56 protein-coding genes (1 of these 56 cut by a window edge) are annotated in these 55,903 nt (G+C 73.4%); 26 read left to right on the top strand and 30 right to left on the bottom strand.

The window, feature by feature from the left end; translation table 11 throughout:
* From ilvA to UXQ13_RS19690, 5 genes are all read right to left on the bottom strand, one after another.
* Positions 1–286 carry the 5' portion of a threonine ammonia-lyase IlvA gene (gene ilvA, locus UXQ13_RS19710; protein WP_225233399.1) on the bottom strand. 950 nt of this gene lie to the left of the window's left edge, so only the first 286 of its 1,236 coding nucleotides appear in the window; the start codon lies at positions 284–286; its stop codon lies off the left edge, out of view.
* Between the two features lie 95 nt (positions 287–381).
* Positions 382–1,308, bottom strand: a complete 927-nt coding sequence (locus tag UXQ13_RS19705; RefSeq protein WP_225233398.1) for an oxygenase MpaB family protein — start codon at positions 1,306–1,308, stop codon at positions 382–384.
* Between the two features lie 99 nt (positions 1,309–1,407).
* Positions 1,408–1,827 carry an anthrone oxygenase family protein gene (locus UXQ13_RS19700; protein WP_225233397.1) on the bottom strand — a complete coding sequence of 140 codons (420 nt, stop codon included), beginning with the start codon at positions 1,825–1,827 and terminating at the stop codon, positions 1,408–1,410.
* 112 nt (positions 1,828–1,939) lie between these two features.
* Entirely contained in the window at positions 1,940–3,100 is a 1,161-nt protein-coding gene (locus tag UXQ13_RS19695) for a Fic family protein (RefSeq protein WP_225233396.1), read from the bottom strand.
* Between the two features lie 105 nt (positions 3,101–3,205).
* Positions 3,206–4,075, bottom strand: a complete 870-nt coding sequence (locus UXQ13_RS19690) for an SDR family NAD(P)-dependent oxidoreductase (protein ID WP_225233395.1) — start codon at positions 4,073–4,075, stop codon at positions 3,206–3,208.
* 60 nt (positions 4,076–4,135) lie between these two features.
* Here UXQ13_RS19690 and UXQ13_RS19685 point away from each other — a divergent pair, with 60 nt between their 5' ends.
* Positions 4,136–7,510, top strand: coding sequence for a pyruvate carboxylase (locus UXQ13_RS19685; protein WP_225233394.1), 3,375 nt, complete (start codon positions 4,136–4,138; stop codon positions 7,508–7,510).
* A 97-nt stretch (positions 7,511–7,607) separates the two neighbouring features.
* On the top strand, positions 7,608–7,826 hold the full coding sequence (locus tag UXQ13_RS19680; protein ID WP_225233393.1) for a hypothetical protein: 219 nt from the start codon (positions 7,608–7,610) through the stop codon (positions 7,824–7,826).
* Between the two features lie 9 nt (positions 7,827–7,835).
* Here UXQ13_RS19680 and UXQ13_RS19675 read toward each other — a convergent pair whose 3' ends face one another.
* From UXQ13_RS19675 to wrbA, 6 genes are all read right to left on the bottom strand, one after another.
* Complete coding sequence (locus tag UXQ13_RS19675; protein ID WP_336392816.1) at positions 7,836–10,157, bottom strand: putative bifunctional diguanylate cyclase/phosphodiesterase; 2,322 nt, start codon at positions 10,155–10,157, stop codon at positions 7,836–7,838.
* A 70-nt stretch (positions 10,158–10,227) separates the two neighbouring features.
* Positions 10,228–11,112, bottom strand: coding sequence for an isocitrate lyase/PEP mutase family protein (locus UXQ13_RS19670; RefSeq protein WP_336392815.1), 885 nt, complete (start codon positions 11,110–11,112; stop codon positions 10,228–10,230).
* A gap of 57 nt (positions 11,113–11,169) precedes the next feature.
* Positions 11,170–12,222, bottom strand: coding sequence for a pyrimidine utilization protein A (rutA, locus tag UXQ13_RS19665; protein WP_336392814.1), 1,053 nt, complete (start codon positions 12,220–12,222; stop codon positions 11,170–11,172).
* Between the two features lie 57 nt (positions 12,223–12,279).
* A complete protein-coding gene (locus UXQ13_RS19660; RefSeq protein ID WP_336392813.1) occupies positions 12,280–13,659 on the bottom strand; it encodes an MmgE/PrpD family protein in 1,380 nt (459 codons plus the stop codon).
* A 40-nt stretch (positions 13,660–13,699) separates the two neighbouring features.
* Entirely contained in the window at positions 13,700–14,305 is a 606-nt protein-coding gene (locus UXQ13_RS19655; protein ID WP_336392812.1) for an isochorismatase family protein, read from the bottom strand.
* A complete protein-coding gene (gene wrbA / locus UXQ13_RS19650; RefSeq protein ID WP_336392811.1) occupies positions 14,302–14,916 on the bottom strand; it encodes an NAD(P)H:quinone oxidoreductase in 615 nt (204 codons plus the stop codon). The genes UXQ13_RS19655 and wrbA overlap by 4 nt, the downstream gene beginning before the upstream one ends.
* A gap of 113 nt (positions 14,917–15,029) precedes the next feature.
* On the opposite strand from wrbA, the gene UXQ13_RS19645 reads away from it, so the two are divergent.
* A complete protein-coding gene (locus tag UXQ13_RS19645; protein ID WP_336392810.1) occupies positions 15,030–15,731 on the top strand; it encodes a FadR/GntR family transcriptional regulator in 702 nt (233 codons plus the stop codon).
* Between the two features lie 211 nt (positions 15,732–15,942).
* Here UXQ13_RS19645 and UXQ13_RS19640 read toward each other — a convergent pair whose 3' ends face one another.
* Together UXQ13_RS19640 and UXQ13_RS19635 are read right to left on the bottom strand one after the other, a co-directional pair.
* The gene (locus tag UXQ13_RS19640) at positions 15,943–16,461 is read right to left on the bottom strand and encodes a HEPN domain-containing protein (RefSeq protein ID WP_336392809.1); all 519 of its coding nucleotides are present in this window, start codon (positions 16,459–16,461) and stop codon (positions 15,943–15,945) included.
* Positions 16,458–17,573 carry a DUF262 domain-containing protein gene (locus tag UXQ13_RS19635; protein ID WP_336392808.1) on the bottom strand — a complete coding sequence of 372 codons (1,116 nt, stop codon included), beginning with the start codon at positions 17,571–17,573 and terminating at the stop codon, positions 16,458–16,460. The genes UXQ13_RS19640 and UXQ13_RS19635 overlap by 4 nt, the downstream gene beginning before the upstream one ends.
* 252 nt (positions 17,574–17,825) lie before the next feature.
* Between UXQ13_RS19635 and UXQ13_RS19630 the strand changes: the two genes are divergently transcribed.
* The gene (locus tag UXQ13_RS19630) at positions 17,826–18,938 is read left to right on the top strand and encodes a VOC family protein (RefSeq protein WP_336392807.1); all 1,113 of its coding nucleotides are present in this window, start codon (positions 17,826–17,828) and stop codon (positions 18,936–18,938) included.
* On the opposite strand, the gene UXQ13_RS19625 is transcribed toward UXQ13_RS19630, so the two are convergent.
* Entirely contained in the window at positions 18,925–19,473 is a 549-nt protein-coding gene (locus UXQ13_RS19625; RefSeq protein WP_336392806.1) for a TetR/AcrR family transcriptional regulator, read from the bottom strand. The genes UXQ13_RS19630 and UXQ13_RS19625 overlap by 14 nt on opposite strands.
* Positions 19,474–19,548: 75 nt before the next feature.
* On the opposite strand from UXQ13_RS19625, the gene UXQ13_RS19620 reads away from it, so the two are divergent.
* A complete protein-coding gene (locus UXQ13_RS19620; RefSeq protein ID WP_336392805.1) occupies positions 19,549–20,253 on the top strand; it encodes an alpha/beta fold hydrolase in 705 nt (234 codons plus the stop codon).
* Here UXQ13_RS19620 and UXQ13_RS19615 read toward each other — a convergent pair.
* Positions 20,243–21,439 (bottom strand): amidase, encoded by a 1,197-nt coding sequence (locus UXQ13_RS19615; protein ID WP_336392804.1) that lies wholly within the window; start codon positions 21,437–21,439, stop codon positions 20,243–20,245. The two genes, UXQ13_RS19620 and UXQ13_RS19615, sit on opposite strands and share 11 nt — an antisense overlap.
* Positions 21,440–21,514: 75 nt before the next feature.
* Here UXQ13_RS19615 and UXQ13_RS19610 point away from each other — a divergent pair, with 75 nt between their 5' ends.
* From UXQ13_RS19610 to UXQ13_RS19575, 8 genes are all read left to right on the top strand, one after another.
* Entirely contained in the window at positions 21,515–22,039 is a 525-nt protein-coding gene (locus UXQ13_RS19610) for a MaoC family dehydratase (protein WP_225233378.1), read from the top strand.
* Positions 22,036–23,238 carry a CaiB/BaiF CoA transferase family protein gene (locus UXQ13_RS19605; protein ID WP_336392803.1) on the top strand — a complete coding sequence of 401 codons (1,203 nt, stop codon included), beginning with the start codon at positions 22,036–22,038 and terminating at the stop codon, positions 23,236–23,238. The genes UXQ13_RS19610 and UXQ13_RS19605 overlap by 4 nt, the downstream gene beginning before the upstream one ends.
* A 1-nt stretch (position 23,239) precedes the next feature.
* Complete coding sequence (locus UXQ13_RS19600) at positions 23,240–24,403, top strand: acyl-CoA dehydrogenase family protein (RefSeq protein ID WP_225233376.1); 1,164 nt, start codon at positions 23,240–23,242, stop codon at positions 24,401–24,403.
* The gene (locus tag UXQ13_RS19595; protein ID WP_336392802.1) at positions 24,400–25,236 is read left to right on the top strand and encodes an HpcH/HpaI aldolase/citrate lyase family protein; all 837 of its coding nucleotides are present in this window, start codon (positions 24,400–24,402) and stop codon (positions 25,234–25,236) included. The genes UXQ13_RS19600 and UXQ13_RS19595 overlap by 4 nt, the downstream gene beginning before the upstream one ends.
* A gap of 27 nt (positions 25,237–25,263) precedes the next feature.
* A complete protein-coding gene (locus UXQ13_RS19590; protein WP_336392801.1) occupies positions 25,264–26,667 on the top strand; it encodes a threonine/serine exporter family protein in 1,404 nt (467 codons plus the stop codon).
* Between the two features lie 106 nt (positions 26,668–26,773).
* The gene (locus UXQ13_RS19585) at positions 26,774–27,241 is read left to right on the top strand and encodes an Lrp/AsnC family transcriptional regulator (RefSeq protein WP_336392800.1); all 468 of its coding nucleotides are present in this window, start codon (positions 26,774–26,776) and stop codon (positions 27,239–27,241) included.
* A 68-nt stretch (positions 27,242–27,309) separates the two neighbouring features.
* Entirely contained in the window at positions 27,310–27,774 is a 465-nt protein-coding gene (locus tag UXQ13_RS19580) for a DUF2231 domain-containing protein (protein WP_225233372.1), read from the top strand.
* A 61-nt stretch (positions 27,775–27,835) separates the two neighbouring features.
* On the top strand, positions 27,836–28,558 hold the full coding sequence (locus UXQ13_RS19575) for a VIT1/CCC1 transporter family protein (RefSeq protein ID WP_336392799.1): 723 nt from the start codon (positions 27,836–27,838) through the stop codon (positions 28,556–28,558).
* A 97-nt stretch (positions 28,559–28,655) separates the two neighbouring features.
* Here UXQ13_RS19575 and speB (UXQ13_RS19570) read toward each other — a convergent pair whose 3' ends face one another.
* From speB (UXQ13_RS19570) to UXQ13_RS19560, 3 genes are read right to left on the bottom strand one after another with little or no spacing between them, the layout of a single operon-like run.
* Positions 28,656–29,603, bottom strand: a complete 948-nt coding sequence (gene speB / locus UXQ13_RS19570; protein ID WP_336392798.1) for an agmatinase — start codon at positions 29,601–29,603, stop codon at positions 28,656–28,658.
* Complete coding sequence (locus tag UXQ13_RS19565; RefSeq protein WP_336392797.1) at positions 29,600–29,980, bottom strand: YybH family protein; 381 nt, start codon at positions 29,978–29,980, stop codon at positions 29,600–29,602. The genes speB (UXQ13_RS19570) and UXQ13_RS19565 overlap by 4 nt, the downstream gene beginning before the upstream one ends.
* Positions 29,977–31,503: a purine-cytosine permease family protein gene (locus UXQ13_RS19560; protein WP_336392796.1), complete on the bottom strand. Its 1,527-nt coding sequence runs from the start codon at positions 31,501–31,503 to the stop codon at positions 29,977–29,979. The genes UXQ13_RS19565 and UXQ13_RS19560 overlap by 4 nt, the downstream gene beginning before the upstream one ends.
* A 103-nt stretch (positions 31,504–31,606) precedes the next feature.
* Here UXQ13_RS19560 and UXQ13_RS19555 point away from each other — a divergent pair, with 103 nt between their 5' ends.
* The 4 genes from UXQ13_RS19555 (at position 31,607) to UXQ13_RS19540 (ending at position 34,269) form a co-directional block, all read left to right on the top strand.
* Entirely contained in the window at positions 31,607–32,269 is a 663-nt protein-coding gene (locus tag UXQ13_RS19555; RefSeq protein WP_336392795.1) for a cyclase family protein, read from the top strand.
* Positions 32,266–32,826 (top strand): helix-turn-helix domain-containing protein, encoded by a 561-nt coding sequence (locus UXQ13_RS19550; RefSeq protein ID WP_336392794.1) that lies wholly within the window; start codon positions 32,266–32,268, stop codon positions 32,824–32,826. Before UXQ13_RS19555 ends, UXQ13_RS19550 begins: the two co-directional genes overlap by 4 nt.
* 172 nt (positions 32,827–32,998) lie before the next feature.
* The gene (locus tag UXQ13_RS19545) at positions 32,999–33,802 is read left to right on the top strand and encodes a PP2C family protein-serine/threonine phosphatase (RefSeq protein ID WP_472975161.1); all 804 of its coding nucleotides are present in this window, start codon (positions 32,999–33,001) and stop codon (positions 33,800–33,802) included.
* A 44-nt stretch (positions 33,803–33,846) separates the two neighbouring features.
* Positions 33,847–34,269: a hypothetical protein gene (locus UXQ13_RS19540; RefSeq protein ID WP_336392793.1), complete on the top strand. Its 423-nt coding sequence runs from the start codon at positions 33,847–33,849 to the stop codon at positions 34,267–34,269.
* 2 nt (positions 34,270–34,271) lie between these two features.
* Here the strand turns inward: UXQ13_RS19540 and UXQ13_RS19535 are convergent, their stop codons facing one another.
* Positions 34,272–36,152: a primary-amine oxidase gene (locus UXQ13_RS19535; RefSeq protein ID WP_336392792.1), complete on the bottom strand. Its 1,881-nt coding sequence runs from the start codon at positions 36,150–36,152 to the stop codon at positions 34,272–34,274.
* Positions 36,149–37,159, bottom strand: a complete 1,011-nt coding sequence (speB, locus tag UXQ13_RS19530; protein ID WP_336392791.1) for an agmatinase — start codon at positions 37,157–37,159, stop codon at positions 36,149–36,151. Before speB (UXQ13_RS19530) ends, UXQ13_RS19535 begins: the two co-directional genes overlap by 4 nt.
* A gap of 126 nt (positions 37,160–37,285) precedes the next feature.
* Between speB (UXQ13_RS19530) and UXQ13_RS19525 the strand changes: the two genes are divergently transcribed.
* The 3 genes from UXQ13_RS19525 to UXQ13_RS19515 all read left to right on the top strand — a co-directional run bounded on the left by UXQ13_RS19525 (position 37,286) and on the right by UXQ13_RS19515 (position 40,170).
* Positions 37,286–38,656: an NAD-dependent succinate-semialdehyde dehydrogenase gene (locus tag UXQ13_RS19525; protein WP_336392790.1), complete on the top strand. Its 1,371-nt coding sequence runs from the start codon at positions 37,286–37,288 to the stop codon at positions 38,654–38,656.
* A 106-nt stretch (positions 38,657–38,762) separates the two neighbouring features.
* On the top strand, positions 38,763–39,158 hold the full coding sequence (locus tag UXQ13_RS19520) for a hypothetical protein (RefSeq protein WP_336392789.1): 396 nt from the start codon (positions 38,763–38,765) through the stop codon (positions 39,156–39,158).
* 610 nt (positions 39,159–39,768) lie between these two features.
* Entirely contained in the window at positions 39,769–40,170 is a 402-nt protein-coding gene (locus UXQ13_RS19515) for a VOC family protein (RefSeq protein ID WP_336392818.1), read from the top strand.
* A 27-nt stretch (positions 40,171–40,197) separates the two neighbouring features.
* On the opposite strand, the gene UXQ13_RS19510 is transcribed toward UXQ13_RS19515, so the two are convergent.
* From UXQ13_RS19510 to UXQ13_RS19495, 4 genes are all read right to left on the bottom strand, one after another.
* Complete coding sequence (locus UXQ13_RS19510) at positions 40,198–40,557, bottom strand: PRC-barrel domain-containing protein (protein WP_225233360.1); 360 nt, start codon at positions 40,555–40,557, stop codon at positions 40,198–40,200.
* A 101-nt stretch (positions 40,558–40,658) separates the two neighbouring features.
* On the bottom strand, positions 40,659–41,153 hold the full coding sequence (locus tag UXQ13_RS19505; protein WP_336392788.1) for a glutathione peroxidase: 495 nt from the start codon (positions 41,151–41,153) through the stop codon (positions 40,659–40,661).
* A gap of 2 nt (positions 41,154–41,155) precedes the next feature.
* The gene (locus UXQ13_RS19500; RefSeq protein ID WP_225233358.1) at positions 41,156–41,599 is read right to left on the bottom strand and encodes a DUF2237 family protein; all 444 of its coding nucleotides are present in this window, start codon (positions 41,597–41,599) and stop codon (positions 41,156–41,158) included.
* A complete protein-coding gene (locus UXQ13_RS19495; protein WP_225233357.1) occupies positions 41,596–42,939 on the bottom strand; it encodes a glucose-6-phosphate dehydrogenase in 1,344 nt (447 codons plus the stop codon). Before UXQ13_RS19495 ends, UXQ13_RS19500 begins: the two co-directional genes overlap by 4 nt.
* A 164-nt stretch (positions 42,940–43,103) precedes the next feature.
* On the opposite strand from UXQ13_RS19495, the gene UXQ13_RS19490 reads away from it, so the two are divergent.
* Positions 43,104–45,077 carry an acetoacetate--CoA ligase gene (locus tag UXQ13_RS19490; RefSeq protein WP_336392787.1) on the top strand — a complete coding sequence of 658 codons (1,974 nt, stop codon included), beginning with the start codon at positions 43,104–43,106 and terminating at the stop codon, positions 45,075–45,077.
* Positions 45,078–45,097: 20 nt separating this feature from the next.
* Here the strand turns inward: UXQ13_RS19490 and UXQ13_RS19485 are convergent, their stop codons facing one another.
* From UXQ13_RS19485 to UXQ13_RS19475, 3 genes are read right to left on the bottom strand one after another with little or no spacing between them, the layout of a single operon-like run.
* The gene (locus tag UXQ13_RS19485) at positions 45,098–46,825 is read right to left on the bottom strand and encodes a carbohydrate-binding domain-containing protein (RefSeq protein ID WP_336392786.1); all 1,728 of its coding nucleotides are present in this window, start codon (positions 46,823–46,825) and stop codon (positions 45,098–45,100) included.
* Entirely contained in the window at positions 46,822–47,565 is a 744-nt protein-coding gene (locus UXQ13_RS19480; protein ID WP_336392785.1) for a polyphosphate polymerase domain-containing protein, read from the bottom strand. The genes UXQ13_RS19485 and UXQ13_RS19480 overlap by 4 nt, the downstream gene beginning before the upstream one ends.
* Positions 47,562–48,179 carry a DUF4956 domain-containing protein gene (locus tag UXQ13_RS19475; RefSeq protein WP_336392784.1) on the bottom strand — a complete coding sequence of 206 codons (618 nt, stop codon included), beginning with the start codon at positions 48,177–48,179 and terminating at the stop codon, positions 47,562–47,564. Before UXQ13_RS19475 ends, UXQ13_RS19480 begins: the two co-directional genes overlap by 4 nt.
* A gap of 148 nt (positions 48,180–48,327) precedes the next feature.
* On the opposite strand from UXQ13_RS19475, the gene UXQ13_RS19470 reads away from it, so the two are divergent.
* The 3 genes from UXQ13_RS19470 to UXQ13_RS19460 all read left to right on the top strand — a co-directional run bounded on the left by UXQ13_RS19470 (position 48,328) and on the right by UXQ13_RS19460 (position 51,761).
* Positions 48,328–49,308: a phosphodiester glycosidase family protein gene (locus tag UXQ13_RS19470; RefSeq protein WP_336392783.1), complete on the top strand. Its 981-nt coding sequence runs from the start codon at positions 48,328–48,330 to the stop codon at positions 49,306–49,308.
* Complete coding sequence (locus UXQ13_RS19465) at positions 49,305–50,363, top strand: glycosyltransferase (protein ID WP_336392782.1); 1,059 nt, start codon at positions 49,305–49,307, stop codon at positions 50,361–50,363. The genes UXQ13_RS19470 and UXQ13_RS19465 overlap by 4 nt, the downstream gene beginning before the upstream one ends.
* Before the next feature lie 129 nt (positions 50,364–50,492).
* Entirely contained in the window at positions 50,493–51,761 is a 1,269-nt protein-coding gene (locus UXQ13_RS19460) for an acyl-CoA dehydrogenase family protein (protein WP_336392781.1), read from the top strand.
* Positions 51,762–51,870: 109 nt separating this feature from the next.
* On the opposite strand, the gene UXQ13_RS19455 is transcribed toward UXQ13_RS19460, so the two are convergent.
* A complete protein-coding gene (locus UXQ13_RS19455; protein ID WP_225233349.1) occupies positions 51,871–52,278 on the bottom strand; it encodes a hypothetical protein in 408 nt (135 codons plus the stop codon).
* 126 nt (positions 52,279–52,404) lie between these two features.
* Here UXQ13_RS19455 and UXQ13_RS19450 point away from each other — a divergent pair, with 126 nt between their 5' ends.
* Positions 52,405–53,418, top strand: a complete 1,014-nt coding sequence (locus UXQ13_RS19450; protein ID WP_336392780.1) for a heparan-alpha-glucosaminide N-acetyltransferase domain-containing protein — start codon at positions 52,405–52,407, stop codon at positions 53,416–53,418.
* A 16-nt stretch (positions 53,419–53,434) separates the two neighbouring features.
* Here the strand turns inward: UXQ13_RS19450 and UXQ13_RS19445 are convergent, their stop codons facing one another.
* Positions 53,435–53,860 carry a VOC family protein gene (locus tag UXQ13_RS19445; RefSeq protein WP_336392779.1) on the bottom strand — a complete coding sequence of 142 codons (426 nt, stop codon included), beginning with the start codon at positions 53,858–53,860 and terminating at the stop codon, positions 53,435–53,437.
* Positions 53,861–53,922: 62 nt separating this feature from the next.
* On the opposite strand from UXQ13_RS19445, the gene UXQ13_RS19440 reads away from it, so the two are divergent.
* The gene (locus tag UXQ13_RS19440) at positions 53,923–54,891 is read left to right on the top strand and encodes a helix-turn-helix transcriptional regulator (RefSeq protein WP_336392778.1); all 969 of its coding nucleotides are present in this window, start codon (positions 53,923–53,925) and stop codon (positions 54,889–54,891) included.
* On the opposite strand, the gene UXQ13_RS19435 is transcribed toward UXQ13_RS19440, so the two are convergent.
* Positions 54,842–55,744 carry a polysaccharide deacetylase family protein gene (locus tag UXQ13_RS19435; RefSeq protein ID WP_336392777.1) on the bottom strand — a complete coding sequence of 301 codons (903 nt, stop codon included), beginning with the start codon at positions 55,742–55,744 and terminating at the stop codon, positions 54,842–54,844. The genes UXQ13_RS19440 and UXQ13_RS19435 overlap by 50 nt on opposite strands.
* Positions 55,745–55,903: the final 159 nt, after the last annotated feature.

The following is a 55,903-nucleotide window of genomic DNA, read 5'->3' as shown; positions in this document are numbered from 1 at the left end:
GGACGACGACCGTGCCGCGCACCCCCAGCGTCGCGCAGGCGTGCGCGAAGCCCTGCGCGTGGTTGCCGGCGCTGGCGGTGACCACGGCGCTGCCCCGGTCGAGCTGGGCGATCGTGTTGTAGGCGCCGCGCACCTTGTAGGAGCGGCCGACCTGCAGGTCCTCGCGCTTGAACCAGACGTCGGCGCCGGTGATGGCCGACAGCCGCGGGTTGCGCTGCACGGGGGTGCGCTCGGCGACCCCGGCCAACCGGCCGACGGCGTCCTCGACCAGCCGGGAGAAGCTCACGGGGGCCATCCTCCCCTCAGCGCCGCAGTTGATCATCGCCAGGTGCAGCCCGGACACGCCCAGGAGTGCGCGTCCTCACCTGCAGCTGACGATGATCAACTCGCCAGGGAGGTCGCCCAGGCGGGAGCGGGGCCCGTGCCCAGGCGCCATCTCGCGGCCTCCTCGCTCGGGCTGTGCGAGCCCAGGGCCAGGTTGAGCGCGCGGAGCTGGGCCTCGGTGACCAGCAGCTGGGCACGGTCCAGCGGCGACCGGGACGCGCGACCGGGCACCCGGGCCAGCGGCGCGATGGTGGGGGAGACCAGCCGGGCCGCGCCGCCGGAGAACCCGGCGTAGACCAGCCGCTCGGGCGCGGACAACCCGGTCGGGGCCTGCAGGAACGCCAGCAGGTCGTCGGGCACCGGCTCCAGCACCGGGCGGTAGCCGCGGATGGCCTCGGCCAGCTCGGTCCGGGTGGTCGGCAGGTCGGTGGCACCCAGCCGCTCCGCGGTGCGGGCCCACTCGCGCACGTAGTCGTCGCCCCAGCGCGGGCCGAACCGGCTCATGTCCCGACCGACGGCGGTCTGCGCGGCCAGGAACGCGTCGGTGAAGGCCAGGTGCACCCAGCGCAGCAGGTCGGGGTCGCCGGCGGAGTAGGTGCGGCCGTCGTCCAGCGTGCCCTTCACCCGGCGGTGCATGCCACGGACCCGGGCGGACTCCCGCTCGGCCAGCTGCGCCGAGCCGAAGGTGCTCACCACGAGCCAGCGCGCGGTGCCGGCCAGCCGCTTCCACGGGTCCTCGCGGTAGGCCGAGTGCCGCTGCACGCCGGCCAACGCGAGGGGGTGCGCGCCTTGGCCGAGCAGCGCCGCCACCCCGCCGACCAGCGTGGACAGGTCGCCGTGCACCCGCCAGACGACGCCGTCCGGGTCGAACCAGCCGTCACCCGTGCCGACGGTGGCGATCTCCCGGACCCAGTCGGGTGCGCCGGTGGGATCGCCGGAGACGCGCCCGCGGAAGGCGGCCCGCGCCGCGTCGAAGGGGTTCACCACCCCACTCTGCGGGTTCCGTCGTGCACCCGCCCGCCGTCACATGACGCCTACGCACCATTCGAGGCCGGGAATGGTGCGTCACCGTCACATGACGCCTCAGGCGAGGAGGAGCAGCACCGACGCGACGGTCGCCGCTGCCGTGCGCAGCGAGTTCCACCGCGTCCACGCCCGCAGGTACGCCGGCCAGGTCGACGGATCCCGCTCCAGGCGGTCGTTGAGCGGCACGTTCGCCGCGATCGTCACCCCGACGGTGCCGGCCAGGTACAGCCCCGCACCCACCCGGGGCAGCACGCCGGGGCCCACCACGAGGACGGCGACGCAGGCGGCCGCCGTCCCGAACAGCAGGACCATCAACGGCGGCCGGACGGCGGTCACGTTCACCGCCCGCATCGCCGACGCCCCGTCGTCCAGCCGCCCCAGCGCGGGCATCACGAACCCGCTGAACGCGAAGAACACCCCGCCCACCAGGGCGCAGCCGACGGCGGTGAGGGTGCCCAGCAGCTCCACGAGCGGCACCGTACCGGCCTCCTTGACGGTGCTTATATCAAGTTCTGAGCAGAAAACTTGATATGAGCACCGTCCATGTCCAGCGCTCTTGACGTCGACCGGACGTGCCGGGCGGCGGCGGTCAGTCTGTCGGGGGAGCGCTGAGCACTCGGACCACGTCGAGGGCGACGAATCGACGACGGCGCCCAGCGGGTGGTCTCTCGGCGAGGACCCCCAGCTCGAGGAGCTTGTTCATCGCCGTCAGGATGGCCTGGGAGGTCCGGCCGGTCCTGCGCGCCGTGGCGGGTACGTCCAGGTACGGGTAGGCGATGAGGGACTCCGCGATGTCCCTGACCACACCTTGCGTCGCCGAGGCACGCACGAGCGAGAGGTACTGCTCCTGGAGCCGCAGGAGTGCATCCACGCGATGTGCCGTATCGGTCGCCGACGCCTCCAGGCCGCGAGCGAAGAAGCGGACCCAGGCGTCCCAGTCGCCGGTTCGGCTGACCTCCAGCAGGTGGTCCTGGTACTCACGGCGCCTCTGCTCGAACCAGGGGGAGATGCTGAGGAGCGGCTCGTCCAGGACGTCGTCGTGCAGCAGCTGCAGCACGACGAGCAATCGCCCGATGCGTCCGTTGCCGTCGTTGAACGGGTGCAGGGTCTCGAACTGGTAGTGGGCCTGGGCAGCGGCGACGACTGCGTCACGCGGCTCATCCTCGGTGATCCAGGTGAGGAGATCTCGCAGTCCGGCTTCGAGGGCCGGACCTGGCGGCGGCGGGACGAAACGCGCGGATTCGATGCCGCCGTCCGGGCTGCCGATGGCGACCTGGATGGCACGCACATGCCCGGCTCGGCCCGTGTCCGCCCCGGTCCCGGCGACCAGCCTGCCCTGGAGGTCCTCGAGCAGGGAGACGGTGAGCGGACGACCCTCGGACAGCCACTCGAAGGCATCCTCCGCGGCGTAGACGTAGTTGAGGACCTCGAGCAGGTCGGCGGAAGCCGCTGGGTCCGCGCTCTCGGCTCCGGCCGCCAACACGTCCTCGAGCGGGGCGAACGTGCCCTCCAGAGCCGAGGTGCTCTGGGCCTCGCGGCGCAGCGTCGGGCGCCTCAGGAGGGCAGGCGCGGGAACCTGGCGACCAGCCTGGTGAAGCCTGCCCAGCGCACGGTTGGCGCGGCTGACTGCTCGCCAGGTCTCGGACGTGAGGGCAGGCTCGGCATCGAGGGCATCCGGGAGGAACGCGGCGTGGTCGTACTCCCTGCCGCTGCGTCCATCCGTGCCGCGGATGGGGATGAGTGATCCCACCGGGCTGTTCCGGAACCTGGCTACGTCCACCGAGCCTCCTACATCAAGTAGTTGCCTACTTTACTTGATATAGGAGGGCTGGATGTCCAGTTGGCTTGACGTGGCTCAGATGTCGCGCCAGGGGCCCTTCGCGGCGTTCTCCTCCGGGCGGGACTCGAACACGTTGCCGTCGGTGGGCGGCACCGAGTCCCGGCTCATCCCGAACACCTTGAGCAGCGGGCCGACGAGGGTGTCGAACACCTGCGGCACCAGCCGGTAGCCGGCGATGATCACCGGGTTGGCGATGCCGGACTGCTTGAGCCGCCGCGGCTTCTCGGCGACGGCCAGGATCGCCTGGCCGACCCGGCGCGGGGAGTAGACCGGCGGCGGCGGGTGGCCGGTGTTCCCGAGCACGGTCGCGGCCTGGTAGTAGATCGGGGTGTTCACCCCGCCCGGGGAGACCGCGGAGACGTGGATCCCCTTCACGTCCCGGGTCTCCTGCTGCAAGGTGCGGATCAGCCCCAGCTGACCCCACTTGGCGGTGGCGTAGGCACCCATCGTCGGCGCGGTGATCGAGGCCAGCAGCGAGCTGACCACGACCAGGTCGCCGCGGCCCTGCCGGCGGAAGGTGGCCAGCACCGGCCGCGCCACGTTCGCCGTCCCGTGGATGGCGGTGTCCACGACCTGCTCGAACACCTCGGGCGGCAGGTCCTCCACGTCGCCGTAGGCCATCACGGTCGCGGAGTGCACGACCAGGTCGAGGGCACCGGCCCGCTGGACGACGGCGGCCATGCCCTCCCGGTCGTTGACGTCGCAGGTCTCGACCACCACGTCGGCGGCGCCGGCGGCCCGGCACTCGGCGGCGGCCTCGTCGAGGGCGGCGCGGCCGCGGGCCAGGAGCACCAGGGAGGCGCCCTGCTCGGCCAGCAGGAGGGCGGTGGCGCGACCGATGCCGCTGGAGGCGCCGGTCACGAGGGCGGTGCGCGGAGAGGTCACCGTCCTGTCGTGCCCTGCCGCTACGGTGCCCACACCCGTCGCCGCTCCCCGGGAGTCCCCGTGTTCCAGAAGGTCCTGGTCGCCAACCGCGGGGAGATCGCCGTCCGGGCGTTCCGCGCCGCCTACGAGCTGGGGGCCGGCACCGTCGCGGTGTTCCCGCACGAGGACCGCAACTCGGTCCACCGGCTCAAGGCCGACGAGTCCTACGAGATCGGCGAGCCCGGCCACCCGGTCCGCGCCTACCTCGACGTGGCCGCCGTCGTGGCCGCCGCGAAGCGGTCCGGCGCCGACGCCGTCTACCCCGGCTACGGCTTCCTGTCCGAGAACCCCGACCTGGCCGCGGCCTGCGCCGACGCCGGCATCACCTTCGTGGGCCCCAGCGCCGCCGTGCTCGAGCTGACCGGCAACAAGGCCCGCGCGATCGCCGCGGCGGCGGCCGCCGGGCTGTCGGTGCTGGCCTCGACCGAGCCGACCGACGACGTGGACACCCTCATCGCCCAGGCCCGGGACATGCCCTACCCGCTGTTCGTCAAGGCGGTCGCCGGCGGCGGCGGGCGCGGCATGCGCAAGGTGGACGACGAGGGCGCCCTGCGCGGGTCCGTCGAGGCCGCCATGCGCGAGGCCGAGTCGGCGTTCGGCGACCCGACGGTGTTCATCGAGCAGGCCGTGGTCAACCCGCGGCACATCGAGGTGCAGATCCTGGCCGACACCCAGGGCACCGTCATCCACCTCTTCGAGCGCGACTGCTCAGTGCAGCGCCGGCACCAGAAGGTCATCGAGCTGGCGCCCGCGCCCAACCTGGACCCCGAGCTGCGCGAGCGCATGTGCGCCGACGCCGTGGCCTTCGCCCGGGCCATCGACTACACCTGCGCCGGCACCGTCGAGTTCCTGCTCGACGAGGCGGGCAAGCACGTGTTCATCGAGATGAACCCGCGCATCCAGGTCGAGCACACGGTCACCGAGGAGGTCACCGACGTCGACCTGGTGCAGGCCCAGCTGCGGATCGCCTCGGGGGAGTCCCTCGCCGACCTGGGGCTGAGCCAGGACACCGTGCAGCTGCGCGGGGCGGCGCTGCAGTGCCGGATCACCACCGAGGACCCGGCCAACGGCTTCCGCCCCGACACCGGCCGGATCACCGCCTACCGCTCGCCCGGCGGCGCCGGGGTGCGGCTGGACGGCGGCTCCTCCATGGGCGCCGAGGTGGGCGCGCACTTCGACTCGATGCTGGTCAAGCTCACCTGCCGTGGCCGGGACTTCGGCGTCGCGGTGGCCCGGGCCCGCCGGGCGGTGGCCGAGTTCCGGATCCGCGGGGTGGCCACCAACATCCCGTTCCTGCAGGCGGTGCTGGACGACCCCGACTTCCGCGAGGGCCGGGTGACCACCTCGTTCATCGAGCAGCGCCCGGAGCTGCTGACCGCCCGGCAGTCCGCCGACCGCGGCACCCGGCTCCTGGCCTACCTGGCCGACGTCACGGTCAACGCCCCGCACGGCGAGCGCCCGCACCTGGTCGACCCGATGAGCAAGCTGCCCGCCGTCGAGCTGGTCGGCCAGCCCCCGGCCGGCTCCCGGCAGCAGCTGCGCGAGCTGGGCCCGGTGGCCTTCGCCGCCGGGCTGCGGGCCCAGCGCGCGCTCGCGGTCACCGACACCACGTTCCGCGACGCCCACCAGTCGCTGCTGGCCACCCGGGTGCGCACCAAGGACCTGCTGGCCGTGGCCCCGCACGTCGCCCGCACCACGCCGCAGCTGCTGTCCCTGGAGTGCTGGGGCGGGGCGACCTACGACGTCGCGCTCCGCTTCCTGCACGAGGACCCGTGGGAGCGGCTGGCCGCGCTGCGCGAGGCGGTGCCCAACATCGCGCTGCAGATGCTGCTGCGCGGGCGCAACACCGTGGGCTACACGCCGTACCCGACCCAGGTGACGACGACGTTCGTGCACGAGGCCGCCCGCACCGGCATCGACGTGTTCCGGGTGTTCGACGCGCTCAACGACGTCTCCCAGATGCGGCCGGCGATCGAGGCCGTGCGGGAGACCGGTACGGCACTGGCCGAGGTGGCGCTCTGCTACACCGGCGACCTGTCCGACCCGGCCGAGCAGCTCTACACGCTGGACTACTACCTGCGGCTGGCCGAGCAGATCGTCGAGGCCGGGGCGCACGTGCTGGCGATCAAGGACATGGCCGGCCTGCTCCGGCCGCCGGCCGCGGCCACCCTGGTCACCGCGCTGCGCGAGCGGTTCGACCTGCCGGTGCACCTGCACACCCACGACACCGCCGGTGGCCAGCTGGCCACGCTGATGGCGGCCTGGCAGGCCGGGGTGGACGCCGTCGACGGCGCGGTCGCCAGCATGGCCGGCACCACCAGCCAGCCCCCGCTGAGCGCGATCGTCGCGGCCACCGACCACACCCCGTACGCCACCGGCCTGGACCTGACCGCGGTCAACGACCTCGAGCCGTACTGGGAGGCCGTCCGGCGGGTGTACGCGCCGTTCGAGTCCGGGCTGCCCAGCCCGACCGGGCGGGTCTACACCCACGAGATCCCCGGCGGGCAGCTGTCCAACCTGCGCCAGCAGGCGATCGCGCTGGGCCTGGGTCAGCGGTTCGAGGAGGTCGAGGACGCCTACGCCGCGGCCGACCGGCTGCTCGGCCACCTGGTCAAGGTCACGCCGTCGTCCAAGGTGGTCGGCGACCTGGCGCTGCAGTTGGTGGGCGCCGGCGTCGACGTCGCCGCGTTCGCCGACGACCCGGCGAAGTTCGACGTGCCGGACTCGGTGGTCGGCTTCCTGCGCGGCGAGCTCGGCGACCCGCCCGGCGGGTGGCCCGAGCCGTTCCGCACGAAGGCGCTGGAGGGCCGCCGGGCGGCGGAGCCCGCCGCCGAGCTGTCCGACGAGGACCTGGCCGGGTTGCGCAGCACGCCGCAGCCGACCCTCAACCGGCTGCTGTTCGCCGGGCCGACGAAGGAGTTCGAGGCGCACCGGGAGGCCTACGGCGACACCTCCGTGCTGCCGAGCAAGGAGTTCCTCTACGGGCTGCGCCGCGGCACCGAGCACGCGGTCGACCTGGAGCCCGGCGTCCGGCTGCTGATCGGGGTGGAGGCGGTCGGCGAGCCCGACGAGCGCGGCATGCGCACCGTCATGTGCACGCTCAACGGCCAGCTGCGGCCGGTCAGCGTGCGCGACCGCTCGGTGGACTCCGCGGTCAAGGCGGCGGAGAAGGCGGACCGGTCCGACCCGGGCCAGGTGCCGGCGCCGTTCGCCGGCGTCGTCACCCTGCAGGTGGGCGAGGGCGACGAGGTCGCGGCCGGCGACACCCTGGCCACCATCGAGGCCATGAAGATGGAGGCCGCGATCACGGCACCGCGGGCGGGGTCGGTCTCCCGGGTCGCGATCGGCGCCGTGCAGCAGGTCGAGGGCGGTGACCTGCTCGTCGTCCTCACCTGATCGGGGGGCTTGGCGCGTCGTTACGGATTGAAGTGTTCCGGATGTGCAAAGGTAGGAAGAACCACATCGGATTGTGCACGATGAGAGGCTCTGCCCCGTGACGTCCGCCCCCGCACCGCCGATCGATCACCTCGCGCACGTGCTCGGCCGGCTGCACCGCCTGGTCGGGATGGGCGCGGCGGCCGAGGACCTCGCGGTCAGCGTCGTCACCCGTTTCCTCACCGGTGACGAGCCGGCCTGGCTCCGTGGCCGGGCCGAGCACGTGCGGCTCGACGTCCTCACGGTGCACGGCGTGCTCGCGGCCCGCCGCGGCTGACCCCGCGGCTCAGCCGGGGATCGGCGCAGGCGCGACCGGGAGGACCGGCGCGGCCTGCTCGGCCAGCCAGGTCGTCCAGGCGGCCGACGGCATGGGGCGCCCGGTCAGGTAGCCCTGCACCGTGTCGCAGCCCAGGGCGACCAGCGCGTCGAGCGCCTCGGGGTCCTCGATGCCCTCGCCGACCACCCGCAGGCCCAGGTCGTGGGCCAGCGCGATGCTGTGCCGGGCGATGGCGGTCGCGGTGGGGTTGGTGGCCAGGTCACGGGTCAGCGACCGGTCGAGCTTGAGCTCGTCCACCGGGAGCTCGTGCAGGTAGGACAGCGAGCTGTACCCGGTGCCGTAGTCGTCCAGGGCGACGCCGACGCCCATGTCGCGCAGGTCGCGCAGCACCTCGGCGACCCGGGTGGGGTCGACCATGAGGGTGTCCTCGACGACCTCGATGGTCAGCGCCCACGGCGGCAGGTGGTGCTGCTGCAGCAGTCCGTGCACCCGCTCGGGCAGCCGGCGGTCGCCGAGGTCGGTGGCCGACAGGTTGACCGAGACCGGCACCGGGAACCGCGCCCACCAGCCGCCGACGGCGGCCACGGCCATGCCGAGGACGGCGTCGCCGAGGGCGGGCAGCAGCCGGCCGTGCTCGGCGGCGGACAGGATGGTCTCCGGGCCGAGCAGGCCGCGGTCGGGGTGCTCCCAGCGGACCAGGGCCTCGCAGCCCGCGACGGTGGTGGTGCGGCCGCCGGTGCCGACCGGGCCCGCCGGGGCCACGTGCAGCTGGGGCTGGAACCACAGGACGAGCTGGGCCGTGCTGATCGCGGTGTGCAGCTCGTCGGCCAGCTGGAGCCGGGAGACCTCGACCCCGGGGTGCGCCGGGGTCTGGTCGTCCACCACGACCGCCTCGGCGCGGTGCTTGGCCTGGGTGAGGGCCTCGTCGGCCCGGCGCAGCAGCGCCAGCGGACCCGACGGCCGGCCGGGGGTGGTGACGGCGACGCCGACGCTCGCGGTGAGCCGGACCCGGGTGCCGTCCACCTGCAGCGGTGCCCGCAGCCGGGTGGCCATCTCCTCGGCGACCCGGCGGGCCTCCTCGGGCCCGGTGCCGCGGAGCACCAGGGCGAACGTGTCGCCCTCCAGCCGGACGGCGACCCGCCCGGTCTGGTCGCCGCCGGTCAGCCGGGCGGCCTGCAGGCGCAGCACCTCGTCGCCGGCGGCGTGGCCCAGGCCGTCGTTGACGTCCCGGAAGCTGTCCAGGTCCAGCAGCAGCAGGGCGGCGGGGAGGTCGTCGGGCAGGTCGGCCAGGGCGGCGTCCAGGGTCCGCCGGTTGCCCAGCCCGGTCAGCGGGTCGCTGAGGGCCTGGGCGCGGAGCTCGTAGAAGTTCTCGGTGGCGCGCAGGGTGAGCACGGTCCGGGTGGCCATCGAGACCAGCGCGGCCACGGCCAGCAGCACCGGGGCGGGGCCCAGCGGGTGCAGCGCGCTCCAGGCGAGCACCACCAGGGCGGCGGTCGCCCCGCCCGCGGGCAGCACGATGCGGCGCACCTCCAGCCGCAGCCGCCAGGACTGCTCGCGGACGGTCCAGTCCGGCGGGCAGCGGTGCGCCGCCCAGGCGAGCAGGACCGGGCCGGTGACGTAGAGCAGGTCCGACGGCGCGCCGAGCCCGCCGGCCAGGTATTGGCCCAGGTCGGCGACCAGCTGCAGCCCGACGGCGAGCACCGGCAGCAGCACGCTGCGCAGGCAGCCCAGCACCGAGCCCAGGCTGGCCAGCAGGGCGATGAGCAGCAGGTCGGCACCGACGTAGCCCAGGGCCAGCATCGTCGCGGCGTCCGCGTCGTCCACGGTGGCCAGCACGAGGGCGGCGGCCAGCGCGAGCGCGCCGAGGCCGGTGGTGAGCCCGTCGACCCACACGGTGGGGTGCGGGCGCAGCCGCAGCCGGCGGAGGAAGAGGAAGGGCATGGCGAGCAGCGCGAGGTAGGCGGCGCCGTAGACGCCGTCCACCCAGGACGGGCCGGCCCCGAGGGAGGGCGCCGCCACGTAGGCGAGGTCGGCCGCGGTGAACAGCAGCATCACGACGGCGAGGGAGCCCCAGAGGGGCGCCAGCGTGGTCGCCCGCACCGCGGCGCACCCGGCCACGACCGCGCACAGGGTCGACAGCAGCCCGAAGGCGACGGGAGCCAGGACGCCCTGCCAGGGGCTCGCCAGGTCGGGGGAGACCGCCAGACCGCCGACGGCCAGCACGGCGAAGACGGTCGCCGACCAGACGGCGGCCCGGCTGGCCGTGGACCAGCCGGGGTGGTCGCGCCGGGGGTCCCGGCGTCGCGGATCCCTGCCCGCCATCCCCTGCATGACCGCACCATCGGCGGGGAAAGGTCTGATGTGTAGCGACTACAGCCACCCTCACCCCGCCGGGGTGGGGTCAGCCGGCGAAGCGGGCCTCGTCGGCGCGCAGCTCGGGCAGGCCGATGGTCTGCAGGAAGCCGTCGAAGTCGCCCATCGGCGCCCCGGCGGTGGACGACGTCTGCCTCAGCGTCGTCAGCGCGGCTTGCATCGCGTGGGTGGCCGCCAGCAGGGTGCTGATCGGGAAGAGGACCAGGGAGAAGCCCAGCTCGGCGACCCGGTCCATGGTCAGGCCCTCGGTCTGGCCGCCCTCGACCCAGTTGAAGAGCAGGTGGTGGCCCTTCAGCTCGGTGGCCACCAGCTCGACGTCCTCGGCGGTGCGCGGGGCCTCGACGAAGAGCACGTCGGCGCCGGCGTCGGCGAACCGCAGCGCCCGGTCGATCGCGGCCCGGGTGCCCTCGACCTGGGCGACGTCGGTGCGGGCGATGACCACCAGGTCGGGGTCGGTGCGCGCGGCGACGGCGGCCCGCACCTTCGCCACGGCCTCCTCGACGTCGATCACGGCCTTGCCGGCCATGTGGCCGCAGCGCTTGGGCGAGACCTGGTCCTCGAGCTGCAGCCCGGCGACGCCGGCCTGCTCGTACTCCCGCACCGTCCGGACGACGTTGAGCGCGTTGCCGTAGCCGGTGTCGGCGTCGGCGATCAGCGGGACGTCGACCGCCTGGGCCATCCGGCGGGCGTTGTCGGTCATCTCCGCCCCGCCCAGCAGCCCGACGTCCGGGCGGCCCAGCAGCGAGGCCGACGTCCCGAAGCCGGTCATGTAGACGACGTCGAAACCGGCCTGCTGCACCAGCCGGGCGCTCAACGCGTCGTAGGCGCCGGGGGCGATGAGCGGGCCGGGGGCGGCCAGCAGCTCGCGCAGCCGGGCGCGGGGGTTCGGGCGGGGGGCGACGAACGAGGTCACGGGGGTCCTTCCGGGCAGGGCGGACCGGCGGGGCCCGGTCGGGGCCCCGCCGGGGAGTCAGCCGAGCAGGGGTCGGACCTTCTCGCCGAAGGTCTTCACGCCCTTCTCGAAGTCGTCGAAGGTGAACATCATCCCCTTGACCCCGGGCATCTTCGCGACCTCGTCGATCTGCCGGGCGACGGTCTCGGGCGAGCCGACCAGCGTGGCCATGTTGAAGTTGACCGCGCCCTCGGGGAGGTTGATCGTCCGCGCGGTGCCGCCGGAGTCCGCCGTGGTGTCCTTGGACCCTTCCTCGCTCATGTAGCCGAGCGCGCCCAGGTCAGCGCCGTCGTGGTAGCTCTGCCACTTGGCCTGGGCCTCCTCGTCGGTGTCGGCCATGATCGCCATGAACAGCGGCAGCGAACCGACGTCCCGACCGCTCTTCGCCGCGGCGGCGGCCAGCTTCTCGGTGGGCTCGCGGTAGGTCTCGGGGGTGTTCACGCCCGGGGAGAGGATGAAGTTGTAGTCGCCGTGCTCGGCGCAGAACTGCATCCCGCGCTCGGACTGGCCGGCGCACACGATGTCGATCGGTGCGCTGGGCTGCGGGGACAGCTTGCAGTCGGTCATCTGGAAGTACTTGCCGTCCAGGTCGCAGGTGCCGGTCTCCCACAGCGCGCGCAGCACCTGGACGTACTCGGTGGAGTAGTCGTAGCGCTCCCCGAAGTACTGGTCGCCGGGCCACAGGCCCATCTGGGAGTACTCGCCCGACGCCCAGCCCGACACGATGTTGATGCCGAACCGGCCCGGCGCGATGGAGTCGATGGTGGTGGCCATCCGGGCGACCAGCGCCGGCGGCAGGGTGAGGACGGCGGTCGACGCGTAGAGCTTGATCTTCTCGGTGACGGCGGCGAGGCCGGCCATGAGGGTGAACGACTCCAGGTTGTGGTCCCAGAACTCGGTCTTCCCGCCGAACCCGCGCAGCTTGATCATCGACAGCGCGAAGGCGAAGTCCTGCGCCTCGGCCTCCTGCACGATCCGCTTGTTCAGCTCGAAGCTCGGCATGTACTGCGGAGCGTTCTCGCTGATCAACCAGCCGTTGTTGCCGATCGGGATGAAGACGCCGAAGTCCATGCCTGCTCCTGTGACTAGAAGGTGGGGTGGGCCGGCGTCGCTGCCGGGGTCTGGGGGTCAGCCGGCGGCGCAGGCCTCCGCGAACGTGCGGGCGGAGGTGTCGGTGGCCTCGCGGCCCAGGGACAGGACGGCGGCCAATACCCGCTCGGTGGTGGCCTCGTCGGCCACCGGGGCCATCGAGCCGCGGAACTTGGTGACGACGTCGTCGTCGGTGAGCGGTCGGTCGGCGTGGCCGCGGTTGACCTGCTCGCGGTGGGTCAGCACCCGGCCGTCGGTGGTGGTGATCTGCACCCAGCCGGAGTAGGCGGCCGGGAAGGCGCTCTCCGGGTCCGGGACGACCTCGACCTTGCGGGCCAGGGCGAGCACCTCCGGGTCGCGCAGCGCGTCGTCCTCGAGCTCGGCGAGGGTGAACCGGCCGCGGGCGAGCGCGGTGGAGACGACGTAGGGCAGCGAGAACTTGGCGTCGTACTCGTCGCGCGGCTCCCACTTCGCCGCGGCGGGCTCGCAGACGACCTTGCCGGGCACCGGGTGGATGGCGCAGCGGATCGCGGCGACGTCCTCCGTGCGCAGGTCGTGCTGCTCGCGCAGCAGCAGGACGGCGTCGGCGAAGGCGTGCGCGAAGTGGCAGATCGGGTACGGCTTGACCGCGGTCTCGGCGGTCTCCCACCGCTCGCCCAGGCTGGCGGCGACCAGCTCGGGGTGGGTCTCGCGGCCGGCGAGGTGGGTGGCGAACAGGCCGAACCGGCCCTCGTAGACCGCCTCCGGGCCGCTCCACCCGGCCTTCGCGAACGCGGCGGCGGTGATGCCGGACTGGGCGGCCCAGCCGGGGTGCAGCCGCTTGGTCCAGGAGCCGTCCTCGAGGAACTCCAGCAGCCCGGCCGCCATGGACCCGACGACGCCCTGCGCGGCGACCAGCTGGTCCTCCGCGAGACCGGTGACCGAGCCCGCCGCGACCGCCGAGCCGAACGCGCCGGCCAGGGCGGTGGGGTGGAAGCCGAGGTCGTGGAACGCACCGGCGCCGGCCAGGCCGACCCGGGCGGCGACCTCGACGCCCAGCACGTAGCCCAGCAGCAGGTCGCGGGTGGTCGCGTCGGCCGCCACGGCGGCGGAGATCGCGGCCGGCAGCGCGGAGGCGGACACGTGGGTGACGGCGCCGATGTGGGTGTCGTCGAAGTCCAGGCCGTGCACCAGCACGCCGTTGAGGACGGCGGCGTCGCGGGCGGGCAGCCGGGTCTTGGACCCCAGCACCGGGACGTCGCCGGGGCCGAAGGAGCCCAACGCCTGCGCGGCGGTGTCGGCGAACGGGTGGGCGGACGCGGCGAAGGCGAGGCCGACGGCGTCCAGGACGAGGTGGCGGGCGCGGTCGAGCACGGGGGCGGGGACGTCGTCCCAGGTGGTGCGGGCGACGACGGTGGCGACCTGGCGGGCGAGGCTCATGGGTGACTCCCTCCTGTGACGGCGACCATAGGTCAGACGTTTAGCCGGCGGTAGTGCCGAGCGCGCGGAACCAGGCGACGCCGTCGGGCACGACGTCGGCGTAGCGGGCGTCCAGGTCGACCAGTGCGGCGTCGTGGATGGCGGTCGACCGGTCGGCGACGGCGTCGGCGAGGACGACGGGGGCGTAGTCCAGCGAGGCGGCGTCGACGACGGTGGCCCGCACGCAGCCGGCGGTGGTGAACCCGGCGACGGCGAGGGTGTGGACGTCGAGCTCGTGCAGCAGGTCGTCGAGCACGGTGTGCACGAACCCCGAGGCCCGCTTCTTCGTCACCACCGGGTCGCCGTCGACGTACCCGACGCGGTCGTCGAACTCGGCCAGCTCGGCGCCGGGGCGCAGCTGCTTGAGCGCAGGGGCCTTCGCCGTCCAGACCGGGCCGAGCTCGTCGTCGTCCTCGAAGAGCACCCGCAGCCAGACGACCGGGACGCCGGCGGCGCGGGCGGCCGCGGCGGCCCGGCCGCAGCCCTCGGCGGCCGCGGAGACGGCCGGGTCCAGGGTGAAGAGCTTCTGGCAGTCGACCAGGACCAGCCCCGGGCGCTCGGTGGAGGCCAGCCGGCCCATGCCGACCTGGACCGGCTCGGCGGTCATCCCGCGAGCCCGTCGGCGACGATGCCGGCGAACTTGGCGAGGCGCACGCCCTGCAGCCGGCAGGCCTCCAGGGCCACGTCGTCGGGGGCGGCGCCGGAGCGGGAGACGAAGGAGCCGCCGTAGGGGTTGCCGGACTCCTTCATCAGGTGCCGCTCGCCGTAGCCGAGGGGGAGGACCAGCGAGCCCCAGTGGTAGAGCACGTTGTTCATCGCCAGGATCGTGGACTCCAGACCGCCGTGGCCGGTGGAGGCGCTGGTGAACGCCGTCCCGACCTTGTCGGCGAGCTTGCCCTGGAACCACAGGCCACCGGTGGTGTCGAGGAACTCCTTCAGCTGGCCGGCGGGCAGGCCGAAGCGGGTGGGGCTGCCCAGGGCGATGCCGGTGGCCCACTCGAGGTCGTCGAGGGTGGCGGTCTCGTAGCGCGCCTCGTCGACGAAGGCCTGCCACTTCGGGTTGGCGGCGATCGCGGCGGGCGGGGCCAGCTCGGGGACGATCCGCAGCCGGACCTCGGCGCCCTGCTCCGCTGCGCCCTTCCCGATGGCCTCGGCCATGGCGGCCAGGTTGCCGGTGGAGGAGTAGAAGACGACGGAGATGCGGGAGGTGGCGGGCACCGGGGGAGCTCCTCGGGTCGGGGAGCTCCATCCAAGTGTCAGACGATTGCCGCCGTCAACGCCGGCCCTGTCAACACCGTGTGAACCGGGTGCGCGCTGGCAGGATGGGTCGGGTGACGGGGCCTGCGTACGCCGTGCTGGCGGGGACCATCCGGGCCCGGATCCTGAGCGGCGAGCTGGCGCCGGGGTCGCGGTTGCCCAACGAGCAGGAGCTGTCCGCCGACTTCGGGGTGGGTCGGTCGACGGTGCGCGAGGCGCTGCGGTCGCTCGCCTCGCAGGACCTCATCCAGACCACCCGCGGGGTGGCCGGGGGGAGCTTCGTGAGCGTGCCGACGGTCGGGCACCTCTCGGCGCACCTGGAGACCGGGGTGACGCTGATGGCCGCCGCCGAGCGGGTCACGGTCGGGCAGCTGATGTCGTTGCGTCACCTGCTGGAGGTACCGGCTGCTGGCGAGGCGGCGCGGCACCGCACCGACGAGCAGCTGGAGGACTTGCGGCGGGCGGAGTTCGACCCCGCCGAGTCCACCGGCGAGGCGACCTACTCCGCGAATCAGGACTTCCACCTGGTGCTGCTGCGGGCGACCGGCAACCCACTGCTGGAGGTCATCACGGCGCCGCTGTTCCGGGTGCTGGCGACGCGGTTCGGCCGGGACCACGCGCCGGACGGGTTCTGGTCGTGCGTCGCGGATGACCACGCGGAGCTGCACGACCTGGTCGCGGCGCGGGATTCCGACGGGGCGATCACCGCGATGCGGCGGCACTTGGACCATTTGACCGGCGCCTACCTTCAGATGGACCGACTAAGTCGCGGCTGATTTCGTGCTCTGCGATCAGGGAGCGCAGTGGCGGTTAACCACGCGGCCGACCTGTAACCCCCTCGCGACCGTGCATCGTTACCGTCCGCGCGCATCTTCATAACGGTCGCTCCAAGGTGTAATGCCAGCTTCTGAGGACGGCGTGGCTTGCAGAGTGCTCACACGCGACAGGCGAACGCCCTACTGGACGATGGTCCGAAGGTTGGTCGGCTTAATGCCAACCAGTCCTGGTGTTATCGAGAGCGGAAGGCCACGCAACAGCCGATTCGAATACTTCAAGGACCTTGAGAGCCTTTGGGTAGAGAGACTCCAGTTCGTGGAACGTTAGGTTTCCCAGCGAGTTCTCGTTCTCGCCGTCATGGGCGACCCCGTGTCGATTTTGGACGATCGCGTCCCAGGCTGCCTTTTCCTCGTCGGTAGCGCCAGCCCCAAACTTGGCCTTACATGAAGAGTCAAAGAACGAGGCTGTGCCGGCTAGCTCACTAATCTTGATACTCCTGATCAGCCTTTTTGCGGCAATTCTGGTGAAGGAATGAAGGTGTGCGTCGACACCCGCAGTTCGACTACGACTTGACACGATCTCCCGGACCTTCGCCTCGAACGAGGCGTATATTACTGCAGAAACGTAAGATGTGAGAATTGTGTCGACGGGGCCGTTGAACCCGTTGCTTACGTTGAGATGGGTACGGCAGGTGTCAAATGCGTCGTCGACGCGGTGCAGCTTAATCATCGACCGAAAAGGCGTTGCTCCACCAATCGGAGGCGCCCGCGTACCTGATCGACGTCGGTAGTTCCGCCGCGTACGAGACTCTCGAACTCTCGCGATCGCGATAGATCGTGGTACCGCTGTGCTACATCGTCCGTTATCTGGTCCAGATTTCGAGCAAAAGCAACGAAGACCGAGTCGTACGCGGACGAATTAAGTCCAGCGTAGAGATGAAACGGTCGCCGTCCGAGGTGTTCGTGTATAGCTTGCACAGTTTCAGTGAACTCGCGAGAATATGCGGAGATTCGCTCCGGAGAGTCCTGTGCGTGTCTCCGCATGAAGCGGGACATGAAATCTTTCATCGGCTTTTCGTAGGACGATGCCGCGTGAAGCAGTGCGAAAAAACGAAGCACGAGTTCAACGTCGCGCATACGGCTGTCTATGCGCGGCTTACCCAGGATCTCGCGCCATTCGGGCAATTCGTTCAGATCGTGAAGCAGGTCGTTGAACGGGCCCGAGCATACTGCATTTCGAACTTCCTGATTATGCAGCAGAGTTCCACCCGTATTCAACCTCTCGAAGATATGAAAGACACTAGTGTCATCGTCGGGATCTAGTTGGCGCACGATGAATGCGCGAAGAACACTGTTCCGCAAACGTCGAGAGGCCCCTTCGTTGGTTTCTTTCAGCTCCTCATAAGTCAAGTTGTAGTAGGGGCTATCCTCGCTCAGTCCCTTCAGGCGAAATGTGGTGCGTTTACCACCGGATTCCTCGCCGAAAAATCCTTCTAGGAAATAAAAGAGAGTCCTCAACCTCTGTTGCCCGTCTACGACTAGCGATTTCTCACTTCGGCGCTCGGTGTAGAGGAATATTGCAGGAACTGGAAGTCCGACTAGGAACGACTCGATTAACTTGCTGGCCTGGGCTTGCGACCACACAAACCCGCGCTGGAACTTTGGGATTACCAGGTCGCCAGCATCCCATTTTGATGCCAGTACTTCGACTGTGTAGTCGGCGGGATAAGTCGCGATCTCATATGACGGCGGCGAGCTCTGCCGATCAGCGAGCTCGGAGTCAGAGTCTTCGAAGCCGATGTCGTCATCGTTCGTGCTGTTCGTCAAGTCAAACTGGGTCATCGATTTCCCGTTCGTTGATGGGTCGTCAGATGGTGTTAAAAGTTTGAATAACCATGCGGGGGTTTGGTCGTCTCGACCGGCCGAATGCGCGCCAGTCGTTGCTCGCGGTCCGCCCGGCGGAAGATGAATAGACGAACGTGGACGTGGCCGGCCGTGCGTCTGCACCGGGTCCTCGGCCACAGATCACCGGCCCACCCTCGCATTGTCTCGGAACCGTCGCGCGGCGGGCCCGTGCGGCACTACGGTGCCGGGATGACGGACCCCGGCTGGCGCAGCATCGGTGGCTCGGCGACGGCGTGGTTCGACGCGCCGTCCCAGGTGCAGGCAGCGGCCTGGGCCGGCCGCGTCGTGGAGATCGCGCCGGACAGCGCCGTCGACGTCCGGGCGACCGGCGCGCAGGTGCGGCTGGACTCCGCCGAGCACGCCGCCGCGGTGTCCGCGGCCGCGCACGACCTCGGGCTGACCGCCGATCCCGGGGCGCTGCAGCGGCTGGACGTCGTCCTGGAGTCTGCTGACCCGGCGGGCGCGGCCCGGTTCTGGGGGTCGGTGCTCGGGCCCGATCCCGCTGACCGCGACCCCGCCCTGCTGATCCGGCTGTCCGACGAGCACCGCCCGCTGCGCAACCGGATCCACCTCGACGTCGTCCGCCCCGCCCCGGCAGTCGCGGAGCTGGGGCTCGGCGCGGGGTCGGGCCCGTACGGCGTCCGGCAGGCCGACCCCGAGGGCAACGAGGTCGACCTGCTCCCCGGCGGACCGCTGGGCGAGGGCGCCGAGGACTGGTGGGCCGTGTTCAGCGCGATGGCCTGCTACCGCACCGACTCACCCGCACAGCTCGCTGCCGCCGCCGCGGACCTGGTCGCCGGCACCGGGCTGCCGCTGCTCGTCGACGTCCGACCCGACCTCGTCGTGCTTGACAGCGGCAAGGACCAGTGGGAGGACGGCGTCTGCGGCTCGGCGGCCGACGTCCTCGCGCTGGCCACCCGCCTGCAGTCCGCGGCCCGCGACCTCGGCGCCGTCGCCGACCCGCAGCTGCCGCGGTTCGTGCAGCTGTTCCTGGACGCCGCCGACGTCGCCGCCGTGCAGGCGTTCTGGACGGCAGTGCTCGGCTACGTCGCCGACGAGCGGCCCGGGCTCACCGAGATCCACGACCCGCGCCGGCTCGGACCGGTCATGGTCTTCCAGCCCCTCGACCCGGCCGAGGAGGACCGCCGCCGCCAGCGCAACCGCCTGCACCTCGTGCTCACCGTGCCCGAGGACGCCGTCCGGGCCAGGATCGACACCGCCCTGGCCGCGGGCGGGCGGCTGGTCGACGAGGGCCGGGTCGTCGACCCCGAGGGCAACGAGCTCGTCGTCACCTCGGGCTGAGCGAGGTCAGGAACTCCGCGAAGGCGGCGTCGGTGCGCTCGGCGTCGCCGGTGGCCTGCCGGTCGATCAGCAGCCCGCGGATCACCGCCAGCACCAGCGTGGCCAGCTCGGGGCGGCCGAGGGTGGCCAGCCCGGCCTCGAGCGGGCCCAGCCAGTCGGTCGTGGCCAGCCGGCGGAACTCCGGCCACAGCTGCTGGTCGGCGTCCTCGCGCAGCGGTGAGAACACCCGCAGGAACGTCGCCCCGTCCGGGCCGGAGATGCCGGCCCAGGCCCGGGCCAGGGTGTCGGTGTAAGGCTCGCCGGGGCGGGCCCGCAGCAGCTCCTCGTACGCGGCGACCTGACGCTGCCGGGCCCGCTCCAGCACGCCGCGCAGCAGCTGGTCGCGGGTGCCGAAGTGGTACAGCAGCATCCGGGCCGACGTGCCGGTCGCCGCGACGAACGGGGCGATCCGGTCGGGCAGGCCGTGCGCGAGCGCGTGGTCGGCGCAGGCGGCGAGCAGCTGCTCCCGGATCTCCGGCTGGGGTCGGCGTCCCACCGCCACATCTTTTCGCGTAACGATCGCTACGTCTAGCGTTCTCGGCGACGGAGTCGAGACAGGCGGGGAGCTGCGATGAGGGTCGTGTTCGTGCACGGGGCGTGCGTCCGGGACGGCGCATGGTGGTGGCACCGCACCGCGGGGCTGCTGGCCGAGCGGGGCGTCGACAGCGTCGCGCCGGCCCTGCCCAGCTGCGGAGAGACCGGCCTGACTGCCGGCGCCGGCGGACCCGGGCTGGCCGAGGACGTCGCCGCCGTCCGCGCCGTGCTGACCAGCAGCGACGAGCCGACCGTGGTGGTGGCGCACAGCTACGGCGGCATCGTCACGGCCGAGGCCGCCGCCGGCGTGGACACCGTGCGGCACCTGCTGCTGGTCTCCAGCTACCTGCCGGAGGTCGGGCAGTGCCTGGCCGACTTCGGCGGGGACGGCGGCCCGGCCCCCTTCCTCGCGGTCGACCCGGACGCCGGCACCTTCGCCGTCCGGCCCGAGCTGCTGGTGGCCACGTTCCTGCAGGACTGCGACGGCGACGTGCAGCAGCAGGCCACCGAGCGCCTGGCCCGGCAGGGCGCACAGGTCCTCGGCCAGGCCGTCGGGGCTGCCGCGTGGCACGACGTGCCCTCGACCTACCTGGTCTGCGCGCAGGACCGGGGGACGCCGGCCGACCGGCAGCGGGACTTCGCGCAGCGGGCGGGCCGGGTCGTGGAGATCGACGCCGGCCACCACCCGTTCCTCTCCCGGCCCGCCGAGGTGCGCGACCTGGTGCTCGGCCTCAGCGGCTGACCGCCGGCGGCCGCGCGGTGTGCCAGGCGGTCTGCTCCTGGAACCACAGCCCGGCCGCGAGCAGCACGTCCTCGGCGTCCACGGGCGCGGTCAGCTGCACGCCCACCGGCAGCCCGGACTGCGGGTGCCGGCCCACCGGCAGCGCCAGCGTGGGGCCGGCGTGCAGCGACCACGGGTAGGTCAGCTGGCCCAGTCGCCGGGACACCCGCAGCACGTCGTCCGGGTCCGCGCGCGGCACGTCGACCGGCATCGTGGGGGTGAGCAGCAGGTCGACGCCGTCCAGCGCGGCGGAGATCCGGTCCTGCAGCGCCTGCCGGGCGAGGACGGCGGTCGCCCGCTCGTCGGCGGTGATGCCGCGGCCCAGGCCGACCCGGACCAGCGTGTCCGGGTGGAACCGCTCCGGCTCCGTGGCCAGCCGGTCGGCGTGGATCCGGGCCAGGTCGGCGTAGACCAGCGTGTAGACGATGTCCTGGGCGTCGAGCAGGCCCTCGACCTCGATCGGCACGACCTCGGCCCCGAACACCGCCACCGCGGCGTCCACCACCGCCCGGACGCCGGGGTCGACGTCGGTGAGCAGCTGCACCGGCAGCCCGATCCGGCGGGGGACGGCGGGCGCAGGCAGCGCCGCCGTCGAGCCGGTGAGCACCCGCTGCGCCCGGGCCACCAGCGCGACGTCCCTGGCCAGCGGGCCGACGGTGTCCACGTCGTCGCAGACCGGGAAGACGCCGTCGGTCGGGATGGAGCCGATCGTGGGCCGCAGGCCGACCACGCCGCACGCCGACGCCGGCAGCCGGATCGACCCGCCGGTGTCCGTGCCCAGCGCCAGGTCCACCACCCCGGCGGCGACTGCCGCACCCGACCCGCCCGACGATCCCCCCGGCATCCGGTCGAGGTCCCACGGGTTCCGGCACGGCCCGGCCGCGGAGTTCTGGTTGGTCACCCCGACGGCGAACTCGCTCAGGTTCAGCGTCGCCACGAGCTGGGCGCCGGCAGCGGTCAGCCGCTGCACGACCTCGGCGTCCGCGCCGGGCACCCGGTCGGCGAAGAACGCCGACGCGCAGGTCGTCGGGCCGCCGGCGACGTCGATGTTGTCCTTCACCCCGAGCCGGATCCCGGACAGGGTGCCCCCGGGGACGACGGGGCGGTCGACCCGGCGGATCACGGAGTTGGTGCGGGCGTCGTCCATGGGGTCCTCCACGGGTCGAGGGGTTGCGCGCGTAATCATCAGACGTTTACCGTCCGGCTGTCGAGGGAGGTCTCCATGACCACACACCCAGCCGTCCTGGGTCGGTACTTCGAGGACTACGTCGTGGGCGACGTCTACCAGCACCCGCTCGGCCGCACGATCTCCGAGGCCGACAACACCTGGCTGACCATGCTGACGATGAACACCAACCAGCAGCACGTGAACGCGCACCTCGCCGCGCAGAACCCCATCACCGGCGGCCGCGTCATCGTGAACTCGGGGCTGACCATCGCCCTGACGCTGGGCCTGAGCGTGCTGGACATGAGCCAGAACGCGGTGGCGAACCTGGAGATGACCGACGTCCGGCTGACCCACCCGGTCTACGTCGGCGACACCCTCTACGCGGAGAGCCTGTGCACCGGCCTGCGGGCGTCGAAGTCCCGGCCCTACGCGGGCATCGTGTCGATGGTGACCCGCGGGCTGACCTCCGAGGGCGACGAGTGCATCTCGTTCAAGCGCTCGGTCATGGTCGCCACGAGGGAGTCCGGCATCGGGCAGGGCCACTTCCCGGAGGCCAAGACCGGGCCGCTGACCGCATGAGGCCGCTGGAGGACGTGCGGATCATCGCCCTGGAGCAGTACGGCGCCGGCCCGTTCGGCAGCGTGCACCTGGCCGACCTCGGCGCCCAGGTCATCAAGATCGAGGACCCGCGCACCGGCGGGGACATCGGCCGCTACGTCCCGCCGTACGTGCACGGCGAGGAGTCGCTGTTCTTCGAGACCTTCAACCGCAACAAGCAGAGCCTGTCCCTGGACATCTCCACGCCGGCCGGGCGCGCGGTGTTCGAGGACCTGGTGCGCACCAGCGACGCCGTCTGGTCCAACCTGCGCGGCGACGTCCCGGCCAAGATCGGCATCCGGTACGCCGATCTCGCCCACCTCAACCCGGCCGTCGTCTGCTGCAGCCTGACCGGCTTCGGCATGACCGGCCCGCGCGCGGCCGAGCCCGGCTACGACTACGTGCTGCAGGGCATCGCCGGCTGGATGAGCCTGACCGGCGACCCCGACGGCCCGCCGACCAAGACCGGGCTGTCGCTGGTGGACTTCTCCAGCGGTTTCGTCGCCGCGCTGTCGCTGATGGCCGGGCTGCACGCCGCGCGGCGGGACGGCGTCGGCGGGGACTGCGACGTCTCCCTCTACGACACCGCCATGTCGCTGCTGACCTACCCGGCCACCTGGGCGATGACGGCGGGGTATGAACCGGTCCGCACCGTCGACTCCGCGCACCCCTCGCTGGTCCCGTTCCAGGCGTTCCAGGCCGCCGACGGCTGGCTGGTCGTCGGCTGCGCCAAGGAGAAGTTCTGGCAGCGGCTGGTCGCCGTCCTCGAACGGCCCGACCTGGGGGACGACGACCGGTTCGCCACCTTCCAGCTCCGCGACGTGCACCGCGCCGAGCTGTTGCCCCAGCTCAAGACGGTGTTCGCCGCCGACACGGTGGCGCACTGGATGGCGTTGCTGCAGGCCGCGGGGGTGCCGTCGTCCCCGATCAACGACGTGGTCCAGGCGCTGGCCGACCCGCAGGCCGCCGCCCGGGGGCTGCTGCTGGAGACCGAGCACCCGCACTGGGGCACCGTGCGGCAGGTGGGCAGCCCGGTCCGCTTCGGCGACCAGCCCACCGAGCACCGCCGCGCCCCGCACCGCAACGAGCACCAGGATGCGATCACCGACCTGCTCGGCTACCCACCCGAGAAGGTCGCCGCACTGGCCGCCGCCGGCGCCTTCGGACACCAGGAGCACTGACGTGGACTTCACCCTCAACGAGGAGCAGCGCGACTTCCAGCAGGCGCTGCGCCGCTTCGTCGACCGCGAGATCGTGCCGGTGGCCTCGGAGTGGGAGCGCACCGGCCGCTACCCGACCGAGATCGTCGACCACCTGAAGGCGATGGGCCTGTTCGGCCTGACCACGCCCGAGGAGTTCGGCGGCCTGGCGCTGGACATGGTCAGCTTCACCCTCGTCTACGAGGAGATCAGCCGCGGCTGGATGGGCATCGCCGGCATCCTCGGCAGCCACGGGCTCTCGGCCTGGATGATCGCCAAGCACGGGACCGAGGAGCAGAAGCAGCGCTTCCTGCCCAAGCTGGCCACCGGCGAGTGGCGCACCGGCGTCGGCCTCACCGAGCCCGGCGCGGGCACCGACCTGCAGGGCATCGCCACGACGGCGGTGCTGGACGGCGACACCTACGTCGTCAACGGCACCAAGACCTGGATCACCAACGCCCGGCACGCGAACGTGCTGCCGGTGCTGGTGAAGACCGACCCGAAGGCCGAGCCCCGGCACCGCGGCATGTCGCTGCTGCTGGTGGACACGTCGTCCCCGGGCTTCGAGGTCAGCCGGGACCTGGGCAAGCTCGGCTACAAGGGCACCGAGTCCTGCGAGATCTCGCTGGTCGACGTCCGGGTGCCGGCCACCGACCTGCTCGGCGGCGTCGAGGGCCTGGGCATGAAGCAGGCCCTGTCCGGCCTGGAGATCGGCCGGCTCAACATCGCCGGCCGCAGCGTCGGCGTCGCCCAGGCCGCCTACGACGCGGCGCTGAAGTACGCGGGCGAGCGGGAGGCGTTCGGGCACCCGATCGCGGAGTTCCAGGCCATCGCGCTCAAGCTGGCCGAGATGGCCACCCAGCTGCAGGCCGCCCGGCTCCTCACCTACTGGGCCGCCTCCAAGGCCGACGCCGGCCAGCGGGTGGACGCGGAGTCCGGCATGGCCAAGGTGTTCGCCTCGGAGACCGCGCTGGCGCTGTCCCTGGAAGCCATGCGGATCCACGGCGGCTACGGCTACTCCACCGAGTTCGTCGTCGAGCGGCTCTACCGCGACGCCCCGCTGATGGCGATCGGCGAGGGCACCAACGACGTGCTGCGCACCGTCATCGCCAAGTCGCTGGTCGCGGGCACGACGGTCGTCGGGTGACCGTCCGCAGCTGGCTCTACGTGCCCGGCGACCGGCCCGACCGGTTCGCCAAGGCGGTCGCCACCGGGGCCGGGGCCGTCGTCCTCGACCTGGAGGATGCCGTCCCGCCGGCCGGCAAGGACGCCGCCCGGGCCGCCGTCCTCACCCTGCTCGGGGAGCGGCCGGCGGCCCAGGTGTGGGTACGGGTCAACACCGGCGAGCGGGGTCGGGACGACGTCGACGCCGTGGCCCGGGCGCCCTGGCTGACCGGCGTCGTGCTGCCGAAGGCGGCGTCCCGGGAGCTGCTGGAGCGGGTGCACAGCCAACTGCTGTCCGCCGAGGAGGCCACCGGCCGCTCCCCGGGCGGCATCGGGGTCAGCCCGCTGGTGGAGAGCGCCGCCGGCGTGCTGGCCGCCCCCGTGCTGGCCGGTGGGCCGCGGGTGCGCTGCCTGCAGCTCGGCGAGGTCGACCTGGCCGCCGACCTCGGCGTCACCCCCGGCCCGGACGGCGCCGAGCTGCTGCTGGCCCGCAGCACCGTCGTGCTCGCCTCGGCCGCTGCCGGCATCGCGCCGCCGCCGGCCGCGGTGTCCACCGAGTTCCGCGACCTGGCCGCCTTCGAGGCGCAGACCCGGGCGCTGCTGGCGATGGGCTTCCGCGGCCGGGCGTGCATCCACCCGGCGCAGGTCGAGGTGGTGGAGCGGGTGTGCCGGCCCACGCCCGAGGAGGTCGCCGAGGCCCGCGACGTGCTGACCCGCCTGGCGGCGTCCCCCGGGGTGGCGATCGGGGCCGACGGCCGGATGCTCGACGAGGCCGTCGCCCGCCAGGCCCGCAGCACCCTCGCCCTGTCCGGCTGACGCACAGGTGTCCGTAGCCTCCGGAGGGTGACCGATCGGCCCGCCGTCCCCCGGCCTCGTTGGGGGCGGCTGCCCGACGCGGCCCGCCGGGCGGTGTCCGGCACCGGCCCGCCCACCGAGCCGCTGGCGCTGCGCGCCCGACCCAGCGGGGTCGACGTCGAGACCGCGCGGTCGGCGCTGTCGCTGGCCCTGCGGATCGGCGAGTCGATGATGGCCGTGGGCGCCTCGGCGGCCGACGTGACCGCCGGCGTCCTTCGGGTGGCGGCGGCCTACGGGCTCACCGACTGCCAGGTGGACATGACCTTCACGTCGCTGACCATCGGCTACGACCCCGACGACGTCCCGCCACTGGTGCTCATGCGGATCGTCCGGCCCCGCGGCGTGGACTACACCCGGCTGCGGGGCATCGCCGAGCTCGCCACCCAGGTCACCACCGGGGGTCTGCCGCTGGAGGAGGCCCACCGCCGGCTGGACGACGTGCTGGCCGCCCCGAACCCCTACCGCCGGCAGATCCACGCACTGGGCTGGTCCGGCGTGGCCGCGTGCGTGGCCTTCCTGCTCGGCGGCGACTGGCTGGTCGCCCTCGTCGCGGCGGTGACCACGGCGGTCGTCGAGCGCACCATCCGGGCGCTGAACCGGCGCGGGCTGCCGGTCTTCTTCCAGCAGGCCGCCGGCGCCGCGATCGCCACCGGGACGGCGGTGCTGCTGGTGGTGGCCGGGATCGACGTCCGGGCGTCGCTGGTGGTCGCCGCCGGAATCGTGGTGCTGCTGGCCGGGTTGTCCCTGGTGGGCGCCGCGGAGGACGCGATCAGCGGCTTCCCGGTGACCGCCGCGGCCCGGGCGTTCGAGGTGGTCACGCTGACCACCGGCATCGTCGTCGGCATCGCCGCTGTTCTGGACGTCGCCCAGCGGTTCGAGGTGCCGCTGCGGGTGATCGACCCGGCCACGGTCGCCGTCCCCTTCGTCGTGTCGCTGACCGCCGCGGCCGCGATGGGCGGGTCGTGGGCGCTGGCGTCGTTCGCCCGGCCGCGGGCCATCGCGGTCGCGGTGCTGGCCGGCGCAGCGGCGTGGGCGACCTCCAGCGCCGCCGGCCTGGTCGGTGCCGGCCCCGCGGTGGCCGCTGCTGCCGCCGCGGTCGTGGTGGGCTTCTCCGGCGAGGCCCTGGGCGACCGGCTCGGAGTGCCCGCGCTGCTCGTCGCGGTGTGCGGCATCGTGCCGCTGCTGCCGGGTCTGGCCATCTACCGCGGCCTGTTCGCCGTGGTGGTCGACGGCGACGTGCCCGGCGGGACCGCCCGCCTGGTGGGCGCCGCCGCGGTGGGGCTGGCCCTGGCCGCGGGCGTCGTGCTGGGCCGCTACCTGGGCCGGCCGCTGGGCGGCCGGATCGACCGGTTCGAGCGGCGGGTGCGCGGCCGGGCGATCCGGCGCGACTGAGCAGAGGCATGCGCGGTCGAGGGTCGGGTCGCTACTGTTCCCGTCGTCGGAGGACCCGTGCACGACGGGATCCGTGGGGGAGGCCGTGATGTCGGAGCGTCCGCCGATGGCGTTGGACGACACCTCGCGCGCCATCATCGAGCAGCTGCAGCAGGACGGACGTCGTCCCTACGCCCGGATCGCCGAGGCGGTCGGGCTCAGCGAGGCCGCCGTCCGGCAGCGGGTGCAGCGCCTGCAGGACTCCGGCGTCATGCAGATCGTCGCGGTGACCGACCCGCGGCAGGTCGGCTTCCCGCGGCAGGCGATGGTGGGCATCCGCACCGAGGGCGACTCGCGGCTGGTCGCCGATGTGGTCGCCGGGTTCGACGAGGTCGACTACGTGGTCATCTCCGCAGGGTCGCTGGACCTGCTGGTCGAGGTGGTCTGCACCGACGACACCCAGCTGCTGGACACCGTCAGCCGGATCCGTGCCGTCGACGGCGTCACCTCGACCGAGACCTTCCTCTACCTGGGGCTGCGCAAGCAGACCTACGCCTGGGGCACCCGCCGCGCCGACCCCGGACCGGCGGTCTGAGCCACAGGCTGCGCACACGTGCGCATGGGTTGATGGGCGCCAGTCACCACCCCCCCACGGAGGACCCTGTGCCCGAGACCCTGTTCGGCCTGCCCGCGCACCCGTTGATCGTGCACGCCACGGTGGTGCTGGTCCCGCTGGGCGCCCTCCTCGTGCTGCTGCACGCGCTCTGGCCGGCCGCCCGCCGCCGGCTGGGCATCGTCACGCCGCTGGTCGCCCTCGTCGGGGTGGTGCTGGTGCCGCTGTCGACGGAGAGCGGGGAGAACCTGGAGCACGCGCTGGGCCGCAGCGAGCTGATCGAGGCGCACTCCCGCCTCGCCGACGGGCTGCTGCCGTGGATGGTCGGGCTCTTCGTCATGGCGGTCGCCGTCTACGTGCTGGGCCGTCGTCCGGCCGGGCCGCGGCTGGTCGGCGTCCTCGCTGCGGTGCTCGCCGTGGTCGCCGTCGTCGGGGTGACCCAGCAGGTCGTCCGCATCGGGCACTCCGGCGCCGAGGCCACCTGGTCCGACACCGCGTCGGCGGACGGTGACTGAGGGCACGCAGCCGAGCCTGACCTTCCTGGCACGCGGTGCCGGGGAGCCCTACCGTCGCGCCGTGAGCACCGATCTGCCCGTCACCCACACCGGGGAGCCGCACGCCGGCGCCCTCGGCACCCGGCTCAACTGGCTGCGCGCCGGCGTCCTCGGCGCGAACGACGGCATCGTGTCCACCGCCGGCCTGGTCGTCGGCGTGGCCGGTGCGACGACGGCGCACGCCCCGGTCCTCACCGCCGGTGTCGCCGGCCTGGTCGCCGGGGCGGTCTCGATGGCGCTGGGCGAGTACGTGTCGGTGAGCAGCCAGCGCGACAGCGAGCAGGCGCTGCTGGACAAGGAGCGCCGCGAGCTGGTCGAGATGCCCGAGCAGGAGCTCGCCGAGCTGGCCGCGATCTACGAGTCCAAGGGCCTGTCGCCGCAGACCGCCCGCACGGTCGCCGAGGAGCTGACCGCCAAGGACGCGTTCGCCGCGCACGTCGAGGCCGAGCTGGGCATCGACCCCGACGAGCTCACCAATCCCTGGCACGCCGCGGGTGCCTCCGCCGTGGCCTTCACCGTCGGCTCGCTGCTCCCGCTGGCCGCGATCCTGCTGCCCCCGCCCGGCGCCCGGGTGCCGGTGACCTTCCTCGTGGTGCTGCTGGCCCTGGCGCTGACCGGTGCGGTGAGCGCGCGGCTGGGCGGGTCGCCGGTGGCCCGGGCCGTCGTCCGGCTGGTCGCCGGCGGCGCGATCGCGATGGCGGTGACCTTCGCGATCGGCGCCTTGGTCGGCGGCCTCGGCGTCTAGGTGCGGTCGCCGGGTGGGGTGTCCGCGAATCCCTGGGGGTGGCCGGGCGCAGCGATGGCCGCACACCCCCAGGAATCCGCGGACACCCCCGCCGCGATCACCCAGCGCGGTTCAGGGCCAGGACGCTGAGCAGCTCGTAGGCGACGTGGCTGGCGGCGATCGCGGTCAGCTCGGCGTGGTCGTAGGCGGGGGACACCTCGACCACGTCGGCGCCGACGACGTCCAGGCCGACCAGGCCGCGCAGGGTGTTGAGCAGCTCGCGGCTGGTCAGCCCGCCCGCCTCGGGGGTGCCGGTGCCCGGGGCGTGCGCCGGGTCCAGCACGTCGATGTCCACCGACACGTAGACCGGGCCGTCGCCGAGCCGGCGGCGCATCCGCTCCACGACGCTGGCCACGCCGTCGACCTCGTAGTCGTCGCTGCGCACCACCTGGAAGCCGAGCACGGCGTCGTCCTCCAGGTCCTGCTTGGAGTACAGCGGGCCGCGGATGCCCACGTGCATCGACCGCTCCAGGTCGATCAGCCCCTCCTCGCTGGCCCGGCGGAACGGGGTGCCGTGCGTGTACGGGGCGCCGAAGTAGGTGTCCCAGGTGTCCAGGTGCGCGTCGAAGTGCAGGACGGCGACCGGGCCGTGGTCGCGGGCCACCGAGCGCAGGATCGGCAGCGCCACCGTGTGGTCCCCGCCGAGGGTCAGCACCTGGGCGCCGTCGGCCCGCAGCGCGCTGATCCCGGCGTCGATGGTGCCGATGGCCTCCTCGATGTCGAACGGGTTCACCCCGAGGTCACCGGCGTCGGCCACCTGCTGGGTGCCGAACGGCATCGCGTCCAGCGCCGGGTTGTACGGGCGCAGCAGCTTGGACCCGGCCCGCACGTGGCCCGGGCCGAAGCGCGCGCCCGGCCGGTAGCTGACGCCGGAGTCGAACGGGATGCCGACGACGGCGACGTCGGCCCGGGAGACCTCGTCCAGCCGGGGCAGCCGGGCGAAGGTGGCTGGGCCGCCGTAGCGGGGGACCTTCGTGGCGTCGACGGGGCCGATCGGGGTGCTCACGGGGTGTCTCCAGACGGTGAGAGGTGTTCGTGGACGACGAGCCAGCCCGCGCCGTCCCGGACGAGGACGACGGTCTCCCGCTCCTGCGTGGTGGCCTCGCCCTCGTGGGTGGCCACGGTCGTCGTCACGTGGTGGGTGACCAGCGCAGTCTCCCCGACCCACTGCAGCTGCTGGTCGGTCGAGGTGCAGGCCAGCACCCGGAAGCCGTCCTCGGCGACCCAGGTGCGCCAGGCGTCCCGGTACTCCTCGCGGGAGCCGAACCGGGGACTGCCGGGCAGCACGAAGGTGGCCTCGGGGTGCAGGCAGGCGAAGTAGGCGTCCTCGTCGGAGGAGGCGAACGCCGCGACCAGCGCGTCGAGCGCGTCGAGCGCGGTCATGCCGGCAGGTCCGCGCCGGGCCGGCGGACCGGGTCGGTGATCGGCGGCGCCTCGCCCGCCGCGCTGGGCACCCAGCGGGGACCCTGCGGCCCGAAGACGTAGCGCGGCTCGGGGAAGAGGAAGAGCGACCCCAGGTAGAGGACGGCGGCGAGCAGCAGCGCCACCGGCAGGCTGACGTCGACCCCGCCGAAGGCGTTGGTGAACGGCCCGACGATCAGCGGCGGGTAGTTGGCGAAGAGCAGCCCGATCACCGCCGAGGGGATCCAGGCCACCATCCCGCGCCAGTTCACCCCGCCGGAGAACCAGTAGACGCCGCCCTCGCGGCCCTGGTTGAACACCTGGACGGCGGCCGGGTCGTAGTACCCGCGCCGGACGACGTAGCCCAGCGTCATGATCACCATCCACGGCGTGGTGCAGATGACGATCGCGCCGATGAAGGCGTTCACGCTGCCGACCAGGTCGAAGGCCAGCCGGCCGACCACGATGAACACGAAGCTCAGCGCACCGATGACCAGCGAGGCGCGCACCCGGGACAGCCGCGGCAGCACCGAGGAGAAGTCCAACCCGGTGCCGTACAGCGAGGTGACGCCGGTGGACAGCCCGCCCAGGACGGCGACCACCATCAGCAGCAGGGCGTACCAGAGCGGCGAGGCCTGGACCAGCGCGAACACGTAGTCGACCTCACCGGCGACCAGCGTCGCCGTCCCCACGCCGAACAGGAACGGGACCAGCGTGGCCAGCTGGGCCACCACCGTCGCCGACAGCAGCGACCGGCGGGAGGTGTCGGCCGGGATGTAGCGCGACCAGTCGCCGAGGAAGGCGCCGAAGGAGACCGGGTTGCCCATCACGATCAGCACCGAGAGCACGAACGTGGGGGCGAAGGAGCCCAGCGCGTAGGCGTCCGGGCCCGGGTCGTAGGACAGGTCGAAGACGTTCGCGTAGGCCACGATCCCCAGCAGGATCAGCACCGTGTTGCCGACCACCACGACCTTGTTGACCAGCAGCATGAACTGGTAGCCGTAGACCACGACGACGATCACCAGCGCGCCCAGCACGGCGTAGACCAGCGCGCGGGTCAGGTCGCCGTCGGGCAGGCCGAAGAGCCGGTTGCCCGCGGCGACCAGGGCGTCGCCGGAGACCCAGACCGAGATCGAGTAGAACGCGATCGCGGTCAGCAGGGACAGGAACGACCCCAGGATCCGACCGCGGACGCCGAAGTGCGCCGAGGACGACACCGCGTTGTTCGTCCCGGTCTTGGGGCCGAACAGGCCCATCGGGGAGAGCACCAGCCCGCCGAGGACGACGCCGACCACCGTGGCGAGCACCGCCTGGCCCAGCGACAGCCCGAGCAGGATCGGGAAGGTGCCCAGGATGATGGTCGCGAAGGTGTTGGCACCGCCGAACTGGATGCGCAGCAGGTCCAGCGGCCGGGACGTGCGTTCGGCGTCGGGGATGGTGTCGATGCCGTGCTGCTCGACCTCCAGCGCGCGGGGGCGCCGGGTCGGGTCTGCGCTGGGGGCCATCGCGGCTCTCCTCGGTCGGGGGTGACGGGGGCCACCGGCCGGTACCGTAAGGCTCCTGTTGCTCATAAGGCAACGAAAGTTCACCGGGACGAAACGAGGACACGTGCGCGTCACACGGCTGGTCGACCTGTCCGTCCCGGTCGACACGGGCACGCAGGTGTTCCCGGGGGACCCGGTGTTCGCCTCGCAGCCGCACACCACGGTGGCCGCCGACGGCTACAACGTGCAGGCCGTGCGCATGGGCTCGCAGACCGGCACGCACGTCGACGCCCCGTTCCACTTCGCCCCCGACGGCCTGCGCGTTGACGAGCTCGACCTCACCCGGCTGACCGGGCCGGCGGTCGTGGTCGACGTCCGCGGCCGGGCGCCGCGCAGCCGGCTGACCTGGGACGACGTGGCCGACGACCGCATCTCCGCGGGCTCCATCGTGCTGCTGCACACCGGCTGGTCGGCGCACTACGGCACGCCGGCCTACTTCGACCACCCGTTCCTGGACGCCGACGCCTGCCGCCGGCTGCTGGCCGCCGGGGTGCGCACGATCGGGCTGGACGCCCCGAACATCGACCTCACGCCCACCGACGACGACCCGGGCGAGGGCTACCCGGTGCACCACCTGGTCGCCGCCGTCGACGGGGTGATCTGCGAGAACCTGACCAACCTGGCCGCCGTCGACTTCGCCGACCCGTTCGTCTCCCTGCTGCCGCTGCGGCTGACCGGCGCCGACGGCGCCCCGGTGCGCGCGGTGGCGATGCAGGTCCAGCCGTGACCCGACCGACCCCGCCCGAGGCCCGGATCGGCGCCCGGCTGCGGGCCGCCCGGCAGGCCCGCGGGCTGACCCTGGACCAGGTCGCCTCCGCGACCGAGCTGACCAAGGGGTTCATCAGCCGGCTCGAGCGCGACGAGGTGTCGCCGTCGGTGGCCTCGCTGGTCGCCGTGGCCGGGGTGCTCGGCCTGGGCATGGGTGAGCTGTTCGACCCGCCGTCCACCCAGCTGGTGCGCGCCGGCACCGGCCCGCCGATCGCGTTCGGCGGGCAGCGGGTGCACGAGACGCTGCTCACCCCGGGCACCCAGCGGGAGCTGCAGGTCATCCACTCCCGGCTCGAGCCCGGCGGCACCGGTGGGGCGGACCTCTACACGCTGCGGTCGGCGGTGGAGTTCGTCTACGTGGTGGCCGGGTCGCTGGACGTCGTCCTGGCCGACGAGGTGATCGCGCTGCAGCCGGGGGACGCGCTGACCTTCCCCGGTCGGACGCCGCACACCTGGCGCAACGGCTCGGACGCCGAACCGGCCGAGGTGCTCTGGGCGCTGAGCCCGGCTCCCTGATCCCCCGTGCGGGTCGGGCCGCGTCGATCGCGCGGGCGACGGCGGCCCACGGCTGGTCTACTTGCGCGGGACCGGGTCGAGGCGAGGAACGGGGGTGGGTGTGGCGCTGTCGTTGCACGCTGCCGCGCGCTCGCACACCGGGCCCCGTCCGGACAACCAGGACTCGGGTCTGGTGTCGCCCTCGCTGGTCGCCGTCGCCGACGGCGTCGGCGGCAACGTGGGCGGTGCCGTGGCCTCCTCGCTGGTCATCGGCTGGCTGGCCCCGATGGGCCGCGAGCTCGAGGCCGACCTGCCCGACGGAGGCCTGGCCGACCTGGTCTCCGCCTGCAACGAGCGGATCCGCACCGCCGTGGGCCACCGGCCCCGGCTGGAGGGGATGGCCACCACGCTGTCGGCGATCGGCGTGGTCGGCGACGCCGCCGTGCTGGTGCACATCGGCGACTCCCGGGCCTACCGCTGGCGGGCGCCCGAGCTGGTGCAGCTGACCCGCGACCACACCCTGGTGCAGGCCCTCATCGACGCCGGCTCGATCACCGAGGCCGAGGCGCTGGTGCACCCGCAGCGCTCGGCGGTCTACGCGGCGCTGCACGGCGGCACCGACGACGTCGAGGGCCTCGAGGTGCTCTCGGTCGACCTGCAGCCCGGCGACCGGCTGCTGGTCTGCTCCGACGGGCTGTCCGGCGCGCTCCCGCCGCAGGTGATGGCCGAGCTGCTGGCCGTCGCGGAGAACCCCGACCAGGCCGCGGCCACCCTGCTGGGCGCCGCCCTGGCCGCCCCGGCCTCCGACAACGTCACCGTCGTGGTGGCCGACGTGCTCGACGACATGGTCGACGGCATCCCGCCCACCCGGTACCGCACCGTGGGGGCGGCGTCCTCGGCGCGCGACGAGACCGTCGAGGTCCTCGAGGCGCTGTGGCCCGGCCCGTCGACCGGCGCCTTCCGCCCGGTCACCTCACCCGGCACCCCCACCGGCTGACCCCGGCGCTACAGCTCCGACCGGCACCTGCCGACGACGGAGGCGTGACCACGCTGCTGCAGCGCTCCGCCCCGCCGGAGCTCGACGCCATCACCCTGCTGCCCGGCCGGGCCGCGCTGCTCGACGTCCTGGCGCTGCGCCGTCCCGCCGCGGGCGGGCCCGCCGTCGCCGGTGTCGTGCTGGTGGGGTTGCCGTCCCCCGCGCTCGTCCCGCTGGGCGCCGCGCTGCTGCTCGACGTCACCGCCGCGCTGTCCGGCGCCCTGGTCGACGGCGAGTGGCTGGCCCGCTGCGGCCGGGCCGAGTTCGCCGTGGTCACCGACGAGCCCCTCGCCGCCGCCGCGGCCCGCCTGCGCGCCGTGCTGGACCTGCCGGTGGTGACCGGGACGCACCCGGTCACCGCCGACCACGCCGCCGCCGACGTGCTGGCGCTGGCCGCCCTCGACCTGGCGGCGGCCAGCCGCGGGTGACCTCAGTGGCAGTGCGAGCCCTTCGAGGGCGGCACGTCGAGAGTCGGGTTGCGGTCGAAGAAGCCGGTGGGCTTGAGCTCGAACCGCACGATGTCCACCGGCATGACCGGCCAGTCCTCGACCCGCGGCACGTGGTGCAGGCCGAACACGTGCCACAGGACGACGTCGGTGGCCTCGGTGGAGCGGCCGGCCTTCGTCCACTCGGGCAGCCCGGCGTCCTGCGAGCTCTGGTTGCAGAACTCCCCGGAGGGCCAGCGCTCCGCGGCGTCGAACGGGGTCACCCACACCGGGTGCGCGACCACCCCGGCCCGCTGCATGAGCGGTGACCCGGGCCCGGCCAGCGCCGGGATCGCCGCGGTCGGCACCAGCTTGTAGCTGGTCGGGGCGCCCCAGGCGTTCCGCCGGGACGTCGAGGTGACCTTGTAGCCGCGCTGCGAGGCCCAGTCGAGGTCGTAGCCGCCCTCGGTGGTGACCGGCGTCGACCGGGAGACCAGCGCCATGCCGTAGGGGTTGCCCGGTCCGGTCGGCGGCGCCTCGGTGTGCACCTGGACGACGGTGTTGTCCGGGGTGTCCACCTCCATGTCCAGCCGCGCCACGATGAAGTGCTGGTGGATCGGCGCGGTGGTGTGGTCGTCGACCACGGTGCCGTGCGGCGGCGGGGTGCCCTCGAACGTCGAGGTCACCATGATCCCGGTCGCCCGGACCTCGCACTCGATCTGGCCGTCCTGGTAGAAGCGCCAGTAGACGAGGTACTCGTAGTTGGCCACGGTCGCGTGGAAGCTGACCACCAGCCGGCGGGACCGGCGCACCTCCGCGCCGGCGTTCTCGTCGACGTGCTTCCACAGGACGCCGTCGTCCTCCTCGTGGATGCAGATCGCGTTCTTGATCGCGTAGGGCTCGGCGTGGCTGTCGTGCAGCACGGCGTCGACGTAGGTGATCTCGCCCAGGCAGTCGCAGCCCAGCTCGAGCGACGTCGTCATGAAGCCCAGGCCCCACTCGCCGATGTCGAAGGCGGTGCGCCGGTAGTGGTCCTCGCCGGGGTCGCGGTAGGGCACGACCATCTCGGCGAAGCTCATCCGGTGGGCGACCGAGCGGCCGTCGATGCCGACCCGGTGCAGCACCAGGCCCTCGCGGTGGTTGAAGCCGATCCGCATCGACCAGCCCAGCCAGGTCAGCTCGTTGCCCTCCAGGGCGAACGAGACGCCCTCGGGCTGGGTGACCTCGAAGGCCTTGATGTCCTCGCGCTGCACCAGGCCGGGCACCAGCGCCGGGACGTACTCACCCATCGCACCGGTCGGGGCGGCGACGGAGAAGGTGTCCTCGATGTCGAGGAGCTCCATGGTGTTGAGGTCCACCACGTGGTGCAGCCCGTTGACCGGGTGCGCGTAGGGGTTGCCGTTCGGGGTCTCGCGGACCCACACGTCGGTCCAGCCCACCCGGCGGTCGGCGAACTGCTGCGGGATCAGTGAGTGCCCGTAGGCCCAGGTGTCGATCAGCACCAGGTCCAGGTCGGTGATGCCGCGGGCGGCCAGCGAGGCGATGACCCGCTCGTCGGCGATCAGCGCGACGTGCGCCTCGTGCCACTCGTCGACGGTCATGTTGGGCTGCTGGCCCGGGACCGCCGTCCACTCCAGGACGGCGTCGTCGGTCAGCGAGACGATCGCCGTGTAGGCCGCGTTCGCCGCCCGGTCGAAGCAGGTGACCCGGGCCGCGCGCGGGTTCGGGTCGCCGGGCTGCCAGCTGCGGACGACGTCCTTGGCCGGCTCGCGCAGCTCGATGCCGGCGAACCGCCAGCCCTCGCCCACGCCCTTCTCCCGGCGCAGGACGGCGGCCGCGGCGCGGAACTCGTCGGCGGTCAACGGATCGAGCGGGTGTGCGGTCACGGGAGGTTCCTCTGGTCGAGCAGCGGGAGGGAGGGGTCGAACGGGACGCCGGTGCGGCGGCGGGCGATCGCGCTCAGCGCCTCGAGCACCACCCGGTTGGCCAGCGCGGCGGTGATGTCGGCGTGGTCGTAGGGCGGGGACACCTCGACGACGTCGATGCCGACCACCGGCAGCTCCAGGCAGATCCGGCGGACGGCGTCCAGCAGCTCGCGGGCGGTCAAGCCGCCGGGCTCGGGGGTGCCGGTGCCCGGTGCGTGCCCGGGGTCGCAGACGTCGATGTCGACGGAGAGGAAGACCCCGTCGCAGTCGTCGGTGGCGATGGTGAACGCCTCGGTCAGGCAGGCGGCGAGCCCGCGGTGCCCGATCTCGGTCATCTCGTAGGAGCGCATGCGCTGCTGGGTCATCCAGTCCAGCGTCTCCGGCGGCGGCCAGTAGCCGCGCAGCCCGACCTGCAGGAAGCGGTCCCCGCGCAGCGCGCCGGACTCGATCAGCCGGCGCATCGGCTGGCCGTGGCCCCACAGCGAGCCGAACTCGATGTCGCCGGTGTCGGCGTGCGCGTCGAAGTGGATCATCGAGACCCGGCCCTGTCCGAGGACGTCGGCCACCCCGCCGGCGTCGGCGAAGGCGATGGAGTGGTCGCCGCCCAGGACCACCGGGATCGCCCCGGCCCGGACGACGTCGGCGACCGCGGCGCGCAGCGCGGGCAGCGCCACCTCGATGTCGCCGGAGTACATCTCCACGTCGCCGGCGTCCAGCACCCGCAGGTCGCGCAGCCCGTCGGTGCGCAGCGCCAGGCTGGGCCGGGAGCCGTCGTGCGGCAGGTAGTCGGTCATCCGGATCGCCTGCGGCCCGAACCGGGTGCCCGGCCGGTGGCTCGTCCCGCCGTCGAAGGGCGCCCCGAGGACGACCACGTCGGCGCCGGCCATCGACGCGGGGTCGGTGTGGTCGCACCGGTCCACGCCCAGGAACGTGATGTCCGGACCGAACTGCGGGCCGTAGCGGGCCACGACGTCCTCCTGGGTCGGCGACGGAAACCGTCGATCTGCGGCGTCCCGGCGACGCTATCCGTTGTTGCCACCCGCGTCGAGGTGTGTTGCCATACCGTCGACCCGAACCTCTGATCGGAGCCCTCCATGAGCGAGTACGCCGTCGTCGACCCCGCCACGGGGGAGACCGTCGCCAGCTACCCGACCGCCACCGACGAGCAGGTGGAGCAGGCGATCACGGCCGCGACGTCGGCGCACCGCGGCTGGTCGCGCAGCTCGACGGCCGCCGAGCGGGGGGCGCTGGTCCGCCGGGTCGCCGAGCTGCACCGGGAGCGGCGCGATGAGCTGGCCGCCCTGATCGTGCGGGAGATGGGCAAGACGATCACCGCCGCCGAGGGCGAGGTGGACTTCGCCGCGGACATCTACGAGTACTACTCCGACAACGCCGAGCGGATCACCGCCGACCAGCCGATCGACCTGGTCGCGGGCTCCGAGGGCACCGCGGTCATCCGCCGGGCCTCGCTGGGGCCGCTGCTGGGGATCATGCCGTGGAACTTCCCGTACTACCAGGTCGCCCGGTTCGCCGGACCGAACCTGGCGATCGGCAACACGATCATCCTCAAGCACGCCCCGCAGTGCCCTGAGTCCGCCGCCGCGATCGAGCAGATCTTCCTCGACGCCGGGTTCCCCGAGGGCGCCTACGTCAACGTCTACGCCAGCAACGACCAGGCCGCGACGATCATCGGCGACCCGCGGGTGGCCGGGGTGTCGCTGACCGGGTCGGAGCGGGCCGGCACCGCCGTCGCCGAGGTGGCCGGCCGGCACCTGAAGAAGGTCGCGCTGGAGCTGGGCGGGTCCGACCCGTTCATCCTGCTGTCCACCGACGACCTGGACGGCGCGGTCTCCTCCGCCGTCGAGGCGCGGATGGACAACAGCGGGCAGTCCTGCAACGCGGCCAAGCGGTTCGTGGTGCACGCCGACCTGTACGAGGACTTCCTGGCCGGCGTCACCGCCAAGATGACCGCGATCGTGCCGGCCGACCCGACGAAGGCCGAGACCGAGCTGGGTCCGCTGTCCTCGCTGCGCGCCGCCGAGACCCTCGACGCCCAGGTGCAGCGAGCGGTCGCGCACGGCGCCACGCTGGTCGCCGGCGGGAAGCGGGACGGCGCCTTCTTCGAGCCGACCGTGCTCACCGACGTCACCCCGGACAACCCGGCCTACGGCGAGGAGTTCTTCGGCCCGGTCGCCGTCGTCTACTCGGTGCCCGACGAGGACGCCGCCGTTGAGCTGGCCAACGACACCGGCTTCGGGCTGGGTTCCTACGTGTTCACCACCGACCCGGCGCAGGGCGAGCGGGTGGCCGACCGGATCGAGGCCGGGATGGTCTACGTCAACCTGGTCCTCGCCGACTCCCCGGAGCTGCCCTTCGGCGGCATCAAGCGCAGCGGCACCTCGCGCGAGATGGGGCTGCTGGCCGCGGACGAGTTCGTGAACAAGAAGCTGGTGCGGATCGGCTGACCTGCTGGTCGTCACAGGGGCTGCTCAGCCGGGGCCGGCGACCGGCACAGCGCGGGGTCCGACGGTGGGGCTCGACACCCCGTCGGACCCCAGCGCAGGAGAGACCGTGACCGACCCGCAGCACCCCCGCCCCGACCAGCACCCCTCGGCGATGCCGCCTGAGGTCCCCGCCGGCATCCCGGTCGAGGGGCCGGCCACCGTCTCCACCGAGGCGCCCGGCGAGGCGGGTGGGCGGCCTGCGCGGCGGACGGGACGGGCGCGGGTCGCGCTGGTCGCGGCGGCGGTCGTCGGGCTGGTCGCCGTGGGCGGGGGCGGGTTCGCCGTCGGTCGTGCCACGGCGCCGGAGACGGCGTCCACGACCACCGACCAGCAGTTCCCCGGGGGCGGTGGGCCGATGGGCACCCCGCCCGACGGCGGCCGGGTGGGCACCCCGCCCGACCAGGACGGCACCACCACCGACGGCACCACGACCGACGGGACGACGTCCGACCCCCTCACCTGACCCGCTCCCCGCCGGCGGATGGGAGCTCGGCGTGGTTGCTGGGCATTCGGCGGGTGGAATGCGCACCGACCACGCCCAGCTCGACACCGGGAGGTCGACATGGGTGGCGACCACGTCCCGCCTGCCCCCAGCGGGGTTGATCGCAGCGGCGGCATCCAGCTGTTGCCGGAGGCGGCGCGAGGCGGAGGCTCGGCGTGGTTGCTGTGCATTCCGCAGCTCGAATGCACAGCAATCACGCCCAGCTACCCGCGGATGGCTGGGATGCGTGGCGGTGGCGTGTCGCTGGTGCCTCTCTCGGCCCGCTGCTGCCGGCCGTTGCGCAGCCACGGTGCGGTGGCGGCGTGGGCGCGCACCGACGCGGCGGGTGCGCGGGCAGGCGGCATCGCGGCTGCAGTGGGCGGCATGGGCGCGCAGTGTTCGGGCGGGTGCGCTGCCAGGCCGGGGTCGGCGCGGGATGGGCGGCGTGGGCGCGCAGCGGCGTGGCGGGTGCGCGACAGCGCGGTTCCGGGACGCGCAAGCCGCGGCGATGAGTTCTCGGCGCCGTGGTCGTCTTGGTGGTGACGGGGCCAGGAGGACCGGCCCGAACCGACCGAGGGAGCACACCGTGCGCATGATCTTCGTGAACCTGCCCGTCGCCGACGTGGCGGCGGCCAAGGCGTTCTACGCGGGCCTGGGATTCCAGCAGAACCTGCAGTTCTCCGACGACGAGACGGCGTCCTTCGTCATCGAGGAGAACATCACCGCGATGGTGATGACCCGGGAGAAGTTCGCCGGGTTCCTGCCGGCCGGGGCCAGCGCGGGCGACCCCGCCCAGCACGTGTCGGTGATGAACGCGTTGTCCGCGGCCAGCCGCGAGGAGTGCGACGACCTGCTGGCCAAGGCCCTGGCGCACGGAGGACGCCCGTTCAGCGACCCGCAGGACCACGGCTTCATGTACGGCACCAGCTTCGCCGACCCGTCGGGCAACGTCTGGGAAGCCGTGTGGATGGACCCCGCTGCGCTGGAGGGGTGAGCCCAGGGCCCACCCCTCCAGGAGGCGTCAGCGGCGGGCGAGCTGCCGTTCGCCGTTGACGCCGGTGGAGTAGGGCAGCTGGTAGTGCGCGAACACCTTGGGCTCCTCCTCGGCGGTGAGTTCGCCGTCGGTGTCGATGCTCGGGGCGGCCTTGGCCAGGTCGCGCGGGTAGGCCACCCGGACCTCGCGCGGCCCGACGGTCGCGTCCTTGAGCGGGACGAACACCAGGCTCTTGCCGCCGATCAGGCCGCCGACCTCGACCCCGACGAAGGAGGGCTGGTCGGTGACCACGTCGACGTAGATGGACTCCAGGGTGCCGATCTTGTGGCCCTCGGGGTCGACGACGTTCTCGCCGCGCCAGTCGCGGATGTTGCCTGCCGGGATCATGCGATGTCCTCCACGGTGGGGTGCAGCTCCGCGGTCACGGAGCACGTCGCACCGTGGGTGCCCCGGACCGGTGGTGCGCAACCGTCCTGGTGGGGAAAGACTTACACCGTCAGCTGCGCCTCGATCGCCGTCCGCACCTCGGGGGAGTCCGGCTGGGTCTGCGGCCGGAACCGGCCGACGACCTCGCCGGACGCCGACAGCAGGAACTTCTCGAAGTTCCACGCGACCGGCCCGGCCTCGCCGGTGGCGTCCGGCACGGCGGTGAGTGCCCGGTACAGCGGGTCGGCGTCCGGGCCGTTGACGTAAAGCTTGTCGGTCATGGGGAACGTGACGCCGTAGGTGGCCGAGCAGAACTCCTCGATCTCGGCCGCCGTCCCCGGCTCCTGCCCGGCGAACTGGTTGCAGGGCACGCCGACGACGGTGAACCCGCGGTCGGCGTACTCCTGCTGCAGCGCCTCGAGCTGGGTGTACTGCGGCGTCAGCCCGCACTTGCTGGCCACGTTCACCACCAGTGCGGGTCGTCCGCCGGTGAGCTCGCCGAGCGTCGTCGGGTCGCCCTGCAGCGTGCGGACGGGGGAGGAGAGGAGATCGCTCATGATCAGGCCGAACCGGGGAGGCTCGGCGGCTGTTCCGGCCAGCCCGACAGGTCGTCGGGGACGTCGACGGCGTGCGCGCGCAGCAGCTCCAGCGGCACGACCTCCAGGGCGCGGGCGTTGGTCGCGGCCAGCACCACGCCTGCCGGCGACCCGGCCTCCGCGGCCTGCCGCCACCGGGCGGCCACCACGCACCACCGGTCACCGGGGGTGAGCCCGGGGAAGCCGTACTCCGGGCGGGGGGTGCCCAGGTCGTTGCCCAGGGCGGCCTGCATCGCCAGGAACTCCGCCGACACCACCGTGCAGACGGTGTGGCTGCCGATGTCCTCGGGGCCGGTGCAGCAGTACCCGTCCCGGTAGAAGCCGGTCACCGGGTCGGTGCCGCACTGCTCCAGCGGCCCGCCCAGCACGTTGCGCTCGCCGGGGACGAACGGTCCCGCGGTGCTCACGCCGGGCCGTCCGAACCGGCCGGGTAGTCGACCAGCGGGATGTCGTCGGCGGCCCAGGCGTCCAGCACCGGCTGCACGATCCGCCAGCCCTGCTCGGCCTCGACGTCCGAGATCGACAGCGTCGGGTCGCCCGACAGCATCTCCTTCAGCAGCAGGCCGTAGGCCGGCAGGTCCTGCGGCGGCGAGGTCGTCTGCAGCACCTCGCGCTCCAGGTCGAACGGGTCCCCGGCGCCGTTGAGGTTGATCTCCAGCGCGATGCCGTCGGGGGACAGCTGCAGCCGCAGCACGTCGGGCTCGGGCTGCTCGTCGGCGAAGGCCAGGTGCGGCACCGGCTTGAACCGGACGACGATCTCCTTGCGCCGGGTGCCCAGCGCCTTGCCGGTGCGCAGCCGGAACGGGACGCCGCTCCACCGCCAGTTGTCGACGGTGACGGTGAACTCGGCGTAGGTCTCGGTGCCGCGGGCGGGGTCGACGCCGTCCTCGGAGACGTAGTCGGGCAGCTCGCGGCCCACGATGGTGCCGGCGGTGTACCGGCCGCGGACGCTGGTCGCGACGTCGGCCTGCACCGCGCGCAGCACGTCGGACTTGCGGGCCTGCAGGGTCGCGGCGTCCAGCGACTGCGGCGGCTCCATGGCGACGACGGCGAGCAGCTGCAGCAGGTGGTTCTGCAGCATGTCGCGCAGGGCGCCGGCCTTGTCGTAGTAGCCGGCCCGGCCCTCCAGCCCGAGGTCCTCGTCGAACACGATGTCCACGGAGTCCACGTGCTGGGCGTTCCAGACGGGCTCGAAGACCCGGTTGGCGAACCGCAGGCCCAGCACGTTGAGCACGGTCTGCTTGGCCAGGAAGTGGTCGATCCGGAACACGCCGGACTCCGGGACCAGGCCGTGCAGCACCTCGTTGAGCTGCCGGGCGTCCTCGATGCCGGTGCCGAACGGCTTCTCCACCACGACCCGGGCGCCCTCGGGCAGCCCGACCTCGCGCAGCGCGGTGAGCGTGGGCAGGAAGACGGTGTTGGGCAGCGCCAGGTAGACCACCGGGACGCCGTCCACCCGGGCCAGCGCCCGGCGCAGGTCGTCGGGGCTGGTGACGTCGCCGTGCTCGTGGCCGAGCTGGGCGACCACCCGCTCGCGCTCGTCGGCACCCAGGTCGGGGGCGTGCGCGGTCAGCCGCTCCCGCGCCCAGTCCCGGTAGGCCTCGTCGTCCCAGTCCTGCTGGCTGACCGCGAGCACCTCGACGGCCTCGTCGAGCACGCCGCGCTGGTAGAGCTCGGCCAGGCTGGGCAGCAGCAACCGACCGGTGAGGTCACCGGAACCACCGAGGACGACGAACGAGCGCTTCACGGTCGGCCTGCTTCGGTCTGCGGGATGGTGCGGGGCTGCCGGCCACGGTCTCGGGTCGGCGGGCGGGTCGGCACAGGTGTCTCCAAGGTGTCGGCTCGTCGTCCCGGCCCCAGTGCCCGCTCCGGGACCGGTCGAACCCCCCGGGATCTGGCAGGGTGCGTGGCGTGACGCTGTGGTCGCCGACACCCGAGTCCATCGCCGCCTCCCAGCTCGGCCGGTTCGCCGCCTGGGTCGACGAGCGCCGGGGCCTGTCCCTGGGCCAGGACTACGACGCGGTCTGGGCCTGGTCGACCTCGCACCTGGACCAGTTCTGGGCCGACGTCGCCACCTGGTTCGACGTGTTCGAGGGCGAGGAACCGGTCCGGGACGACGAGGTGCTCGGGTCCCGCGCCATGCCCGGCGCGCAGTGGTTCCCGGAGCGGACGCTCAACCTGGCCCAGCTGGCGCTGCGGCACGCCACCGACGAGCGGCCGGCGATCGTGGCCGTGCGGGAGACCGCCGACGGGCTGGCCGAGCCCGAGGAGCTGTCCTGGGCCGACCTGCGCGGGCAGGTCGGGGCGTTCGCAGCGACCCTGCGGCGGCTCGGCGTGCAGCGCGGCGACCGGGTGGCCGGCTACCTGCCCAACGTGCCCGAGGCCGTCGTCGCCTTCCTCGGCTGCGCCGCGGTCGGTGCGGTCTGGTCGGCCTGCGCGCCGGACTTCGGGCCGCGCGCGGTGCTGGACCGGTTCGCGCAGATCGAGCCGGTGGTGCTGGTCGCCGTCGACGGCTACCGGTTCGGCGGTCGCGAGCACGACCGCCGGGACGTCGTCGCCCAGCTGCAGGCCTCGCTGCCCACCGTGCGGACGACGATCGGGCTGCCGCGGCTGTTCCCCGACGAGCTGCCCGTCGGCGCTCTGGCCTGGGCCGACGCCGTGGTCGACGTCCAGCCGCCGGTGTTCGAGGCGCTGCCGTTCGACCACCCGCTGTGGATCGTCTACTCCTCGGGCACCACCGGGCTGCCGAAGGGGATCGTGCACGGGCACGGCGGCGTGGCCGTCGAGCAGCTCAAGCAGGCCGGGCTGCACATCGACATCGGGCCCGGCGACCGGTTCTCCTGGTACGCCTCCACCGCCTGGATCATGTGGAACATCGCGGCCTGCTCGCTGCTCACCGGCGCGACCCTGGTGGTGCACGACGGCGCCCCCGGCTTCCCCTCGTTGGACGCCCAGTTCGCGGTGGCCGCCCGGTGCGGCACCACCTACCTGGGCACCAGCGCCGGGTACCTCACCGCATGCGAGAAGGCCGGGCTGCGGCCCGGGGACGACCACGACCTCGCGGCGCTTGCGGGCATCGGGTCCACCGGGTCACCGCTGCCGGCCTCGACCTTCGAGTGGGTGTACGAGGCGGTGAAGCCGGACGTGTTCCTCGGGTCGCTGTCCGGCGGGACCGACGTGGCCACCGGGTTCATCGGCTCCTCGCTGCTGCTGCCGGTGGTCGCCGGGGAGCTGCAGCGGCCGATGCTGGGCGTGGCCGCGGCGTCCTGGGACGAGCAGGGGCAGCCGGTGGTGGGCGAGCTCGGCGAGCTGGTGGTCACCGAGCCGATGCCCACCATGCCGCTGTACTTCTGGGCCGACCCGGACGGCACCCGCTACCGGGAGGCCTACTTCGAGCCCTGGCCCGGGGTCTGGCGGCACGGCGACTGGCTGGAGATCCTGCCCACCGGCAGCTGCATCATCACCGGCCGCTCGGACTCCACCCTCAACCGCGGCGGCGTCCGCATGGGGACGGCGGACCTGTACGCGGCGGTCGAGTCCATCCCGGCGATCGCCGACTGCGTCGTCCTCGGCGTGGAGCAGCGGGACGGCGGCTACTGGATGCCGCTGTTCGTGCAGCTCGCGCCCGGGTTCGAGCTCACCCACGCCCTGGTCGCCGAGATCCGGGAGGCGGTGAAGCGGGACGCCAGCCCGCGGCACGTACCCGACGAGGTGCTCGTCGTCCCCGGCGTGCCGCACACCCGCACCGGCAAGCGCTTGGAGGTCCCGCTCAAGCGGCTGTTCCAGGGCGTGCCGCCGGAGAAGGCGCTGAACATGGGCGCCGTGGACGACGCCGAGGTGGTGCAGCACTACGTGCAGCTGGCGGCGGATCGCGGCGCTCGCTGACGCCATCGGCCGGCCCGGGGTCAGCCGTTGGGGCGGCCGCCACCGCCGCCGGGCATCCCGCCGCCTCCGCCGCCCATCCCGGTGCTGGCGCCCTCGCCGGCCGTCACCGTCGTCGAGCTGCCGCCGTCCACGGTGACCGTGTAGGTCTCGCCGGTGGTGAGGTCGGGGGAGGAGGTCACCACCGACTGCACGTCCTTGGTCGGCGTGTAGGTGGCGACCACGGTGCCCGAGCTGTCGGTGACCTCCACGGTCGAGCCGGCCGACGCGGTGCCCGACCAGGCCAGCCAGCCCTGCGCGGAGTCGGCGTCGGGGGTCTCGGCCATGCCCGCGCTGCCGCCGGCGAGCAGGGTGCCGCCGCTGACCGTGATGCCGGCGTTGGAGTCCAGCGCCCCGTTCCCGCTGCCGGTCGGGCCGTGCACGGTGGTGGTGCCGCCGGTGATGGTCGTCGAGCCGTTGGAGTCCAGACCGTCGCCCTCGGCGTCGACCACCAGGGTGCCGCCGCTGATGGTCAGCGTGCTGCCGTCGTCCCCCATGCCCCCGCCCATGCCGCCGCCGGAGTCGGTGCTGGTCCCGGTCGAGGCGTTGACGCCGTCGTCGGAGGTGGTGACCGTGGTGTCGCCGCCGGCGATCGTGATGGCCGCGCTCTCCAGGCCCTCGACGGCCTCGGCCACGTCCAGGGTGCCGCCGGAGATGGTCAGGTCGACGTCGGCGTGCACCCCGTCGTCCCCGGCGGTCAGCGTCTGGGTGCCCCCGGTGATCGAGATGGCCCCGTTCGAGTGCAGGGCGTCGTCCGCGGCGTCGACGGTCAGGTCGCCGCCGCCGACCACGATGCCGACGTCTCCCTTGACCCCCTTCACCGAGGTCTCGCCGGACGCATCGCCGCTGGTGGTGATGTCCAGCGTGCCGCCGCCCAGGAGGACGTCGGTCGAGGCGGCGATGCCGTCGCCCTCCGCGGTCACCGTGACGGTGCCGTCGGCGACGTAGACGTAGCCGCGGGTGGCGTCCTCGGTGTCGTCGCTCTTGAGCCCGTCGCCGCCGGCGGTCACGGTGACGTCGCCGTCGAGCACGACGACGGAGTCCTGGCCGCGGATGCCGTCGTCGGCCGCGTCCACGGTGACCGTGCCCGACTCGACGGTCACGCCGTCGGAGCTGTTGATGCCGTCGTTGGACGCGCCGGTGACCTGCAGGGACCCCGTCCCGGTGATCACCAGGTCGGCGGCGGAGTCGACCGCCGCGCTGGTGCCGTCTTCGGCGTGGTCGGCGGTGTCGGCCAGGGTGTTCGTCGTCCCGTCGGCCAGGGACAGGACGACGGTCTCGGCGTTCGTCACCGCGACCGCCGCGCTGGTCGGCGAGGTGATCGAGGCGTCGTCGAGCACCAGGACGACGTCCTCGGCGTCCGCGGTGTCCACCACGACCTGGCCGGTCAGGTCGCCGGTGAGCACGTAGGTGCCGGCCGCGGTGATGGTCACGGTGCTGCCGTCGACGGTCACCCCGGCGGCGTCGCTCGTGGCGGTGTCGCCGCCGAGGGTGATCGCCTGCCCGTCGGAGGTGGTCCCCGACGAGGTCACCCAGCCGTCGTTCGCGGCCAGGGCGGCGTCGACCGTGGTGCCGGCCGCGGCGGTGACCTCCGCGGAGGCCGCGGTGGTCGCCGCGGTCGTCGTGGTGGAGGTGTCGGTGGTGCCGCAAGCCGCGATCAGGGTGGCGGCGGCGCCGGCCACGAGGGCGGCGCGCAGTCGGCGCAGGGTCACGAGGTCTCCTGGAGGTGTCGGGTGAGGGTGGCGTGCCAGCGGTTGCGCGGCAGGTCGGGGTGCAGGGCAGCGAGGCCCGTGCCGTACTTGGAGATGCGGGCGGGGCGGTGGCCGGACCGCCAGAGCAGGCGGTCGGCGGCCGAGGGTGCGGAGCCGGACTTGGTCTCCACGACCACCCGGTCGGTCAGCGGGAGCAGGCCCCCGGACGGCGTGCGCCAGACCAGGTCGGTGTCGACGGTGACCCGGGCGCCGGCCAGCAGCAGGGTCGACCGGGAGTAGCGGGTGCCCAGGACCGGGACCAGCTCCCGGTCGGTCAGGTCCCCGACGCCGGAGCTGCGCAGGACGTCGTCGACGAACCCGCGGGCCCCGGCGAGGTCGTCGGCGGCGACGCGTTCCTTGACCGTCGACCCGCGCGGCCCGCGGGTCTTGACCTCCACCCAGCTGTCGCCGGTGTCGGTGTAGGTCCGCCGGCGCACCTTGAACCGGCGGCGTCGCCCGCGGGCGGCCAGGTGGTAGCCGGCCAGGTCGGGGGTGTCGACGTAGAGGGAGTCGTAGCCGAACGTCCGCCGCCCGCCGATGGTGAGCACCCGGGCGTCGGGGAGCCGGCCGAGCACTGCGGCGGCGTCGGCCGGGGTGAGCACGTACTTGCGGTCCACCCGGGTCAGCAGCGCCGCCGTCCCGACCAGCTCCTCGAGGGAGACCGGCGGCAGGGCGCCGAGCGCGGTCAGGGAGGCGGTCACCGGACGTCGGCCCGGTGCAGCGGTCCGGTCATCCGCGGCTCCACCGGCACCGCCGGGCTGCGGGCGCCGAGCTCGAGGCGGACGTCGACGGTGGTGGTGTCGTCGACCAGGTCCACCTGCTGGACGGTCACCTGGTGCACCCGGGCGTCGAACAGGCCCTCCAGGTGCGCGATGAGGGCGGCCTCGTCGGTGAACGCCCGGTCCACGATCACCTGCTGCTGCCGGTAGCGGCGCATCAGCCGCGGGTGCCCGCCGGCCCACATGACCGCGACGACCAGCGCCATCAGCCCGGCGACCAGCAGCTCCGCGCCGGTGCTGCCCGCGCCGAGCCCGCCCAGCAGGCCCAGCGCCAGCGCGGCGAAGTAGAAGGCCACCTCGGTCTGGGCCAGCTCGGTGGAGCGCAGCCGGATGATCGACAGCACCCCGAACAGGCCCAGCCCCAGCCCGACGCCCACGGCGCTCGAGGACAGCGCGGTGGCCACCGCGAGCACGCCGACGTTGACCCCGAGGTAGGCCGCCACCAGGTCGCGGCGGCGGTGCCGGGGGAAGTAGACGCCGAGGACCAGGACGCCGATGGCGACGAGGTCCGCGGCGATGAGCACGAGCTGGGGCATGACGATCCGTCCGTCCGGGGTTCAGGTGATGCCCACCCTCGGGCCGCCGGTTGTGCCCGCGCCCGCTCCCCGCTGAGCGCTCCCTGTGCGCATCCGGTGCACACCGGTCGCACAGCCGGCGCTGGGGGAGGCGCCCGACCGTCGTCCCATGACCCCGACGCAGAACCCGACGCAGACCCCTCCCGCGCCGCCCGCTCCCCGCCGGATCAGCCGCCGGGGCTTCCTCGGCGGGACCGCCGGTGTCCTGCTCGCCGCCGCCGGCGGGGGCAGCTGGTGGGCGCTGGACCGGTTCGTCGTCGACCACGTCGAGATCTCCGACGCCTCGGCCTACGAGGCGGCCTCGGGCGTGGACACCGGGACGACGACCACCTCCAACGGCTCGGTGGACGGCGCCACCTACACCTCCGACCAGGCCACGATCACCATCTCGACCGTCGTCACCGGCAGCGGGGACACCACGGTCACCTACTTCGTCGCCGACGTCGTCCTCACCGACGCGACAGTGCTGCGCTCGGCGTTCGCGAACGACGAGTTCGGGCTGAACATCGTCGACGAGCCCAGCGACGTCGCCGCCGGCGTGGGTGCGGTGTTCGCGGTCAACGGCGACTACTACGGGTTCCGCGAGACCGGCATCGTCATCCGCAACGGGGTCGCCTACCGCGACGCCGGCGCCCGCGAGGGCATGGCGTTCCGCCGCGACGGCACCGTGCGGATCTACGACGAGACCGCGACCACGGCGGCCGAGCTGGTCGCCGACGGGGTCTGGAACACGCTGTCCTTCGGGCCCGCGATCGTCGAGGCCGGCGCCGTCGTGGCCGGCATCGACGAGGTCGAGGTGGACACCAACGTCGGCAACCACTCCATCCAGGGCGACCAGCCGCGCACCGCGGTCGGGGTCATCGACACCAACCACCTGGTGTTCGTGGTCGTCGACGGCCGCAGCGAGGGCTACAGCGAGGGCGTCACGCTGCCCGAGCTGGCCGACATCTTCGTCGGGCTCGGTGCGGTCACCGCCTACAACATCGACGGCGGCGGCTCCTCGACGATGCTCTTCGACGGCGCGCTGGTGAACGACCCGCTGGGCAAGGGCTCCGAGCGCGGCACCTCCGACATCCTCTACATCGCGTGACCGGCGTCGTCCTGCTGGTCCCGGCCTACCAGCCCGACGAGCGGCTGCCCGCGCTGCTGTCCGCGGTGGCACGGCTGGACCCGTCGATCGACCTCGTGGTGGTGGACGACGGGTCCGGGCCCACGCCGGTGTTCGACGCCTGCCGGGCCCTGGGCGCCGTCGTGCTGCGCCACGGGGTCAACCGGGGCAAGGGCGCGGCGCTGCGGACCGGGCTGGCGCACGTGCTGCTGGTGTCGCCGTCCGCCGCCGTGGTCACCGCCGATGCCGACGGCCAGCACCTGCCCGAGGACGTCGTCCGGGTGGCGGGGCGGGCACCGCACGGGCTCGTGCTCGGGGTGCGGTCCTTCGACGGGGCCGACGTGCCGCTGCGGTCGAAGGTGGGCAACCGGGTGTCGGCGGTGCTGGTGCGGGCGGCGACCGGCCGGGCGCTGGCCGACACCCAGACCGGGCTGCGCGGGTTCGCCCCCGACCTGCTGCCCTGGCTGCTGACCGTGCCCGGCGACCGGTTCGAGTACGAGCTGCGGGTGCTGCTGGAGGTGGCCCGGCGGGGGACGCCGATCGAGCAGCTGCCGATCACCACGGTGTACCTGGCGGGCAACGCGTCGTCCCACTTCTCGCCGGTCCGGGACTCGCTGCGGGTCTACCGCCCGCTCGCGCTGTTCCTCGCCTCGTCGCTGTCGGCCTTCGTCGTCGACCTGGTCGCGCTGCTGGTGCTCGGGGCGGTGACCGGCTCGCTGTGGCTGTCGGTGGTCGGCGCCCGCGTGCTCAGCGGGACGGTGAACTACCAGGTCAACCGCCGGGTGGTGTTCGGTGCGGCGCGCAGCCGGCGGTCGGTGCTGGGCTACGTCGCGCTGGCCGGGTCGCTGCTGCTGGCCAACCTGGCGCTGATCAGCGGGCTGACCTGGCTCGGCGTCCCGTTGCTGACCGCGAAGCTGCTGACCGAGCTCGCACTGGTGGCGGTCAGCTTCACGGTCCAGCGCTGCGCGGTCTTCCGCCGGCGGTCGGTCGCTCGGCAGCCGGTCGCCCTGCAGGGATCCGGTCACGGCGTGCGGTGACCGGATCCCTCTCGGGTGACCGACTGCGCGCTGCACCAGGGTGTGATCTGGGTCGGGATCGGGGGCGATCTCGGTTACCGGACGGTAACTTCGGCGACGCCCCGCCCGACGACGTGCAGGAGACCCGCTGTGACCAGCTCGCAGAGCGCGACCGACGAGACGACCACCGGCACCGTCGAGATGGAGCCCCGTCGTCCCGATCTGCTGCCGCCTTGGCACACCCCCGAGCGCGAGGCCCTGCAGCTGCAGGCGCGGGCGTTCGCGATGGACGAGGTGCTGCCGGTCGCCGACGAGCTGGACCCGCAGAAGGGCGAGATCCCGCAGCGGATCCTCGAGCGGCTCGGCGAGCTGGGCTACTTCGGCATCACCGTCGACCGCGAGCACGGCGGGATGGGCCTGGGCGTCTTCGAGTACTGCATGGTCAGCGAGGAGCTGGCCCGGGCGTGGATGAGCGTGGCCTCGATCCTGGCTCGCTCCCAGGGCATGGGGACGTCGGTCGCCGACGCCGGGCGCCGGGACGCGCTGCTGCGCAAGTCGGCCGCGGGCTCGTGGATCGGCGCCGTCGCGCTGTCCGAGCCCGACGCCGGCTCCGACCTGGCCAACGTGCAGACCCGCGCCGTGCGGGACGGCGACGAGTGGGTCATCACCGGCCACAAGCGCTGGTGCGGCAACGCGAAGGCGGCCGACTTCATCCAGGTGCTGGTCCGGGTGGCCGACCCGCAGCCGGGGGAGTCCCGTTCCCGCGGGCTGCGCAACGTGCTGCTGGCCAAGGAGCGCGGCACCTTCCCCGAGGGGTTGAGCGGCTACCCGATCGACAAGGTCGGCTACCACGGCTTCCTGACCTGGGACCTGCAGTTCGACGGCGTCCGGATCCCCGCCGACGACCTGATCGTCGGACCCGGGGACGGCGACGGGGACGGCGGCTCCAAGGCCGGGTTCGCCGAGGCGCAGGCCTTCCTCAACACCGCCCGGGTGCACACCGCGGCGCGCGCGGTGGGGCTGGCCCGGGCCGCGGTGGAGGACACCACCACCTACCTGCAGGAGCGCGAGCAGTTCGGCCACCCGATCGGCGACTTCCAGGCGCTGCGGTTCGCCCTGGCCGACATGGCCGCCCAGGTGGAGGAGTCCCGGGCGTTCTACCGGCAGGTCGCGCACCTGCTGGACGTCGGCGTCCCGTGCGAGCGCGAGGCAGCGATGGTGAAGCTGCAGGCCACCGAGATGGCGGTGCGGGTGACCAACCAGGCCATGCAGCTGCACGGCGGCAACGGCTACACCACCGAGCGGCAGGTGGAGCGGCACTGGCGCGACGCCCGGCTGACCACCATCTTCGAGGGCACCAGCGAGATCCAGAAGCGGATCATCAGCGACCGCATGCTGCCGAGGTCCCCCCTCACCTGACCCGGCGCCCGGCGTGGATCAGCTGGGTTGATCCACGGCCGTCCTGGCTCACCGACGCCGGTGAGCCAGGACGCACGTCGGTGAACCCAGCTGATCCAAGCCGGGGGCGTCAGGCGAGGTGGGCGCGGAGCTGGCGGCAGCGGTGCGCGGTCTCCGCGGCGGCCTCGGCCTGGAGCCGGCAGGTGCGCAGCTCCAGGTGCTGGGCGCCGAGGTGGGCGCTGCGGTCCAGCGCGTGCACCGTCGTCCCCAGGATCGACCGGACGACGGCGCTGCCGGCGGGGGTGTTGCGGGCCAGGATGTGGCGGGTCACCGCGGCCAGGTCGGCGGCGTCCTGGGTGGCCGCGATGACCGCGCGCAGCCCGGAGACGTCGGGGCCGCCCATCAGCGTGGCGACGCTGGTCAGCGCCACCTGCTCGTAGCCGGCGAGGGCGTCCAGCGTGCCGGCGAGCTGGTCGGGCGCGGTGGTCAGCGGGACGGTGCGGGCTTCTTCGCGCAGCATCGTGGTGGTCGACTGCATGGCTTCCTCCTGGGTTCGACGTGCGGGGACCACAGGACGCCCGCAGCCCGGGAAACAGCTGTGGACCTGCTCCCGGGTTGCTGTCGGACCGGTGCGGACCGGCTGTGCGGCCCGACGATGGGCGGCATGGACAGACCGCGGCTGCACGGCGTGGACGTCGCCCGCGGCCTGGCCGTCGTCGGCATGCTCTTCGTCGACAACCGCGGCAACAGCTCGATCGGCACCCAGTTCGTGCACGCCCCGTGGCACGGGCTGCGGGTCGCCGACGTGGTCTTCCCGGTGTTCCTGCTGGTCGTCGGTGTGTCCATGCCGTTCTCCCGGCGGGCGGACCGGCCGCGCGCGGTGCTCGTGCGGGTGCTCAAGCTCGCCGTCCTGGGGGTCCTGGTCGTCGGCGCCAAGTACGGGTTCGACGTCGTCGGCGCCGGGGTGCTCGGCCACATCGCCGGGGCCTACCTGCTGTGCTGGCTGCTGCTCCGGCTGGCGCGGCGGGCGCAGGTGCCCACCGCGGCGGGGGTGCTCGCCGTCCTCACCGCCGTGGCCGTGCTGCTGCCGGTCCCCGGGTCCGGCCGGACGGCGGTCGAGCCCGACCTCTCGTGGGCGCACTGGTTCGACGACCTGCTCGGGCTGGACTTCTCGGCCGAGGCGCCGCACTCCTACCTGCCCAGCGCGATCACGGTGTTCCTCGGCGTGCTGGCCGGCCGGGTGCTGCTGGACCGGGGTGCCCGCGGCGCGCTGTCCTGGATCGTGGCCGGCGCCGGGGTGCTGCTGGTGCTCGGCCTGCTGCTGGCGCCGCTGCTTCCGGTGAACAAGCGGCTCTGGACGCCGTCGTTCGTGCTGGTCACCGGGGGGATCGGCCTGCTGGTGCTGGCCGCGGCGATCTGGCTGGTCGACGTCCGCGGGGTGCGCCGGCCGTTCCGCCCGGCCGAGGTGCTCGGCCTCAACGCCATCGTGGCGTTCGTGCTGTCCGAGCTGCTGTTCCGGGCGGTGCTGCGGTACCGGTTCCAGCCGCTGGTCGACGGCTGGCTCACCGACCTGACCAGCGCGACGACGTCGGCCTACCTCTACGCCGCGTTCTCCGTCGTGGTGGTGTGGGCGGTGTGCCAGGTGCTGGCCCGGCGGGGGATCGTCGTCCGGGTCTGACCCCCCGCCGGCCGGATCAGTACGCGGCGACCACGTCGAGCACCCAGGTGACGCCGAACCGGTCCGTCACCATGCCGTACAGCGGGGAGAACCCGGCCGGGCCCAGCGCCGCCCGGACGGTGCCGCCCTCGGCCAGGCCGTCGAAGAACCGGGTGATCTCCGCGGGGTCGTCGCCACGGACCGACACGTAGACGGCGTCGGTGCCCTGGTCGTACGCGCGGCCCGGCGGGACGTCGAAGGCCATGATGGAGAACCCGGTCGGCGAGGTGACCCCGCCCCAGATGACCTGGTCGTCGACGGCGCCGTCGGCCCGGTCCCGGTCGGAGCCGCCCTGCGCGAACGTGAAGGCCTGGACCTCGCCGCCGAACACGGCGGCGTAGTGGTCCAGGGCGGCCCGGGCCTCGCCGCGGAAGTTGAGGTGGGTGGTCGTCGAGATGCTCATGGCGACCACTGTGCCGGGGGTGGCGGCCAGTTCCTGACCTACACGTGGGCCATGCTGGGGCGGTGAGCGGAACCCCCGGCCGGCTGCTGGCGCTGCTGTCGCTGCTGCAGTCCCGGCGCGACTGGCCCGGCTCCCTGCTGGCGCAGCGGCTGGAGGTCAGCCCGCGGACAGTCCGCCGGGACGTCGACCGGCTGCGCGAGCTCGGCTACCCGGTGCAGGCCGCGATGGGTCCCGACGGCGGCTACCGGCTGGCCGCCGGCGCCGACCTGCCGCCGCTGCTGTTCGACGACGAGCAGGCGGTGGCGCTGGCCGTGGCGCTGCAGCTGGCCCCCGGGGACGCCGCCCACCGCGCACTCGCCACCGTGCGGCAGGTGCTGCCCGCCCGGCTGCGGCACCGGGTGGACGCCGTCCAGGTCGCCCCGCTGCCGGCCGCACCGGTGCCCGAGGTCGACCCGCAGGTGCTCGTCGCGGTCAGCGGCGCGGTGCGCGCCCGGCAGGAGCTGCGGTTCGACCTGGGGGACGCCGTCCGCCGGACCCAGCCGCACGCCGTCCTCGCCCGGGGCGGCCGCTGGTACCTGCTGGCCTGGGACCTGGACCGCGACGACTGGCGCACCTTCCGGCTGGACCGGATCACGCCGCGCACGCCGCTGGGCGCGCGGTTCACCCCGCGCGAGGTGCCCGGCGGGGACCCGGGTGCGTTCGCCGTCGCGCTGTTCCGCGGCTCCCGCGACCCGGCGGAGGACTGGCCGTGCCGGGGGCGGGTGGTGCTCGCCGTCCCCGCGTCGGCGGTCCTGCCCTACGCCGGCGACGCCGAGGTCGAGCCGCTGGACGACGACCGCTGCCGGGTGTCGGCCGGTGCCTGGTCCTGGACCGGCCTGGCGGCGCACCTGCTCCGCCTCGACGCCCCGGTCTCCGGTGCACACCCCCGCGAGCTGGCGCAGGCGTTCACCGACCTCGCCGCCCGCTGCGCCGCCGCCGGCGTCAGTTCCCCGGCACCGCCGGCTGGCCGCCGACCGGCTCGGGGTCGCTGAGCGCCAGCAGGCGGTTCGCGCTCATCAGCGTGATCCCGCGGTCGGCGATCTGCTGCAGCGCCGAGGGCAGCGCCTGCACCTCCAGCTCCCGGCGGTCGGCGAGGGCCTTCGCGAAGGCGGCGTCGGGGTCGAACGTGCCCTGGCCGATGCCGTCGTGCAGGCCCAGGACGTCGCCGGCGACCACCGTCTGCCCCATGTAGTCAGCGATGTGGGTCACCGAGCCGGAGTCCCCGGGGCCGCGGGTGACCGACCAGATGTAGGTGTCGTAGCCGAGCTCCGCGGCGACCCGCAGCGCGTACCCGGTGATCTCCCCGCGCGGCGGCCGGAAGCTGGTGAACGGCACGTCGACCAGCGCGGACACCTCGTCTCGGCAGCGGATCAGCTCGTCCCGGGTCTGCGCCGCGGTGAGCGTGGTGAGGTCCTTGTGGGTCCAGGTGTGGTTGCCGATCTCGTGGCCGGCGGCGACCACCTCGCGCAGCAGGTCGGGGTGCTGCACCGCGTTGTAGCCCATCACGTTGAACGTGGCCGTCACCCCGGCGGCGGCCAGCGCCTCCAGGATCCGCGGCGTGTACTCCGGGGTGGGGCCGTCGTCGAAGCTGATGCAGGCGATCGGCGAGCTGACCGCGGTGTTCCACACGACCCGGTGGGTGCCCAGGCGGGCGACCGCCTCGCCCTCGTCGGCGGCGCCGCCGGCCTCCGTGAACTGCTGCTGGGCCCGCTCGCGCTCGGCGGCCCGCACCTCGTCGTCGCTGCTCGCGACCAGCGCGCCGACGGTGCCGCCCACCGCGCCGCCGACCACCAGCCCGCCCACCCCCAGCCCCGCCCGGCCGAGGAACTGCCTCCTGCTGCTCATGGCCCCGTTTCTACCGTCGGCAGCCTGGGCGGACGCTGCCGGTTCGGCATCGTGGGCTGGGGGTCTGCTGGGAGCCGGGTCCGCCGGGCCCCGGCGCGACGTGAGCACCCGGCGTGGATCAGGTGGGACGCCGGCCGGGGCGGCGACCCCCCCCCCCTC

Source organism: Klenkia terrae (genome assembly GCF_037083865.1).
GTDB lineage: Bacteria > Actinomycetota > Actinomycetes > Mycobacteriales > Geodermatophilaceae > Klenkia > Klenkia terrae.
This window is presented reverse-complemented; position numbering and strand designations above follow the sequence as displayed.

What these genes read in the sequence shown, in the direction of transcription:
- UXQ13_RS19675 (WP_336392816.1), bottom strand. Translation starts at nt 10,157, where the DNA reads ATGCAGGGGATGGCGGGCAGGGATCCGCGACGCCGGGACCCCCGGCGC.
- rutA (WP_336392814.1), bottom strand. Translation starts at nt 12,222, where the DNA reads ATGGACTTCGGCGTCTTCATCCCGATCGGCAACAACGGCTGGTTGATC.
- UXQ13_RS19660 (WP_336392813.1), bottom strand. Translation starts at nt 13,659, where the DNA reads ATGAGCCTCGCCCGCCAGGTCGCCACCGTCGTCGCCCGCACCACCTGG.
- UXQ13_RS19655 (WP_336392812.1), bottom strand. Translation starts at nt 14,305, where the DNA reads ATGACCGCCGAGCCGGTCCAGGTCGGCATGGGCCGGCTGGCCTCCACC.
- UXQ13_RS19640 (WP_336392809.1), bottom strand. Translation starts at nt 16,461, where the DNA reads ATGATTAAGCTGCACCGCGTCGACGACGCATTTGACACCTGCCGTACC.
- UXQ13_RS19635 (WP_336392808.1), bottom strand. Translation starts at nt 17,573, where the DNA reads ATGACCCAGTTTGACTTGACGAACAGCACGAACGATGACGACATCGGC.
- UXQ13_RS19630 (WP_336392807.1), top strand. Translation starts at nt 17,826, where the DNA reads ATGACGGACCCCGGCTGGCGCAGCATCGGTGGCTCGGCGACGGCGTGG.
- UXQ13_RS19620 (WP_336392805.1), top strand. Translation starts at nt 19,549, where the DNA reads ATGAGGGTCGTGTTCGTGCACGGGGCGTGCGTCCGGGACGGCGCATGG.
- UXQ13_RS19615 (WP_336392804.1), bottom strand. Translation starts at nt 21,439, where the DNA reads ATGGACGACGCCCGCACCAACTCCGTGATCCGCCGGGTCGACCGCCCC.
- UXQ13_RS19610 (WP_225233378.1), top strand. Translation starts at nt 21,515, where the DNA reads ATGACCACACACCCAGCCGTCCTGGGTCGGTACTTCGAGGACTACGTC.
- UXQ13_RS19605 (WP_336392803.1), top strand. Translation starts at nt 22,036, where the DNA reads ATGAGGCCGCTGGAGGACGTGCGGATCATCGCCCTGGAGCAGTACGGC.
- UXQ13_RS19585 (WP_336392800.1), top strand. Translation starts at nt 26,774, where the DNA reads ATGGCGTTGGACGACACCTCGCGCGCCATCATCGAGCAGCTGCAGCAG.
- UXQ13_RS19565 (WP_336392797.1), bottom strand. Translation starts at nt 29,980, where the DNA reads ATGACCGCGCTCGACGCGCTCGACGCGCTGGTCGCGGCGTTCGCCTCC.
- UXQ13_RS19560 (WP_336392796.1), bottom strand. Translation starts at nt 31,503, where the DNA reads ATGGCCCCCAGCGCAGACCCGACCCGGCGCCCCCGCGCGCTGGAGGTC.
- UXQ13_RS19525 (WP_336392790.1), top strand. Translation starts at nt 37,286, where the DNA reads ATGAGCGAGTACGCCGTCGTCGACCCCGCCACGGGGGAGACCGTCGCC.
- UXQ13_RS19515 (WP_336392818.1), top strand. Translation starts at nt 39,769, where the DNA reads ATGATCTTCGTGAACCTGCCCGTCGCCGACGTGGCGGCGGCCAAGGCG.
- UXQ13_RS19510 (WP_225233360.1), bottom strand. Translation starts at nt 40,557, where the DNA reads ATGATCCCGGCAGGCAACATCCGCGACTGGCGCGGCGAGAACGTCGTC.
- UXQ13_RS19505 (WP_336392788.1), bottom strand. Translation starts at nt 41,153, where the DNA reads ATGAGCGATCTCCTCTCCTCCCCCGTCCGCACGCTGCAGGGCGACCCG.
- UXQ13_RS19475 (WP_336392784.1), bottom strand. Translation starts at nt 48,179, where the DNA reads ATGCCCCAGCTCGTGCTCATCGCCGCGGACCTCGTCGCCATCGGCGTC.
- UXQ13_RS19470 (WP_336392783.1), top strand. Translation starts at nt 48,328, where the DNA reads ATGACCCCGACGCAGAACCCGACGCAGACCCCTCCCGCGCCGCCCGCT.
- UXQ13_RS19455 (WP_225233349.1), bottom strand. Translation starts at nt 52,278, where the DNA reads ATGCAGTCGACCACCACGATGCTGCGCGAAGAAGCCCGCACCGTCCCG.
- UXQ13_RS19450 (WP_336392780.1), top strand. Translation starts at nt 52,405, where the DNA reads ATGGACAGACCGCGGCTGCACGGCGTGGACGTCGCCCGCGGCCTGGCC.
- UXQ13_RS19445 (WP_336392779.1), bottom strand. Translation starts at nt 53,860, where the DNA reads ATGAGCATCTCGACGACCACCCACCTCAACTTCCGCGGCGAGGCCCGG.
- UXQ13_RS19435 (WP_336392777.1), bottom strand. Translation starts at nt 55,744, where the DNA reads ATGAGCAGCAGGAGGCAGTTCCTCGGCCGGGCGGGGCTGGGGGTGGGC.